The organism is Chromobacterium sp. LK1 (assembly GCF_001043555.1).
Classification (GTDB): Bacteria; Pseudomonadota; Gammaproteobacteria; order Burkholderiales; family Chromobacteriaceae; genus Chromobacterium; species Chromobacterium aquaticum.
The window spans coordinates 168713-226383 of sequence record NZ_LDUI01000030.1 but is presented as its reverse complement, the minus strand read 5'-3'; the positions used below and the strand labels follow the sequence as shown (position 1 = coordinate 226383).

At 65.8% G+C, this 57671-nt stretch carries 28 protein-coding genes (1 of these 28 cut by a window edge); 12 read left to right on the top strand and 16 right to left on the bottom strand.

Annotated features, from left to right (window positions below):
• The 7 genes from pgeF to VI26_RS23915 form a co-directional block, all read left to right on the top strand.
• Nucleotides 1-673, top strand: partial view of a peptidoglycan editing factor PgeF gene (gene pgeF, locus VI26_RS13955; protein WP_048410341.1) — the 3' portion only. The gene continues 83 nt to the left of window position 1, outside the view; only the last 673 of its 756 coding nucleotides appear in the window; its start codon lies off the left edge, out of view; it ends in the stop codon at nucleotides 671-673.
• Between the two features lie 495 nt (nucleotides 674-1168).
• Nucleotides 1169-4024: a ribonucleoside-diphosphate reductase subunit alpha gene (locus tag VI26_RS13950; RefSeq protein ID WP_048410340.1), complete on the top strand. Its 2856-nt coding sequence runs from the start codon at nucleotides 1169-1171 to the stop codon at nucleotides 4022-4024.
• A 194-nt stretch (nucleotides 4025-4218) separates the two neighbouring features.
• Nucleotides 4219-4599, top strand: coding sequence for a nuclear transport factor 2 family protein (locus tag VI26_RS13945; RefSeq protein WP_048410339.1), 381 nt, complete (start codon nucleotides 4219-4221; stop codon nucleotides 4597-4599).
• A gap of 186 nt (nucleotides 4600-4785) precedes the next feature.
• Nucleotides 4786-5172: a hypothetical protein gene (locus VI26_RS13940; protein ID WP_019102819.1), complete on the top strand. Its 387-nt coding sequence runs from the start codon at nucleotides 4786-4788 to the stop codon at nucleotides 5170-5172.
• A 13-nt stretch (nucleotides 5173-5185) separates the two neighbouring features.
• Nucleotides 5186-5410: a hypothetical protein gene (locus tag VI26_RS13935; protein ID WP_019102820.1), complete on the top strand. Its 225-nt coding sequence runs from the start codon at nucleotides 5186-5188 to the stop codon at nucleotides 5408-5410.
• A 19-nt stretch (nucleotides 5411-5429) separates the two neighbouring features.
• Nucleotides 5430-6509 carry a ribonucleotide-diphosphate reductase subunit beta gene (locus tag VI26_RS13930; RefSeq protein WP_048410338.1) on the top strand — a complete coding sequence of 360 codons (1080 nt, stop codon included), beginning with the start codon at nucleotides 5430-5432 and terminating at the stop codon, nucleotides 6507-6509.
• Between the two features lie 75 nt (nucleotides 6510-6584).
• Nucleotides 6585-8930 carry an SIR2 family protein gene (locus VI26_RS23915; RefSeq protein WP_197081469.1) on the top strand — a complete coding sequence of 782 codons (2346 nt, stop codon included), beginning with the start codon at nucleotides 6585-6587 and terminating at the stop codon, nucleotides 8928-8930.
• Nucleotides 8931-9558: 628 nt separating this feature from the next.
• Here the strand turns inward: VI26_RS23915 and VI26_RS25155 are convergent.
• Nucleotides 9559-9693: a hypothetical protein gene (locus VI26_RS25155; RefSeq protein WP_255360812.1), complete on the bottom strand. Its 135-nt coding sequence runs from the start codon at nucleotides 9691-9693 to the stop codon at nucleotides 9559-9561.
• Nucleotides 9694-9695: 2 nt separating this feature from the next.
• Nucleotides 9696-10136, bottom strand: a complete 441-nt coding sequence (locus tag VI26_RS24590; protein ID WP_197081468.1) for a hypothetical protein — start codon at nucleotides 10134-10136, stop codon at nucleotides 9696-9698.
• A 322-nt stretch (nucleotides 10137-10458) separates the two neighbouring features.
• On the opposite strand from VI26_RS24590, the gene VI26_RS13920 reads away from it, so the two are divergent.
• Nucleotides 10459-11118, top strand: a complete 660-nt coding sequence (locus VI26_RS13920) for a hypothetical protein (RefSeq protein WP_048410336.1) — start codon at nucleotides 10459-10461, stop codon at nucleotides 11116-11118.
• A gap of 256 nt (nucleotides 11119-11374) precedes the next feature.
• Here the strand turns inward: VI26_RS13920 and VI26_RS13915 are convergent, their stop codons facing one another.
• The 3 genes from VI26_RS13915 to VI26_RS13905 all read right to left on the bottom strand — a co-directional run bounded on the left by VI26_RS13915 (nucleotide 11375) and on the right by VI26_RS13905 (nucleotide 16412).
• On the bottom strand, nucleotides 11375-12460 hold the full coding sequence (locus VI26_RS13915) for a hypothetical protein (protein ID WP_048410335.1): 1086 nt from the start codon (nucleotides 12458-12460) through the stop codon (nucleotides 11375-11377).
• A gap of 17 nt (nucleotides 12461-12477) precedes the next feature.
• Complete coding sequence (locus tag VI26_RS13910) at nucleotides 12478-14076, bottom strand: GIY-YIG nuclease family protein (RefSeq protein ID WP_082151067.1); 1599 nt, start codon at nucleotides 14074-14076, stop codon at nucleotides 12478-12480.
• A 515-nt stretch (nucleotides 14077-14591) separates the two neighbouring features.
• Nucleotides 14592-16412 (bottom strand): DEAD/DEAH box helicase, encoded by a 1821-nt coding sequence (locus VI26_RS13905; RefSeq protein WP_197081467.1) that lies wholly within the window; start codon nucleotides 16410-16412, stop codon nucleotides 14592-14594.
• Nucleotides 16413-16896: 484 nt separating this feature from the next.
• On the opposite strand from VI26_RS13905, the gene licT reads away from it, so the two are divergent.
• The 4 genes from licT (at nucleotide 16897) to VI26_RS13885 (ending at nucleotide 22643) form a co-directional block, all read left to right on the top strand.
• Entirely contained in the window at nucleotides 16897-17715 is an 819-nt protein-coding gene (licT, locus tag VI26_RS13900) for a BglG family transcription antiterminator LicT (RefSeq protein WP_048410332.1), read from the top strand.
• Nucleotides 17716-17867: 152 nt separating this feature from the next.
• The gene (locus VI26_RS13895) at nucleotides 17868-19763 is read left to right on the top strand and encodes a beta-glucoside-specific PTS transporter subunit IIABC (RefSeq protein ID WP_048410331.1); all 1896 of its coding nucleotides are present in this window, start codon (nucleotides 17868-17870) and stop codon (nucleotides 19761-19763) included.
• The gene (locus VI26_RS13890; RefSeq protein WP_048410330.1) at nucleotides 19744-21141 is read left to right on the top strand and encodes a glycoside hydrolase family 1 protein; all 1398 of its coding nucleotides are present in this window, start codon (nucleotides 19744-19746) and stop codon (nucleotides 21139-21141) included. Before VI26_RS13895 ends, VI26_RS13890 begins: the two co-directional genes overlap by 20 nt.
• A gap of 122 nt (nucleotides 21142-21263) precedes the next feature.
• Nucleotides 21264-22643: a carbohydrate porin gene (locus VI26_RS13885; RefSeq protein ID WP_197081466.1), complete on the top strand. Its 1380-nt coding sequence runs from the start codon at nucleotides 21264-21266 to the stop codon at nucleotides 22641-22643.
• Between the two features lie 162 nt (nucleotides 22644-22805).
• Here the strand turns inward: VI26_RS13885 and VI26_RS13880 are convergent, their stop codons facing one another.
• Genes VI26_RS13880 through VI26_RS13830 form a run of 11 tightly spaced genes read right to left on the bottom strand, consistent with a single transcriptional unit; the run spans nucleotide 22806 to nucleotide 57003 of the window.
• Nucleotides 22806-23555: a thioesterase II family protein gene (locus tag VI26_RS13880; RefSeq protein ID WP_048410329.1), complete on the bottom strand. Its 750-nt coding sequence runs from the start codon at nucleotides 23553-23555 to the stop codon at nucleotides 22806-22808.
• Complete coding sequence (locus VI26_RS13875; RefSeq protein ID WP_048410328.1) at nucleotides 23552-24466, bottom strand: alpha/beta hydrolase; 915 nt, start codon at nucleotides 24464-24466, stop codon at nucleotides 23552-23554. The genes VI26_RS13880 and VI26_RS13875 overlap by 4 nt, the downstream gene beginning before the upstream one ends.
• Before the next feature lie 50 nt (nucleotides 24467-24516).
• A complete protein-coding gene (locus tag VI26_RS13870) occupies nucleotides 24517-25683 on the bottom strand; it encodes an alpha/beta hydrolase fold domain-containing protein (protein WP_197081465.1) in 1167 nt (388 codons plus the stop codon).
• A gap of 49 nt (nucleotides 25684-25732) precedes the next feature.
• Complete coding sequence (locus VI26_RS13865) at nucleotides 25733-26638, bottom strand: NAD(P)/FAD-dependent oxidoreductase (RefSeq protein ID WP_048410327.1); 906 nt, start codon at nucleotides 26636-26638, stop codon at nucleotides 25733-25735.
• A 47-nt stretch (nucleotides 26639-26685) separates the two neighbouring features.
• A complete protein-coding gene (locus VI26_RS13860; protein ID WP_048410326.1) occupies nucleotides 26686-27651 on the bottom strand; it encodes a phosphotransferase family protein in 966 nt (321 codons plus the stop codon).
• Nucleotides 27648-28820 carry an acyl-CoA dehydrogenase family protein gene (locus VI26_RS13855; protein ID WP_048410325.1) on the bottom strand — a complete coding sequence of 391 codons (1173 nt, stop codon included), beginning with the start codon at nucleotides 28818-28820 and terminating at the stop codon, nucleotides 27648-27650. The genes VI26_RS13860 and VI26_RS13855 overlap by 4 nt, the downstream gene beginning before the upstream one ends.
• Nucleotides 28817-34540, bottom strand: coding sequence for an amino acid adenylation domain-containing protein (locus VI26_RS13850; RefSeq protein ID WP_197081464.1), 5724 nt, complete (start codon nucleotides 34538-34540; stop codon nucleotides 28817-28819). Before VI26_RS13850 ends, VI26_RS13855 begins: the two co-directional genes overlap by 4 nt.
• Nucleotides 34537-43686, bottom strand: a complete 9150-nt coding sequence (locus tag VI26_RS13845; protein ID WP_197081463.1) for a non-ribosomal peptide synthetase — start codon at nucleotides 43684-43686, stop codon at nucleotides 34537-34539. Before VI26_RS13845 ends, VI26_RS13850 begins: the two co-directional genes overlap by 4 nt.
• Nucleotides 43687-43700: 14 nt before the next feature.
• Entirely contained in the window at nucleotides 43701-47252 is a 3552-nt protein-coding gene (locus tag VI26_RS13840; RefSeq protein WP_048410323.1) for an SDR family NAD(P)-dependent oxidoreductase, read from the bottom strand.
• Nucleotides 47249-51916: an SDR family NAD(P)-dependent oxidoreductase gene (locus VI26_RS13835; RefSeq protein ID WP_048410322.1), complete on the bottom strand. Its 4668-nt coding sequence runs from the start codon at nucleotides 51914-51916 to the stop codon at nucleotides 47249-47251. Before VI26_RS13835 ends, VI26_RS13840 begins: the two co-directional genes overlap by 4 nt.
• On the bottom strand, nucleotides 51916-57003 hold the full coding sequence (locus tag VI26_RS13830) for an amino acid adenylation domain-containing protein (RefSeq protein ID WP_082151066.1): 5088 nt from the start codon (nucleotides 57001-57003) through the stop codon (nucleotides 51916-51918). Before VI26_RS13830 ends, VI26_RS13835 begins: the two co-directional genes overlap by 1 nt.
• Nucleotides 57004-57671 lie beyond the last annotated feature (668 nt).

Sequence of the window (57671 nt, the reverse complement as noted above, 5' to 3'; positions counted from 1 at the left end):
CACCACCCGCAACGGCGGCGTCAGCGCCGCGCCCTATCACAGCCTGAACCTGGGCCAGCACGTGGGCGACGACCCGGCCGCGGTGGCCGCCAACCGCGCGCTGCTGCGCCAACAACTGCCGGCGGAGCCGGCCTGGCTGAACCAGGTGCACGGCGTGACGGTGGTGGACGCGGCCACCGTGGCCGCCGCGCCGCCGGACGCCGACGCCAGCTTCAGCCGCCAAAGCGGCGCGGTGTGCGCCATCATGACCGCGGACTGCCTGCCGCTCTTGCTGTGCAATAGCGAAGGCAGCGTGGTGGCCGCAGCCCACGCCGGCTGGCGCGGGCTGTGCGAAGGCGTGATCGAAGCCGCCGTGGCCGCCTGCGACGAGCGCCCGGCGCGGCTGATGGCCTGGCTCGGCCCCGCCATCGGCCCGGACGCCTTTGAAGTGGGCGCGGAAGTGCGCGCCGCCTTCATGGAACGCGATCCCGCCGCCGCGGCCGCCTTCAGCGATATCGGCGACGGCAAATACCTGGCCGACATCTACGCGCTGGCGCGCCAGCGCCTGAACGCCGCCGGCGTGGAGCAGATCTACGGCGGCGAGGAATGCACGGTGATAGACCGCGCGCGCTTCTTCTCCTACCGCCGCGACGACCAGACCGGACGCATGGCCAGCCTGATCTGGCTGGAGTAAGCGTCGCGCCCGGCCTCGCCCCCCCTCCACCCCCGCTCCGGCGGGGGTTTTCATTGCCAGGCCGTGACAAGCCAAAAATCCAACACGCCATGGCAAACCATGCTGCCGCGGCCTAGCCGCTGCGTTATGATGCAAATCCACAACATCTAGTGATGGACAATGCCGCCCCCGCTGTGGCTTGTTCTAACAAGGTTTTTTGACTACACAGTGAAATGTGTCCACTGGACAAAAAAAAATCTCACGCCCCGCAAAGCCAGCAACCACGGGCTTTCGCCATAAATCCCAGGCAAATCTGCCGTTAAATCTCCCGCTGTCAAGACTTGTACTGCCCCATACTCAACACTAGAATTTGGGTGTGTCTCGAGCTACAAACAATACATATTGTGTTTACCCACAGCTCGCGCACAGCTTTTCAACAGATTTGTCCACAGCCGGCCTGCCCCTCGGGAAACGCAGTAACGGAAGGACGCAACCACCCACCTTATCGAGGGCTACATGCAATTGACCACCTTTGAAGGGCAGACCGCCGCAGAACTCGGCCGCGCAGCCGCGCCCAAGGCCGATTTCAGCCAGTACAAAACCATCCGTCGCAACGGTGCGGTGGTGCCGTTCGAACCCGTCAAGATCTCCATCGCCATGACCAAGGCCTTCCTGGCCGTCATGGGCCATCAAGGCGCCACCTCCGCCAGCCTGCGCGAAAAAGTCGCCCAGCTGAGCGAACAGGTGGCCAGCGCCCTGATGCGCCGCAAGCCGGAAGGCGGCGCCATCCACATCGAAGACATCCAGGATCAAGTGGAACTGTCCCTGATGCGCTTTGGCGAGCATGATGTAGCCCGCGCCTACGTGCTGTACCGCGAACAGCGCTCCCAAGAGCGCGCCGCCCGCGGCGAAGCGCTGACCCAGGTGCAAATCAACGTGGTGCGCAAGGATGGCCGCAAGCTGCCGCTGGACATCGCCCGCCTGCGCGCCACCATCGAATCCGCCAGCCAGAACCTGGCCGGCATCGATATCGACGCCATCCTCAGCGAAACCCTGAAGAACATCTACGACGGCGTCAGCGAAGACGAAGTCAACAAGTCCGCCATCCTGGCCGCCCGCTCCATGATCGAGCAGGACCCGGCTTACGATTACGTGACCGCCCGCCTGTTGCTGAACAATATCCGCCTGGAAATCCTGGGCGAAGCCGTCAGCCAGGAAGAAATGGCCAAGCAGTACGCGCTGTACTTCCCCACCTTCATCAAGAACGGCATCGACGCCGAACTGCTGGATGAAAAGCTGGCCGAATACGACCTGAAAAAACTGGGCGCCGCGCTGGACGCCAACCGCGACCTGAAATTTGGCTACCTGGGCCTGCAAACCCTGTTTGACCGCTACTTCCTGCACGTGGACGGCAACCGCATCGAAATGCCGCAGGCCTTCTACATGCGCGTGGCCATGGGCCTGGCGCTGAACGAAGTGAACCGCGAAGCGCGCGCCATCGAGTTCTACAATGTGCTGTCCAGCTTCGACTTCATGTCGTCCACCCCCACCCTGTTCAACTCCGGCACCCGTCGCAGCCAGCTGTCCAGCTGCTACCTGACCACCATTGCCGACGACCTGGACGGCATCTACGAAGGCATCAAGGAAAACGCCCTGCTGTCCAAGTTTGCCGGCGGCCTGGGCAATGACTGGACCTCCGTGCGCGCCATGGGCTCCCACATCAAGGGCACCAACGGCAAATCCCAAGGCGTGGTGCCGTTCCTGAAAGTGGTCAACGACACCGCCGTGGCGGTGAACCAGGGCGGCAAGCGCAAGGGCGCCGTCTGCGCCTACCTGGAAACCTGGCACGCGGACATTGAAGAATTCCTGGAGCTGCGCAAGAACACCGGCGACGACCGCCGCCGCACCCACGACATGAACACCGCCAACTGGATTCCGGACCTGTTCATGAAGCGGGTGATGGAAGGCGCGGACTGGAGCCTGCTGTCCCCGTCCGAAGCCCCGGACCTGCACGACCTGTACGGCGCGGCCTTCGAGAAGCGCTACAAGGAATACGAAGCCATGGGCGAGCGCGGCGAGCTCAAGGTGTACAAGCGCATTCCGGCGCTGTCCCTGTGGCGCAAGATGCTGACCATGCTGTTTGAAACCGGCCACCCGTGGATGACCTTCAAGGACCCGTGCAATATCCGCAGCCCGCAGCAGCACATGGGCGTGGTGCACAGCTCCAACCTTTGCACCGAGATCACCCTCAACACCAATGAGGACGAGATCGCGGTCTGCAACCTGGGTTCCGTCAACCTGTCCGCCCACCTGAAGGCGGACGGCAGCCTGGACTCCGAAAAACTGCAGCGCACCATCCGCATCGCCCTGCGCATGCTGGACAACGTGATCGACATCAACTTCTACCCGGTGAAGAAGGCGCGCAACTCCAACCTGAAACACCGTCCGGTGGGCATGGGCATCATGGGCTTCCAGGACTGCCTGCACCAGAAGCGCGTGGCCTACGGCTCCGACGCCGCGGTGGAGTTTGCCGACGAATCCATGGAAATGGTGGCCTACTACGCTTACTGGGCATCCACCGAGCTGGCCGAAGAACGCGGCCGCTACCCGTCCTACAAGGGCAGCCTGTGGGACCGCGGCATCCTGCCGCACGACAGCATCAACCTGCTGGCGGCCGAGCGCGGCGGCTTCCTGGAAGTGGACCGCAGCGAACGCATGGACTGGAACGCGCTGCGTGAACGCGTGAAAACCCACGGCATGCGCAACAGCAACTGCCTGGCCATCGCGCCCACCGCCACCATCGCCAACATCATCGGCGTATCGGCGAGCATTGAGCCGACCTACCAGAACCTGTTCGTCAAATCCAACCTGTCCGGCGAATTCACCGTCACCAACGAATACCTGGTGCGTGATCTGAAAGCCGCCGGCCTGTGGGACGAAGTGATGGTGGCCGACCTCAAATACTTTGACGGCAGCCTGGGCCAGATCGACCGCGTGCCGGCCGAGCTGAAAGCCATCTACGCCACCGCCTTTGAACTGGACCCGCGCTGGTTGGTGGAAGCGGCCTCCCGCCGCCAGAAGTGGATCGACCAGGCTCAGTCCCTGAACCTGTACATGGCGGGCGCTTCCGGCAAGAAACTGGACGAGCTGTACAAGCACGCCTGGTTGCGCGGCCTGAAAACCACCTACTACCTGCGCACTCTGGCCGCCACCAGCGCCGAGAAATCCACCGGCCGCGGCGGCGAGCTGAACGCGGTGTCCAACAGCCACGGCCAAGCGGCCGCGGCTCCGGAAGCCGTGGTGGACAATACCCCGGCCACCGACGCCAAGTTCTGCAGCATCGACAACCCGGATTGCGAGAGCTGCCAATAAGGCGGAAGCAGCCATCCTGGCTTGAACGGCCGGCCCCTCGGGGCTGGTCTAGCCTGGCCCCGGCCAGGCTCCATCTCACAGCCCCCTGCCCGCAGCCGGCTGTGACATGGCCCCGCCGCCCGCAAGCGGCCTGGCAACACAGGCGGCCACCCGCCGCGCGGCAAACCGCGTGGCCCACACCCAGGGGAAAGCGGATGGAGATAGAGGCGTTTTTCAACAGCTACGCCAAAGGCTACAGCCAACTGGACGTGGCCCGGGTAAGCGCGCACTTCACCGTGCCCTTCACCGCCATCCACCAGGGCGACCTGAGCAGCTGGGAAGACATGGCATCGCTGCGCGACACCACCACCGCCTTGCTGGCGTGGTACCGCAGCCAGGGCTTTCTCAGCGCCAGCCACCAGCTGGACAGCGTGCTGAACTTTGGCCCCGACGCCGCCAGCGCCCGCGTGCGCTGGACCGTGCAGCGCCAGGACCAGCCGGCCTGGGAATATTGCACCGGCTACCACCTGAAACGGGTGGACGGCAAATGGAAGATTTACGGCCTGGTGCAGTACCAGGACGCGCCGCAGCAGTAAACGGCAACCCAGCCTCAAGCCGCTTGCCCCCAGGCGGCTTCGGGATGGAAACGCCGCCGGCCCGCGATGCGGGCGGACGGAAACAGCTCAAGGCCAAGCAAGCAAGCGCGGCGGGTGTTGAGCGGTTTCCAGGAAGACGAGGCCCACGGCCCCGCCGCCACCAGCCAGGCTTCAGCAGGAGGTCAGATGCAAACGTTTGAAAACATCCGGATCAACGGGTTTTGCGAACAAAGAACCCACAACCCCGACAAGCAGTTTGTGCTGTTCAATATGTACCTGACGCTAAACCAGGCCCCGCCCTGCGAATGGAAGGACCTGTTCAACGAAGCCCGCCGCCTGCCGCGCCAGAAAGTGTGGCGCAAAGCCTGGGTGGAAGCGGACGCGCTGGTGGTGTACTGCCAGCCGGAAGAACTGCAGCAGCAAATAGAGCTGCTCAAGCAAGACATAGAACAAGCCAACCGGCAATACCGCCAGCTGCTGAAGCTGCGGCAGCCGCGCGGCAGCCAGGTGGAGCAGGAGGAAAGCAGCGAACGCCAGCTGATCCACCGCCTCAGCCAACAGCTGCGCTTCTGAAAGGACGCCGCTCATGAGCGCCACCGCATTCTGTATCGCCCGCCATGGCGAACATGGCAAAGACGCAGGCTACCGCAAACTGGGCAGCCTGCATGTGGACCTGGACCCGGTGCCGGCACTTGTCGCCGCGCCGCGCCAGATACAAATACTGCGCAAAAGCAGCCTGCCGCTCAGCCCCAGCCTGGCTGGCGACAAGCAGCCGCTGCCGCCCCAAATCACCGCGCCGGACGCGGAATAAATCCAGACAGGAGCCCTTAATGCTGAACTTTGACGACACCATCGAAACCAAACCGGCCGCCCCCTCCGCGGGCGCCAACGCCGCCGGCCGCGTCAACGTGGTGGACAAAAAAGTGATCAACGGCACCACCGACGTCAACCAGCTCGTGCCCTTCAAACACAAATGGGCATGGGAAAAATACCTGGCCCAATGCGCCAACCACTGGATGCCGCAAGAAGTGAACATGCAGCGCGACATCGAACAGTGGAAAACCGGCCAACTGACCGAAGACGAAATGCGCATCGTCAAGCGCAACCTCGGCTTCTTCGTCACCGCGGACTCCCTGGCCGCCAACAACATCGTGCTGGGCACCTACCGCCAGATCACCAGCCCGGAATGCCGCCAGTTCCTGCTGCGCCAAGCCTTTGACGAAGCCATCCACACCCACGCCTACCAATACATCGTGGAAAGCCTGGGCCTGGACGAAGGCGAAGTCTTCAACGCCTACAACGAAATCAAATCCATCCGCGACAAAGATGAATTCCTGATCCCCTTCATCGACGTACTGTGCGACCCGGCCTTCAAGACCGGCACGCTGGAAAATGACCAGAAGCTGCTCAAATCCCTGATCGTGTTTGCCTGCATCATGGAAGGCCTGTTCTTCTACGTGGGCTTTGTGCAAATCCTGGCGCTGGGCCGCCAGAACAAGATGACCGGCGCGGCGGAACAGTACCAATACATCCTGCGCGACGAGTCCATGCACTGCAATTTCGGCATCGACCTGATCAACACCATCAAGCTGGAACAGCCGGAAATCTGGACCGAAAGCTTCAAGGCCGAGATCACCGAACTGTTCAAGCACGCGGTGGAACTGGAATACGCTTACGCCGAAGACACCATGCCGCGCGGCGTGCTGGGTCTGAACGCCAGCATGTTCAAGGAATACCTGCGCTTCATCGCCAACCGCCGCATGCAGCAGATTGGCCTGGACCAGCTCTACCCCGGCGTGAACAACCCCTTCCCGTGGATGAGCGAGATGATCGACTTGAAGAAAGAGAAGAACTTCTTTGAGACGCGGGTTACTGAGTACCAGACTGGCGGGGCGCTGAGCTGGGATTGATTTTATATAGAACATTGACATAAAGCTATGCAAAAGGCACACTTTCGAGTGTGCCTTTTTCATACCGATAACATAATGAAAATCTATCACTTCACTGAAGCCTCTGCACAGGAATTACTGATTTCAAATTATCGCAGCAGCACCCTGATACCATTTCTAGGAGCCGGATTTACAAAAGATATGCGCTGTAAACGAGGCAAAACTCCCGATGGAAATGAACTCAAGAAAATCTTGAAGGATATTCTTGCCCGCCACAATCCAGAAGAGGCATCTGAGATTGAAGAAATTGATGATCTAAGAAGCATATTTTCCCTTTTTGAAAACTCAGAATCAATCTCAAGCGACATACGGAAAAACACATTATTAAATTTATTCTCTCAAGTAAAATTAGACGATATCAGAAAAAAGATTCTCTCTCTTGGCTGGAGAAATATAATAACCCTCAACATTGATGATGCAATTGAAAAGCATTCACACACTGATTACAACAAAATATCTCCATCTGACAAAATCTCAATGGAGAGAGTAAAAAGTAAAAAAAATATAATAAAATTACATGGCTGCATAACTGAATATGACAAAAACGAAGACAGTCAATTAATATTTACATGGCGGAGTTATGTCCACAATATAAGAACCCAAAACTCCATCTTAGAATATCTTGAAAACCTAGCAAGAGAGCAGGCTTTTATTTTTATAGGCTGCAGCCTTGATGGAGAAATAGATTTAATTCCAATAGGACTAAAAGGCCATTTGGAAAAATCCATATACATAACAAAAAACAAGCCATCACTATCAATTAAACTTAAACTTAAGGAATATGGAATTGGGCATGTTGTTTATTTTGACAGCTACGATCAAATATACAGTGAAATATTCAACACAATTGGAGAAGTTGAAGTAGAAGACACCGTAACAGAATATCATATAGATTATCTGCCAACAATAAAAGATGCAATTAATACAATAGAACACATAGCCAATGGAGGGCCACATCACAAAACCACAACTGAAAGCAATATAAGTTATGAAATTCTTCTGAGACCTGGATATGTTATAGAACGCGACGCTGAGCGTGAAATTCTCAACAATATTTATAGCTCAAAGATTATTGCAATAACTGGTAGACGATTTTCAGGAAAAACAACGACCCTAATACATTTGTATGAAAAAATAAAACAATACCAAACATACATATTTTCATCCCACCACCCATTCAATCCAAACTTAACTAGGCTAATAAGAACGGTTAGCAATTCCCTATTTATGTTTGACACCAACTACATCCCAAGATCCATGATGAGAGATGTTGTCAGGGAGATTTCCAGATCAAAAAATAAAGCCATTTTTGTTTTCAATAACCATGACAAAGACTCTCTTCTTGAAGTAATGTCCGACGACGAGATCAACTGTGTACAGTTTGATATGAAATCAAGATTATCAGCAGAGGAAATGGACAAGTTAAATGTAAACATGAACACAGTCGGCATACAACGAATTGAAGAAGGCATGACCATTCTAACATTTGCTTACAATACACACGAAGTATACAAGTCAAGCTCTAAAAGTTCATCATTATTTGATTTCAAAACACCAGACAGTTCAACGTACAAAGCATTAATACTTACCGAGCTCGAATCAAAGCTTGATTTAGACATAACAAATAAATGCCTAGGAAAATATTTTAATACAGACCAATTTATCAAATCAAACCCACTACTATTTGATTTGGAGTGGCACTCCGGAATACGCCACATAGTCTGTAACTCTACACAAATAGCGCTTCGAATACTTTCTAAATTTTCGAAAGAAAACATCACCTCTTCGGCAAAGATAATATCAGAATTAGCGGTCAGTCTAAAAGAAGGTGGATATATCGACACAGCAGACAAGCTAATTAGTTTTGACTTTTTAAACTCAACATTCTCATGGGAAAGCAGTGGAAATGCACGCCTAATAAAGCTTATCTATGAACAATTATCTTCGGCATTCGGTCAGAAAAATCATTACTGGCTTCAACGAGCGAAGTGTGAGCTTAGGTCATCCAACAAACTGGCCGATATTGACAACGGCATAATATGGGCAAAAAAAGTACGGAGTGAAAATACCTTGATGAAGAACAAGACCTATTACAGCGCTACACTAACGATGGCGCAACTATATGGAAAAAAAGTTGTTCTACTATCGAAATTATCTCAAGATATTAATCGGGATATTTTAAATGGCGTAATCGATTACTACTCAGAATCAATAAGCAATTACATGAACAACAAAGGCCATATTGATGACATATCAAAGAAATTTAGAGAAGGGAGAAGTGAAATATCAAAATCTTTCGAGATATTGAGAAAAAATCCCATTTCTTTGGAAAGAGTCGCCGACATTAATGCTGTGACAACATTCCTATCTAATAAACGTTGAGAATTAAAAAAATGGCAGATTGGACAGAATCTGTGAAGCCCAAAATTTACCACGCAATAAAATCAATCAATTAAATTGGAATCCGCTTCGCGGATACATTTTTGACATGCCGGCTCCGCCCTGAAAATGGGCAAGGGGATTGCACTGCCAATCCCCTTGCAGCCCCAGCCCACCCCTACAGTGCTGCGAAACCCCGTCTTTCAAACCAGCCTCGGGGAGCCACCAGAACTACATGCGTGCGAATCTTTGATTCGCTCAGCGGTACGACGTCAAACAACCAGCAGCTTAAAACCCCGAGTCTGGCTTGAAGGCCGGCTTGCGCTGAAGGGAGTTGCTGGCAAATTGGCTCGATTACACTTCTAAGCTTATAATTCAGCATCCGTAGACCATAAATACTTCCCACAATCATCAACCCAGACTAAATCACCCTCTATCCAAGCATGCGTCTTTGATACTCCATCACAGTCGTATGGCAGTACAGTCAAAAATTGATCATCATCAAACTCATCATCATCAGGCCAGCAGCTCTCCATCATCTTAAGAACAAGATTAAAATCTTGAACAATCTCAGATCGACAGCCCCATTTAACTAGGTTTGAATCAAAAAATAAGCGTAAGATGTAAAGAACTATTTCTCTTTTTTTTCCATACTTAGGGTTGATTCAATCTGACACCAAACAGCAGCAACACCCATTCCATAGGCATTTTCATGAAATTCATTAAGCTGCGCTTTTAACCTCTCGCGCTCATGCACCAACAACACTCTCACACCTCTCCTGCAGAGTCATGGCTAACCAAAAGTCCAGTTCCAAATGACGACACTTCCATAATCGCCACTGTCTCAGATTGATAGATGTAAGTTTTGAATCCAACGGCAAGAACATCATCAATACAGCTTATAACTTTTGAAACACACGAAGCTGGAATTTCCAAAATGGGAACAGCAGCATCATCCCAACAAATATAAAGCCTTCCACTTTCCGTATTGAATTCATCCAACAGCTCCCTGGCCTCCCCTCTCTTCGAGAGGTGCCCATCGCCAACTTGAAGACTGCCGGATACTGAAAACCGAAAATTCTTTTCAATATCATAAAAAATAACTTCCGCATCGCTAGCACTTACAACCTTCGCATCACTACCCAAAGCTTGCAGACATTCGGAAAATAAAACTGACATAACCATCTCCAAAGCCAAGTTACTGTCCATTCTACCTGAATGAATTGCTACCAAGCAGCGTCGCTGCTAGATTGATCAATGGTGCTCAACACACCTCCGTTAGCGGTGGCCCACGCCCGAAAGCCGTGGTTGTTCAACACGCCCATACATTGCACCCAACGCGCCCTTGCGCTCGCAATGCTTGGTCGGGCAAGCCGTTTGGAGATATCGCTATGGATGCTCGTCTTATCGTTTCCCCTCCCCTAACTCATTCTCCCCACCGCCTATCACATGCCTGCTTGCGACTGCGCGCCGCGTATCGTCTTGCGTTTTTGGCGGTGCCGCTTGCACGCTTCACTGGGGAGGCCCGGCCATGAATGCCACCATCGATCAGCAGATGAATACGCCGCTACGGCTGGATTTCGCCAAGGATTTGTCCATGCGGGTGCTGCGGCGGCCGGAGGGGTTCTGGTTTGTCGCAGCGGAGGTGGCTGCGTCCATGAAGCTGGAGGTAAAGGATTTGCAGCAGGCCCTGGGCGAGCCGCTGGGACAATCCTTCCGCCTGGCGGATGGGGCGGAGCCGGTGCTGTGCCTGTCCGAAAGCGAGTTGGACGAGGTGTTCCGCCGCATCAAGAAGCCAGGCGCGCGACGGCTGCGGCGCTGGTGGCTGGAGGAAACCCGCCCAGCCTTGCTGCATCAGGCCGGCGCGGCCAGCACCGCGGAAACCCTGCACCTGGCGCTCGCCCTCGCCGCGGAGGCGGCGCAACAGGTCAGCCGCGCGGTGTTGGACACCGTGCTGCGCGAACCCGGCCCGTGGCTGCATTCACGCTGGGTGCTGACGCTGGATTACGCGCCCAACAACAAGCAGCGCTGGCCGCACGGCAGGCTGATCGGCTTGAACAGCAGCGTCTCCACCCTCAGCGGCCTGGCGGAGCTGATCGCCCCGCCCGGCAAGATGCCTGTCACTAACGTGGAGTTGCTCAAGCTGGCCACCGCCTGCCAACGGCGTCTGGCGGAGCGCATAGAGAGTTAGAGCGGCTAATCGCGCAGCGTAATAAGAACCTGTTTACGATCTGCTGCGCGTCGGCGATACGGCGTTGAAAACGTCTTCGAAATGCTCATGTACCGCTTGTACATTCCGCTTTCTCAGCCATTTTCGCCTTGTCTCGCCTTAGCTCGCGAGATCGTAAACAGGTTCTAAGAAACACCGCTTCAGTGTTGCGAAGCGGTGTTTTCATTCCATGCCTTACCAGATATCTAGGAATGTGTGGCGATTCATGTGGGCTTGCTTACCTTGCCAGCGATAAGTAAACCGCCACCACTCCCAGCAATGAAGCTGCCATTACCGGTGCATAATGCAAGATGCGCGCTTTTATCGTTCGTGAGGCGTCACCAATCTTTTCGAGTATCGACAAGCGCTGCTCAAACGCGCCAATCAATGCCCGCTGCTCAACATCAACTCGCTGCAACTGGGTGATCTGTCCACTGAGCTGTTCCAGTCCAGCCTTCACCGCATTGTCTCGCTCAGTCAACATCCGCACCTGCTCGGCTAAGTCAGCGCACTTAGCTTCCAATACATCCACGCGACCAGCCAGCACCCGATTGTAGCTGTCAGAAGCTTCCAGTCGATCTGTCACGACCTGCGCCTCCCGCTCAAGCTCAGTAATGCGCCTACTGTCAGAGGTCTGAAGCTGCGCGAGTTGATCTGTCCGATCAGCGTGGGCTTTCGCGGAGCCTTCCATTTCCTGAATACGCTCGGTTGCCACTTTCTGGCTCTCGCCCTGAATGGCCAACTGTGTGCTCACCAACTGATCATTACATTCCTTTTCCTCACGCCATGCTTCGCAGTCGATCATGCGCAGCTCAAGGCTATCAACCATTTCTTGCTGTTGGATCTGGTCGAACACCTGCTTTTGCAGCTGGGTAAGAAAGTCTTTGACCACCACTTTCTGATTACTATCAAGTGTGCGGGTGTCTGCGGTCACCATTGCAATCTTTTTGACCAGCGCTTCATTGAATGCATGAAGGACTTGGTTTTTCTGGGTCATGACCTTGAGCACAACCTGCACCACCTTCTGGGTGATGGAGAGACTAGCGCCCAATCCCTGTACCAGGATGGCCAACTCCTTGTCCGTACCACCCGACAACCCCGAGGTCACTTGGCCCCACCAGCCCCGGCTCTCCAGATTACTCATCAGTGCGCCAACCTTTTCTTTGACGTCTGAGCTCTGCTTTGCTGCCAATCCTATGTCTCGCACGGCGTCTTCTAGGTCGCGCGTGAAGTCCATGATGTCTTGGCGGTTTACCACGGTCAAAGTGCCGCTCGCGCGTGACGATAAAACTGGAGAATGGTCTGGCTTGGTATGCATGTTCATAGGAGTGCTTTCTCGCATCAGGAGCGGTCCATATGCAAGGAGAAGGGGTCGATCGGCTGGATGGGCTCATGGATCGATAACGTGCGGGTATAGGCTTCCATTTGCGCGAAGACCTTCAACTCTGACCCAATATACTCGCCCAGATCGCCAATCATCGTAAGTTCGTTTTCGGCCACGATGATGAGCTGTTCGCACGCAGCGCGCTCGGTCTCCAGCTGCTCCACATAGCCGCATTTGAAAGCAATCACCGCATCGATGATCCGAGTGACAAAGCCCTGCAGGGCGTGAGTGGAAATGCCAAAGCCAATGGCCGTGACTGCGGCCGAAATATAAGGCGAGAATGGCGCCAAGGCTCCTCCTGTCTGCGCCACCAGCCACTTTTCCAATATCAAATCGAGTGAATCCCAGATCATTAATGAGCCGCTGACAATGACAGTTTCACTGACTTTACGGACAAGCTCCTCACGGGATATCGTCTGCGCACCTTTGTAGAGCTGCCAGCCATTATTGGCTAGATCGAAGATATTGCGCGCCAGGTTGTAGATCTGGCTGATGGTCTTAGACAGCGCATTGACGATGAACTCAACAATCCCGCGCAACAGTTGCAGTGGGTTTTCCAGCACATTGCGCAACACGGTGAAAATCTTCTTGAGCATGCGGTCCACGCGCACCTTGATCTTGTCAACGCCGCCACGCAGCACGTCCACCAGTTCGTCCTTGATAGCCTTGATTGCAGTGGTGGTCAGTCGCTCGAAGATGTCATAGCCAACGTTCTTGAAGGCCTCACCGGCCGCACCGGCCACAAGGGTGGCGGTCGTACCCGAAGCGTCCTTCATCTTCTTGGCCTCTTGGTTGCTACGGGACCCCTGTTCCTTTGCCAGCTCATCCTTTTTGTTTTTAAGCATGCCATCGTCCAATGCTTGATCTCGCATGGCGGCTTCGTCGGGGGAAAGATTCTTATCGGTCTTACGCACCCCCTCGAACTGAGCGAAGTTCTCCTTGATCAGATGAGCTTCCAATGCAGCAGCCGTCTCTTTGGAGTCCATGACGATGAATTTGACGGTGCAGCCAGCCTCCATCTCATCAGCCAGTTTGTAACGCTCAGCATCGGGCCGCTGCCCCTGCTTGTATTCGTTGAAGTGGCCGGCGTTCCAACGTGCCTGCATGTTGTCGCTGTCGCCCACATACACGGGCTTATCGTTGTGATCGAACACGACGTAGACGCCTGGGGTATTGGGCATCTTGTCCTTGAAGTCATCCGGTCGTTGACCGTCTCGTATCGTAAACTGACCGTCAAAACTAATGGTTGCCAGAGATGAAATGCCATGCGTTAAACTCTTTTGGATCATCTCCTTCCATGCTTGCCCTCGATTTGCAACCTGCATGGCGGACTGGGCCGAGCTGGCCTTTAATGCTTCTTTAGCCTCGGCGCCAAAATCGACTTGATTGGCATTGGGTTTAGCATTGCGCTTATTGCGATAACCTGCCACCAGCTTGCGGGTCATGTTTTCTATAGCACGATCAACAATCAAGTTGGCCATCGGCGGCAGAGTCGCCAGGACTGCATCCTGATCGCTCGCACTCGGTAGATGGGCAGCATGCTTATTGGTAGACATAAATCATCCCTGAATTATTTGGTTCCCTTGATCCACGGCTAATGCGGGCCAGGAAGCGAGGGGGGTCTAGCTTTGCCCCACTCGATAAACACCCTTGCGGCCCAGTTGCAAAGCAACAACCACGATAGCACCGGCGGCGAGACAGGTTGCGTTGGTCAGCAAAAATGTAAACGGTGAAATTGTGTGGTTTATCAACGAACACGACCGGTTGCGATTGCACGAAAAATTTCATCAACTTGTTACCCGTGCATCACAATTACCACAGAATCTGGCATCTACAGCGAGGGGCATTCTAAACCTTGGATTCTAATGCTCAGTGCTACTGAGAATGAGGGGACGTCGCCAAAGCATGAAATCCTGCTTTGCAGAAAGAAAAGGCCCTGCGACCGCAAGGCTTTTTCATCGCATCGCAAACTAGCCGTGTGTTCCCTTAATAGAGATTTTAGCAAGTGCTCGCTGCGCCACCAAAGCCGGGGCAGTCCTGTAGCGATAGCTCCATGGCAGCAGACATATGATCATATTGCGGCAGGAAACAGCTTGTTCATGAATACAGAATCGCCACTGCCTGTGACCAGCAGTTGATTCGTGGATCGCGTCGCGGCGATATAGAACAACCGCGCCTCCTGTTCGAGTTCGGCTTCTTTGGTAGACAGCAACCCCACTCCAGGAATTGCCACAAACGGATACTCCAATCCCTTGCTAGCATGCATGGTCAGCACCGTTACAGCGTCTGCAGTTGGCGAATAAGATTTTTTATCGCGCTGTTGCCACTGGTGCGGAATTTTGGCGCGTACCAGCGCCTCAACGCAGGCTTGCCCCACAGACCAAGTACGGTAAACAATCGCCATGTCTTGCCATGCAACCCCTTGTTGGTAGGCTTGAGTCATATGGCGAGCAATTTCAGCAGCTTCATCCTTGATCGACGGCAACTTGATTAACTGAGGCGGCGGGCCGCCTCGTCCACAACTGATTGGTCGAATCAGTGGCACACCATCGTCATCCGTCGCCTTCGGGTCCAAAATGTCCTTGGCAATCAATGCGGCCAATTCAAGAACCTGCCGGGTGTTGCGGTAGTTGACTTTCAGAATCGTTGTGCGGCCTTGGGCTTGCACTCCAACACTCTTGAAGCTGAAACCACGATGGCTTGATCGTTTGAAGATAGATTGGGCATCGTCATATAAAACGAGCAGATGATTGCTCTCCGGTGACACCATCTGAACCACAAGCTTGAACCAGCTCGGCTCAAAGTCATGCCCCTCGTCAATAAGAATCGCACTGTACTGACTGGGTGGAATGAAGCCACGATCAACACTGTTGATCACCTGCTGAACAAGCGCAGGAAAAAAGTCATTTCCTTTCTCCTCTGGCCGGGGCTGGTTGTATGTTTTTAGTTGATCTGAGCACCAACCATGAAAATGGCGAACAGAGACTTTATTAGACAAACCTTTCATATCCATCCAGCTTTTCAGCTGCTTAGCCAGCGGCTCGCTGAAACAGAGGATCAGCACAGGCTTCTCTGACATGCCTGCGAGATACTCTGCGCGATAGCCCAGAATCATCGTCTTGCCTGAGCCGGCAACGCCGTGGATGACGCGGTGCCCATCGCCCAAACTACGGGCGAGCTGCTCTTGTTGAACATCCATTACGGCCATAATGTCTGGCAATTCCAGCTCATCCGCAAACAACTCTTGCTGCTTGGTTGGTACACGAACTTCCGGGAACAGAATCCAGCGAATCCGGTCGATCTGTGGCAGTGTCAACTTGTCCCGGAACTGAAACCTGAACATTTGCCACAAGAGCTTCTGGAACCGTTCAATGTCGACGGACTCGGTCATCTCGTCCGAGCAGATCACCCTTGTCGGATCAATGGCATGGTCCAGCAAGCCCTCGGTAAACTGCTTGCGTGAGATGTTGGGAAACACCACGCCAAACGTCCACGGAAATCGTAGTTTTCCCTGATGTGGGTGTCCTTGTGGATGAACAAGCTGCGGATCTCGTTCGAGGGCATTGATAATCCCAACAGTATATCGCCTGGCCTGTTCAAGTGGATTCGCCACCGATTTGGGGCCATGAGTACCCAGAATGTCCCAGTCCCCAGGAGAGGCTTTTACGATGGTACTTGGCTTCCAATCTTTGACTTCAAGGACAAGTAGGCCGTGCTGCGGATGCAGAATGACAAAGTCAGGATACTCCTGCATCGATGTGATGCGCACGTCGTACCAAATCTTGTAGTCGTCATCCAGCTTCTGCTCAAGCCGTTCGGCAAAACGTCGTTCTCCCGGCCACATTCTTCCAACGCATGAAGAGAGCGAGGGAGCGATGACTGCTTTTGCCATGATGTTGGGTTCACGAATGGTTAACCCATCGATTATAACACATTGGCATTTTATTGTAATGAAATGCTTGTGTTTGGCGTGTTGGTCTTAGAGCCTGTTCAAAGTCTCGCGGGCAAGAGCGAGACAAGGCGAAAATGGCTGAAGAAACGGAGCGTACATACGGTACATGAGCATTTCGAAGTTGTTTTTAAAGCCGCAGCGCTGTAGCGCAGCAGATTCTGAGGTTGGGCTGTCCCGCCTACCCGCTCCTGCCCCATGGCCACATTAGTCGACATAGAAACGTCTTATTTTTAATAAATTAAGTTGTTTTTTTCATCGTCCTGTGCTTCTATGCGTTGACGGCTCCCTGGGTCAACGCCGCGGCTTGACTCGCGCGTCGTCAAACCAGATGTTTGTGCTCAAGGATTGTTACTGCGCAGGCAGGCAAAACCTGATGACTTGGCTTCACCCAGCCGTCAGGTTTTTTGCTTTCTGGATACGCGATATGAAAATCAGCAAAATCTTGAATAACAATGCGGCCCTCGTATTGAACGAACAGCATCAGGAACTGGTGGCCATGGGCCGCGGCGTGGGGTTTCAAAAGCGGCCGGGAGACGCGCTGGATCCGGCGCTGGTCGAAAAAATCTTCGCCTTGCAAAACCACGAGTTGATGTCTCGCTTGAGCGAGGTCTTGAGCGGCATTCCCGCCGAGGAGATGGCGGTCTGCAACGACATCCTCAAACTGGCGAAGAAACAATTGGGCAGACTGCCCGACGAGGTCTACCTGGCCTTGCTGGATCATTGCCATTTCGCGATTGAGCGCCAGCGCCAGGGCATTGCCCTGCACAATGCGCTGCAATGGGAGATGCGCAGGCTCTACCCGACGGAGTTCGCCCTTGGCTTGCAAGCGCTGGAGCTGATCGAGCAACAGCTGGGGCTGAGCCTGCCGGAGGATGAGGCCGGCTTCATCGCCTGGCATTTGGCGAATGCGCAATTGAACAGCGAGGCTTCGGAAATGCAGGCCATTAACCAGCTGATGCGGCAGATTCTGCGCATCGTCAAAGACCAGCAAGGGCTGGAGCTGGACGAGCAGGCGCTGAACTACCACCGCTTCATCGCCCACCTGAAATTTTTTGCGCAGCGCGTGTTGTCGCAACAGCAGCTACAAGCGGGAGACCCCAGCCTGCACGCGGCGGTGAAAGCCAGTTATCCGCGGGCATGGCTCAACGCGGAGTGTGTTGGCGGCTTTATTTGGGAGCAGTACCAGAGGGCGCTGGAACCGGACGAGCTGATGTTCCTCGCCATCCACATCAGCCGTTTATAAAGCAGAGCTTTACTCGCCGGCTGGCTTGAGCAGCCGAAGCATCATCAGGATTGTTACTGTCTAGAACAGGCAAAACCTGGCCACGCCTCCCCATTGCGGGTGGCGCGGCCAGGTTTTTTTTTGAGCGTTCGCTCGCCACATGGAGGGAAGCAATGGACACACTCGCCAAGCAAATCGTCACCGGGGTTGGCGGCAAGGACAATATTCTGAGCCTGGTGCATTGCGCCACCCGTCTGCGCTTCAAGTTGCGCGATTCCGGGCGGGTGGACGCCAAAACCCTGAACCGCCTGCCCGATGTGCTCATGGCGCAGGAAAGCGGCGGGCAATTCCAGGTGGTGATCGGCAACCGTGTCGCCGAGGTCTATCAAGCCATCTGCCAAGTCACCGGGCTGGATGACGAGATTCCGCCGGCCGGCACCGCGGTGAAGGAAGGCGTGCTCAGCCGCTTCATTGATGTGGTGTCCGCCATTTTCACGCCCACCTTGGGCATCCTGGCCGCTTCCGGCATCCTCAAAGGCTTGTTGTCGCTGGCGCTGGTGAATGAATGGATCAGCGAAACCAGCGGCACTTATTTATTGTTGTTCGTGGCCAGCGATGCCTTGTTTTATTTCTTCCCCTTGGCCTTGGGCTATACCGCCGGCAAGAAATTTGGCGGCAACCCTTTCACCGCGATGGCGCTGGGCGGCGCGCTCACTCATCCGCTGTCCATCGGCGCGTTCAATGCCGCGCAGCAGGCCGGCGCCTTGCCGCTGGATTTTATCGGCATTCCCATCGTGTTCATCAATTACAGTTCTTCGGTGATTCCCATCATTCTTGCCGCCTGGGTCAGCAGCCATCTTGAGCGCCGCTGCAACCGCCTCCTGCCCGCGGCGGTCAAGAATTTCCTGACCCCGCTACTGTGCTTGTGCCTGATCGCGCCCATGACTTTCCTGCTGATCGGCCCGGTCGCCACCTGGCTGGGCCGCTTGCTGGCGGAGGGGTTTCAAACCCTCTACGGCCTGGCGCCGATGTTGGCCGGCGCGGCGCTGGGCGGCTTGTGGCAGGTGTTGGTGATCTTTGGCCTGCACTGGGGCCTGGTGCCGCTGATGTACAACAACTTGAGCCTGCTGGGCTATGACACCATGGGCGCGCTCTTGCTGCCGGCGGTGATGGGGCAAGTGGGCGCTACGCTGGGGGTTTTCCTGCGCACCCGCGATGCGCGCATGAAGTCCTTGGCCGGCTCGGCGGCCACCTCGGGGCTATTCGGCATTACCGAACCCGCCATCTACGGGGTGACCTTGCCGGCCAAGCGCCCCTTCCTGTTTGGCTGCATCAGCGGCGCCTTGGGCGGCTTGATGCTGGGTTACGCGCGCAGCAGCGTCTATTCGCCCAATCTGCCCAGCATTTTTACCTTCTCCCAAACGATTCCGCCCACTGGTGTCGATTTCTCCGTTTGGGGCGCGATTGCCGGCAGCCTGCTGGCGGCGGGCCTCGCCGCGCTGCTCACCTTCTGGTTTGGCCTGCCCAAAGCCGCCGTTGCCGCCGCGACAGCGGATGAGGCCGTTGCGGACACGGCGTCCCATCAAGTCTTGTCCCCGCTGCACGGCCTGACGCGACCGCTCGGCAGCGTGACGGACCCCGCCTTCGCCAGCGGCATCTTGGGCCAGGGCGTGGCCATTCTGCCGCTAAGCGGCCGGGTGGTGGCGCCGTTCAGCGGTCGGGTCGAATCCCTGTCCTACTCTGGCCACGTCCTGGTCCTCGTCGCCGACGACGGCACTGAAATGCTGATCCATGTCGGCATCCATACCGCCAAGCTCGATGGCAGCCACTTCCGCGCGCAAGTGCAAAGCGGCGACTTGATCGCGGCCGGCGATGTGCTGCTGGAGTTCGACCACGCCGCCATGGCCGGGGCCGGCTTCGATACCACCTGCCTTGTGCTGATCTGCAACCCCGGCGGCGCTCAAGTGCGGCCCATTCCCTCGGACACGGTGGCGGAGTTGGCGCCGCTGCTGGCCGTCAGTCCTCAACCATCGCATCAGGAGAGTAGAGATGACCTTGTTTCCCGCTGATTTTCTTTGGGGCGGCGCCTTGGCCGCCAATCAGGCCGAAGGCGCTTACCTGGCCGACGGCAAGGGCTTGTCCACATCGGACTTGCAGCCGCAGGGGATTTTTGGCCCCATCGTCAAGCGCGCTGCCGGCGACAGCAGCCTCAAGGATCAGGCGATAGACTTTTATCATCGCTATCCGGAGGATATCGCCCTGTTCGCGGAGATGGGCTTTGGCTGCCTGCGGGTATCCATCGCCTGGAGCCGCATCTTCCCCCAAGGCGATGAGCACGCGCCCAACGAGGCCGGGCTGGCGTTTTATGATCGCCTGTTCGGCGAGATGGCCAAGCACGGCATTCAGCCGCTGGTCACGCTATCGCATTATGAAATGCCTTATGCGCTGACCCAGCGCCACGGCGGCTGGGGCAGCCGCCGCACCATCGCCTTTTTCGAGCATTACGCGCGCACGGTGTTCACCCGCTATCGCGACCAGGTCAAATACTGGCTGACCTTCAATGAAATCAATATGGCGCTGCACGCGCCGTTCACCGGCGTCGGCTTGCCGCCGGATAGCGGCAAGCAAGCCATCTACCAAGCCATCCATCACCAATTGGTGGCCAGCGCGCGCGCGGTGAAAGCCTGCCATGAGCTGGTGCCGGATGCCCGGATCGGCAATATGCTGCTGGGCGACATCGTTTATCCGCTCAGTTGCCGGCCGGATGACCAATTGGCCAGTCAGAAACAAAACCGCGGCTGGCTGTTTTTTGGCGATGTGCAGGCGCGCGGCGCTTACCCGGCCTATATGCGGCGCTTCTTCCGCGACGAGGGCATCGCGCTGGACATCCGCGCCTCTGACCATGAAGACCTGCTCGCCACGGTGGACTTCATCTCCTTCAGCTATTACATGTCCGGCTGCGCCTCGGCCGACCCGGCCTTGGCGGCACAGGCCGGCGGCGTGCTGGGCATGGTGCCCAATCCTCACCTGCCCAGTTCCGACTGGGGCTGGCAGATCGATCCGCAGGGCCTGCGCTATCTGCTCAACCTGCTGTACGACCGCTACCAGAAACCGCTGTTCATCGTGGAGAACGGCCTGGGCGCGCGCGATGAAGTCACGGCGGACGGCCGCGTCCACGACCCCTACCGCATCCAATACCTCAACGATCATCTGCTGCAAGTGGCCGAAGCGCTGGACGATGGCGTGCCCCTCCTCGGCTACACCAGTTGGGGGCCCATCGACCTGGTCAGCGCTTCCAAGGCGGAAATGTCCAAGCGCTACGGCTTCATCCATGTCGACCGCGACGACCAAGGCCAAGGCAGCCTGGAGCGGCGGCGCAAGGACAGCTTTTACTGGTACCGCGATGTGATCCGCAGCCGGGGACAGACGCTGAAGCCGGCCGGCTAATCGCAGGAACGAGAACATTCGCGGCCTGCCGACGGCAGGCCGAAGCACCAAGGGCGCTGCCATAGGCCAGGGGCGGGCTTTGCCCGCGCCTGGGCAGCCGCCGGAATCATTGGGAGAGAATCATGCGCTTCGCTTTTTTCACTGCCATGTGGTCTTCGCCACGGATTTTGAGTCTGATCTTTGGCGCTTTGCTGTACACCGCGGCCCTCGCGGAAAATAGCCGCTGGAACGGCGCCGCGCTGGGTTTCGAAGCGCCGGCCGGCGATCTGTTCAGCAGCCGCCTCGGGCTGCGCCAGGCCTTGCAAGCCCATGGCTTCGAATACCAGCTGGCCCATGTCAGCCAAACCGCCTACAACGCCAAAGGCGGTTACAACACGGACAAGAAAGCCGAATACATCGACCAGTTTTCGCTGACTTTCAGCCAAAGCCTGGCGGCGATGACTGGCATGCCCAATGCCGCGATCGAGGGCAATATCGTCAACCGCAACCATGACAACAACCTGACCAGTTCACGGCTGCAAGATCCGCGCGTCGGCTTCAACGATCTGGCGCAGGAAAGCTGGGGCGGCCAGTCCATTACCCGGCTGGGTTGGCTGAATTTCCGGAACAGCTGGCTCGACGGCCGCTTGCAGTGGCGGATAGGCTTGATGAACAAGGTGCAGGACTTCGATCAGATCATTCCCTGCGACTTCCAGATGCTCAGCCTGTGCGGCGGCAAGTCGGCGGATTCCGGCACTTGGTATAACTGGAACGTGCATTACTGGGGCAGCACCGTGCAGTATCGGCTCACGCCGGAACTGACCCTCTTGGCCGGCGTGCTGGAGCAAAACCCGCAAGCGCCGTCGCGCGGCCACGCCTGGAGCGTGTCCACCGACGGCAGCCGGGGCTTGCTGCTGCCATTGGAAGCCGAGTGGCGCACCCGCCGCTTCGGCCTGCCCGGTATTTACAGCCTGGGCCTGCTGTACACCAATGCCAAGCAAGCCGATCTCTATCTCGGCCAGTCCGGCGGCCCCGGCGCGCTGGACCCCGGGGGTTATCGCCACTACCGCGACACTTGGTTCCTATATACCGGCTTCAACCAGCAACTGAACCGCCACGCCGATAACGCCAACCGGGGGCTAAGCCTGGCCTGGAGCCTGGGTTTGGCGGACCAGCGCAGCAATAAGTCGCGCTATTCCACCTCGCTGGCCTTGCGCTATCGCGGCCTGTTTGACGCCCGGCCAAACGACTGGCTGGCGCTGGGCGTCGCCAAAATGCAAGGCAGCGCCAATTTTCGGCGCAGCCAGCAGTTCCTGAACCTGCATGGCGGCGTCGAGGACCATGGCGATCCACGTTACGCGCCGCTGCCGGAATCCTCGGTGAATGCGGAGCTGTATTACCGTTTCAAGCTGGCGCCATGGCTGGAGTTGCAACCCTTGATCCAGTATTGGGGACGCCCCGGCGGCCTGTCCCAAACTTCAGACGCCTGGGTGCTGGGCCTGAAAACCGCGGTCAATTTCTAAGAACCTGTTCAAAGTCTGTTGCGCTGCGGCGGGATGGATAGAAATGGGCGTTGAAAACAGCATTCGAAATGCTCATGTACCACTTGGACATTCCGCTTTCTCAGCCACAACGCCTTGTCTCGCCTTAGCTCGCGAGAGCGTAAACAGGTTCTTAGCCCGGATTCAAGCCGCCCCGGCACCACGCTCCAGTTCTTCGCGCAGTATCGCGAACAGGCTTTCCGGCCTCCCGTTCAGGAAGAAGTGATCGCCGGGCAGGATCTCGCTGCGAAAACCGCCGGTGGCATAGCCCTGCCAGGAAGCCGCCGCCTCGACGACGCCCTCTTCTTCGCTGCCGCCCAGCGCGACGATGCGGCAGCTCAAAGGAGGACGCGGCGCGGGACGATAAGTCTCTATCGCCTCGAAATCGGCATACAGCACCGGCAGGACGATGTTGACGAGTTCGGGATGTTGCAGCACCTCAGGCGGCGTGCCGTTCATCCGCAGCACTTCGTCGATGAACTCATCATCGGGCAATGCATGTATCGGCCGCCGCCTGGCGGGCAGATGCGGCGCGGCGCGGCCGGACACGATCAGGCAGCAGGGCGCCGGCAAGCCGCGCGCCCGCGCGCGCTGGGCCACCTCGAAGGCCAGGCTCGCGCCCATGCTGTGCCCGAACAAGGCATAAGGCCGGTCCAGCAGCGGCGCGATCGCGTCCGTCGCCTCGTCGGCCAGTTGATCCAGCCGGTAGCGCAGCGGATCGTGAAAGCGCCGCCCCCGCCCCGGCGGGTGCATGGGCCGGAGATCCACCGTGGCCGGCAAGCGCTCGGCCCAGCCGCGGAACACCGTCGCGCTGCCGCCGGCGTAAGGGAAGCAGAACAGGCGCAAGGCCGCGGCTTGGCCGGCCGGCGCGGCATCCACCCAGCCGCGGTTCATGGCGCCACCTTGCGGATGAAGCCGCCGGCTTCTTTGATCGCAGCCCTCGCTTCCGGCAGCATCGGCGTCAGGGTGGCCCAGGCGTGCGGCAGCCGCCGCCACACCTTGAAGTCCACGCCGACGCCGGCCGCGCTCGCCTTGCTGGCCACGCGCGCGGCGTCGTCCAGCAGCACCTCGCTGTCGCTGGCCTGGATGAACAGGTCCGGCAGGCCCGCGTACTCGCCGTAGAGCGGCGAGGCGATGGGATGGTCGGCGGCGGCGTCGCCAAGGTAATAGCGCGAGAAATTCCTCACCGCCACCGCGCTCAGCATCACGTCGGACGCGTCGTTCGCTTCCAGCGAGGCCCCGGTCGCCGCCAGATCCGTCCACGGCGAGAACAAGACCGCGCCGGCCGGCATCGGCGCGCCCGCGTCGCGCAGCGACAGCAGCAGCGCCAGCGCCAGCCCGCCGCCGGAGGAATCGCCGGCGACCACGATGCGCTCAGGCGCCACGCCCTCGTCCAACAGCTCCCGATACGCCGCCAGCGCGTCGTCGACGGCGGCCGGGAACGGATGTTCCGGCGCCAGCCGGTAAGCCAGCGAAAACGCGCGCGCGTCCGCCTCCCGCGCCAGCGCGGCGGCCACGCCGCGGTGCGTCAGCGGCGAGCAGAAGCAATAGCCGCCGCCGTGCAAATACAGGATCACCCGCCCGCTCGCCTCGCGCCGCGCGGCGGCTTCAGGCTCTATCCACTCGCCGCGCAGCGCCTCCGCGTCCAGCTTGCGCACCCGCCAGCCGCGCGGCGGCTTGATTTCGCCGCGCGCCCATTTCGCGCTGCGCTCGCGCATTTCCTGGGCGGTCAGGCCGGGCTTGCGGGTCAGGGATTTGGCCGTTCTGCGCAACAGCCAGGAGAAACATAGGTTTTGCCAACTCATGAATCGTTTTCCAGTAATAGAAGAGAAAGAAGTCTGCCGTCGCGCGCGTCTTATCCGAACACCAGTTTGCGATGCGCGGCGATGCCCGCCAGCGCGCCGTTGCCGATGGCCAGCGCCACGGTGCCGCCCCGCTGGGTGATGTCGCCGCAGGCGAATACGCCCGGCGCCGATGTCTCCATTGCGTCGTCGGTCCGCACATAAGGCCCCAGCGGCCCCTCCTCGATCACGCAGCCCAGCTGCTCCGCCACCGGGCTGGACAGGCGGAAGCGGTTCATCATGAACAGCCCGTCAAAGGCCAGCCGGCGTCCATCGGCCAGCTCGACGGTGGCGCGCTCGACGATGCGCTCTATCCGTTCGCGCACGATATCGACGCCCCGCTGCGCCAGCGCCTCGCGCTGCGCCGCGTCCGGCTCGAAGCCGCCGTCGCTCAGGAAGACGGTCGGGCCCCATTCCGGCATCAGCATCGCCGACAGATAGGACAAGGGACCGCCGCCGAGCACGCCGATGCGGCCCTGCTTCAGTTCGTAGCCGTGGCAGTAAGGGCAGTGGAACACGCTTTCGCCCCAGCGCTCACGCAGGCCCTCCAGCTCGGGCAATTCGTCCACCACGCCGAAAGCCAGCACCAGCTGGCGCGCGGCGTAGCTTTGGCCGGAGGCGCAGCGCAGCGCGTAGCCGGCCTCGCCGCTCTCGGCCCGGACCACGGTGTCCGCGCGCCATTGCGCGTTGGGATAGGCCAGCAATTGCGCCTTGCCGTCCGCGGCGATCGCGTCGGGCGAGCGTCCGTCCAGGCCGATCACGCCCTCGTCCAACAGCTCCCGATACGCCGCCAGCGCGTCGTCGACGGCGGCCGGGAACGGATGTTCCGGCGCCAGCCGGTAAGCCAGCGAGAACGCGCGCGCGTCCGCCTCCCGCGCCAGCGCGGCGGCCACGCCGCGGTGCGTCAGCGGCGAGCAGAAGCAATAGCCGCCGCCGTGCAAATACAGGATCACCCGCCCGCTCGCCTCGCGCCGCGCGGCGGCTTCAGGCTCTATCCACTCGCCGCGCAGCGCCTCCGCGTCCAGCTTGCGCACCCGCCAGCCGCGCGGCGGCTTGATTTCGCCGCGCGCCCATTTCGCGCTGCGCTCGCGCATTTCCTGGGCGGTCAGGCCGGGCTTGCGGGTCAGAGATTTGGCCGTTCTGCGCAACAGCCAGGAGAAACATAGGTTTTGCCAACTCATGAATCGCTTTCCAGTAATGAGGAGAAAGAAGTCTTCCGTCGCGCGCGTCTTATCCGAACACCAGTTTGCGATGCGCGGCGATGCCCGCCAGCGCGCCGTTGCCGATGGCCAGCGCCACGGTGCCGCCCCGCTGCGTGATGTCGCCGCAGGCGAATACGCCCGGCGCCGACGTCTCCATCGCATCGTCGGTCCGCACATAAGGCCCCAGCGGCCCCTCCTCGATCACGCAGCCCAGCTGCTCCGCCACCGGGCTGGACAGGCGGAAGCGGTTCATCATGAACAGCCCGTCAAAGGCCAGCCGGCGTCCATCGGCCAGCTCGACGGTGGCGCGCTCGACGATGCGCGTGATCCGTTCGCGCACGATGTCGACGCCCCGCTGCGCCAGCGCCTCGCGCTGCGCCGCGTCCGGCTCGAAGCCGCCGTCGCTCAGGAAGACGGTCGGGCCCCATTCCGGCATCAGCATCGCCGACAGATAGGACAGGGGGCCGCCGCCGAGCACGCCGATGCGGCCCTGCTTCAGTTCGTAGCCGTGGCAGTAAGGGCAGTGGAACACGCTTTCGCCCCAGCGCTCGCGCAGGCCCTCCAGCTCGGGCAATTCGTCCACCACGCCGAAAGCCAGCACCAGCTGGCGCGCGGCGTAGCTTTGGCCGGAGGCGCAGCGCAGCGCGTAGCCGGCTTCGCCGCTCTCGGCCCGGACCACGGTGTCCGCGCGCCATTGCGCGTTGGGATAGGCCAGCAATTGCGCCTTGCCGTCCGCGGCGATCGCGTCGGGCGAGCGTCCGTCCAGGCCGATCACGCCGTGGGATTGGGCGGCGAAGCGATTGCGGCGCGCGCCGGCGTCGATCACCAGCACGCGGCGGCGCGCGCGCGCGATCTGCAAGGCGGCGGATTGTCCGGCGTGACTGCCGCCGATCACGATGACGTCGAATACAGTCGTGGAAGTTTCGCTATTCATGATGAGATGTCCTTATTGGGATGAATCGGAGGGCGCGCGGACGGCCGTCACAGCCGGCCGCCGCCGCAGGCTTCCGCCGCGCGGTCCAGCAGCCAGCGCACGATCAGCTTGGCGCGCGGCACGCGCTGTCCTTCGTCGCGGCGCCGCAGCACCAGTTGTTGTGTGATCACCGCCAGCCGCAGCAGGCCGTAGGCGTACCAGTAGGCGGGTTCCGTCACCTCGCGTCCGGCCGCGGCGGCGTACAGGTCCACCAGCGCCGCGCGCGTCGGCGCGCCCGGCGCGCAGCTCGGCCCGGGCGCGTCCAGCCGCAGCAGCGACGAATCCCGGCCCTCTATCCAGTAAGCGAGCGCGGCGCCGAGATCCGCCAGCGGATGGCCGACTGCGGCCAGCTCCCAATCGACGACGCCCACCAGCCGCGCCGGATCGCCCGGATCGACGAGGATGTTGTCCAGCTTGTAGTCGTTGTGCAGCCAGGCGGAGGGCGCGGTCTGCGGCATCCGCTCGCTCAGCCAGTCGGCCACCGCCCGGAAGTCGGCGTCGGCCGCCGCGCCCGCCTCCTCCGCGTTCCAGCGCCGCCGCCATTCACTCAGGATGCGCCGCAGATAGTCGGGGGGCCGGTCGGCCGGCTCAACCTCCAGCGCATGCAGGCTCGCCAGCGTCTCGATGAAGTTTTCCGCGAGCCGGCGCACGGTGTCGGGGCCGAGCGCTCCGCAGGCGGCCGGCGCGACGCCGTCCAGCTTTTCAACCAGCAGCAGCGCGGCGTCGCCGTCCTCGTCCACCGCCAGCGGCCTGGGCGCCAGCCGGAACTGGCCGGACAGCCGCTCCAGCAGCGCGTAGCGGCGTCTCGCCTCGCGCGCGCCGCCCTCCGGCAGCCAGTAGGCGATGAGCTCGCTGTCGCCGCCCTGCACCAGGAACACCTCGCTGGCCCGGCCGCCGCCCACCCGCGTCGCGCGCGCGCCGACGCGGGGGCGGCCCAGCGCCGCCATCGCGCGCTCCGCGATCCGCGCGCTCATGCCAGCTCCCGCCGGAAGCCGGCCAGCGCATGGCGCGCCACCAGGCTCTTGTGCACTTCGTCCGGGCCGTCGTAAATCCGCCCCGCGCGTTCGTGCCGCCACAGCACATTGAGAATCGTGTCGCCGCTGACGCCCAATGCGCCCTGCACCTGCAGCGCGTGATCGAGCACGGTCTGCGTCACGCCGGCCACGAAGAACTTCGCGATCGAGATGTCGATCTGCGCGCGCTCGTGGCGGTTTTGCAGCCGCGTGGCCGCCTGGGTCACCAGCAGGCGCGCGGCGTCTATCGACGCGCGGCTCTCGGCGATCCAGTTCTGCACCGTCTGGCGCGAGGACAGCAGCTCGCCCGCCGCCAGTTCCCGGCGGCAGGCGCGCCGGCACATGATGGCGAAGGCGCGCTCGCACACGCCTATCCAGCGCGCGCAATGGTGCAGCCGCCCGGTGGCGAGCCTGGCCTGCAGCACGACGAAGCCCTCGCCGGGCTTGCCCAGCATCGCGTCCTCGCCCACCCGGCAATCGTCCAGCACCAGTTCGCCGTGGCTGGCCCAGCCGCAGCCCTCGTCCCCCATCACCCGCAGATTGCGGACGTGGCGGAAGCCGGGCGCGTCGGCGGGCACGATGAAGGTGCTGGTGCGCGCGTGCAGCGGCGCGGCCTCGTCGGTGACGGCCAGCACGATGGCGAAGCCCGCGCCGTCGGCGCCGGACGCAAACCATTTGCGGCCGTTCAGATGCCAGGCGCCGTCCCTGTACACCGCCGTCGTTTTCAGCGAGGAGGGATTCGATCCGGCGGACTCCGGCTCCGTCGCCGCGAAGCAGCTGCGCAGTTCGCCGCGCAATAGCGGCTCCAGCCAGCGCTGGCGCTGCGCGGGAGTCGCGTACTCCAGCAGCACGTCGATATTGCCGGCGTCGGGCGCCTGGTAGTTAACCGCGTAATGGCCCAGCGGCGAGGCGCCCAGCAGCTCGCCCACCTCCACCAGCTCAAGCAGGTTCAGGCCCAGGCCGCCGTCGGCGCGCGGCACCTGCGGCAGCCACAGGCCGTGCGCCCGGTTGGCCGCGCGGATGCCGCTCATCAACTGTTCCACGGTTTCGAAATCGCCGTTGGCGAGCGCCGCCTCCGGTTCCGCCAGCGCCGCCTCGACGGCGGCGAATGCCTTGACTCTGGTGTTCATTGTTCTTCCTCGGTTTCCATGTCCGAAACGGCCCGCCGCGCGGCGGCCTCCACGGCGCGCAAGGCGCCGGCCAGCCCGCTGACGAAGGGGGGGCGCATGATGCCGACGTGATCGCCGGGCAGGCGCAGCGCCGTCGCCGCGGCAGGCGCAGCCGCGCGCCAGCCGTCGATGAGCGCGGCGGCGTCGGGCGCGTCCGACTCGCCGTCCCTGTCCGCGGCCACAATCAAATGCAGCGCGCCGGCATAAGGCGTCGCCGGCGCGTAATCCGTCAGCGAATGCGCGATGAAGGCGCGCACGCGCGCCGCGAACTCGGGCAGGCCAAGCTCCTCCGGCAGCACGCCCGCCGCTATCAAGCGCTCGCGCAAACGTTCCACTCTCCGCGCATCGTCCAGCGCGTCGAATTCATCGGCGTCGAATAGCGGCTTGGCGTCGGCCAGACGCGCGAAGCTGTTGCCGATCTCCGCCATCCAGCGGCTGTCCCGCCAGTTCCGCTTTTGCGGCCGCGCCGCCGGCCCCGGCGGCAGGCTGTCCACGATGGAGACCCAAGCCACCGCCTCGCCCTGGCCGGCCAGTTGCCGCGCAATCTCAAGCGCGACCCAGCCGCCGAAAGAATGGCCGCCCAGGCGATAAGGCCCGTAAGGCCGCACCCGCCGGATGTCGGCGATCAGCGCCGTCGCGATGGCTTCGACGCCGGCCGCGTCGGCCTCGCCGGACCCGGGAAGCTCCATGCCCCATACCGAGAAGTCCTTGGACAGCTCGGCCGCGAGCGCGCGCAGATACGGCACATGCCCGCCCGCGCCCGGCGCGAAGAACAGCGGCGGCGCGTCGCCCGGCGCGGACAGCGCTACGAGCGCGCCGACCCGGACGCCGTCCGCGCCCGCCCCCTCGGTCTCGATGATCCGGGCCTGCTCGGCCACGGTCTGCGCCGTCAACAGACGGGCCACCACCGCCGCGTCCAGGCCAAAGGCCCGGCCGGCGCGGGAGCAGATCCGCAGCATCAGCAAGGAATCTCCGCCCAGCGCGCTGAAATCGCTGTCCTCCGACGGCGGTTCGCGCTTGAGCACGGCCGTCCACAAGGCGCTCAGCTCGCGTCGCAACGCCGCGCCGCTGGGCCGCGCGGCGGCGGGCGCCTTGGCCGCCGCCGGCGTGGCGGCCGCCGAGGCCAGGCTCCGGCGCTCGCCGCCGTCCGCCCTGCTCGCGCCGCCGGCGGCCGCGTCCCCCGCCGTGGTTTCCCCGAGCAACGCGCGCAAGGCCGCCGCGTACTCCGCGACGAAGCGGACCACGGTCTCCGTCGAGAAATGCCCGCGCGACGGCACTAGGGTGATCCGCAATACGCCTTGCCGGCCGTCGAAGCTGCTTTGCACCACCAGCGGCACATTGGTCGTGTCGCTCGCGTAGCCGTCGGACACTTCGATATCGCGCACCGCGTCCTCCAGCGCGCGGAAGTGCGTGAAGTTGAACAGCGCGTCGAACACCGTGCCCACCTGCCGATGCAGTTCGATCAAGGGATAGCGCCGGCGGCTGAACACCTCCATCTCGGCCGCCTGCACCGCGCGCACCAGCGCGACGGCGTCGAAGACGCCGGCCGGGAAATCGAAGCCGAGCGGCAGGCTGTTCAGGAACAGGCCCAGCGCCCGGTCGCCATCCGCGCCTTCGCTGCGGCCGTTGAACACCACGCCGCTCGTCACCGCCGGCCTGCCGCAGATGCGCGACAAGGCGAGCAGATGCGCCGTCAGCAGCACGCTCTTCACCGAGGCGCCCGCGCGCGCGGCGAGCGCTTCCAGGCCGGCGGACTCAGCGGCCGAAATCGGCACCTCCGCCGGCGCCGCGTCGCCGTCCGGCTCCCGCGCCAGCCGCGTGGCCGGCAAGGATTGTAGCCGCGCGCGCCACCAGTCGCGCAGCGCGTCCGAACGCGCCGCCTCGCGCTCGCGCTCGACGAAGTCGCGGTAGCGGCTGGCGGGCGCCGTCAGCGCCAGCGGCCGGCCGGCCAGCCGCGCCGAATAGTCCGAGATCAGCTCGGACAGCAGCAGATTGAAGCTCCAGCCGTCCAGAATCGCGTGGTGCTTGGTCACGCCGATATGCATCTCCTCCTCGCTCAGGCGATGCACGGCGAAGCGGATCAGCGGCGGATGCTCGACGTCGAAGCGCCGGCGCCGCTCGGCCTCGCGCCAATCCAGAATCCGCGCGTCCTGCCGCGCCGCGTCCAGGCCACGCCAGTCGCTGACCGCCAGCGGCAAGGGCACTTGGCGATGCACGTACTGCAGCGGCTCCTCGTCGGCGGCCAGATCGAAGGCGGTGCGCAGCGCCGGATGGCGTTCGAAGGCGCCGCGCAACGCCGCCTCGAGCGCGGCCGCGTCGAAGGGCAGGGCCAGCCGCTGATCGTTGACGTTGTGATAGGCGGAGTCCTGGCCGTGCCGCATCTCGTTGGCCAGCATCGCCATCTGCATCGCGCTGAGCGGATACGCGTCCTCGTAGGCCGCGTCCAGCGGCGGAGGCGGAGGCGGCGCGCTCGCGGCCGGCGGCGGCGAATCCGTGCGCCGGACCCGCGGCGCCAGGCTTGCTATGGTCAGCGAGCGCATCAGCTCGTCCAGCGTGAAGTCGATGCCGACCTTGTGCGCGGCCGACAGGATCTGGATGCTCAGGATGGAGTCCCCGCCCAGCTCGAAGAAGTTGTCGGTGACGCCGATCGGCGAGCGCTTGAGCACGGATTCGAACACGCCGACCAGCGCCTGTTCCACCGCATCGCGCGGCGCGACGTGCGGACGCGCGGCGTCGCCGTCCGCCGCCAGCGCGTCGGCCAGCCGGCGGCGATCGAGCTTGCCGTTAGGGGTCAGCGGGATAGCGTCCACCTCGATCAGGCGCGCCGGAATCGCGTGCGGCGGCAGGCGCTGCGCCAGCCAGTCCCGCAGCGCGGCGGGAGAGAGCGACGCGCCCTCGCGCGGCGCCGCGAAACCCGCCAGCTGCGCGTGGCCGTCTATGCTCGCCTCGTCCACCATCACCGCCGCGGCGGCGACGTCCGGGTGCCGGGCCAGCGCCGCCTCCACCTCGCCCAGTTCGATGCGGAAGCCGCGGATCTTGACCTGCTCGTCGATGCGGCCCAGATAGTCCAGCTCGCCGTCCGCGTCCCAGCGCCCGAGGTCCCCGCTGCGGTAAAGCCGCTCGCCGGGCAGGAAGGGGTCGGCGATGAAGCGTTCGCGGTCGAGCTCGGGACGCTTGTGATAACCGCGCGCCACGCCCTCCCCGCCCACGTAGATTTCGCCCGGCACGCCCGGCGGCACCGGATGCCCGGCGGCGTCGAGCAGGTAGATACGGTAGCCGGGCAAGGGCCGGCCCACCGGGCTGCGCGAGGAGAGCGCGTCGCCCGCGCCCAGCACGCGCTCGGTCACATGCACCGTGGTTTCGGTGATGCCGTAGAGATTGACCAGAGCGACGCCGCTCTCCTCGCCCAGGCAGGCGGCGAACTGGCTGGGAATCAGCGCCTCCCCGCCGAAGAACACATGGCGCAAGCCGGCCGGCAAGGGCCGCCGCGCGTCGCCCAGCGCGCGCAGCAGCTGCTTGAAGGCGCTGGGGGTCTGGCTCAGCATCGTGACGCCCTCGCGCTCCAGCAGCGCGAGAAATTCCTCCGGCGTGCGCGAGCAGCGGTAAGGTACGATTTCCAGCCGCCCGCCGTGCAGCAGGGCGCCCCAGATTTCCCATACCGAGAAGTCGAAGGCGTAGGAATGGAACAGGGTCCACACGTCCGACGGTCCGATGCCGTAGCTCCGGCGCGTCGCCGCGAACAGGTGGTCCACATTGCGGTGCTCCACGCACACGCCCTTGGGCTGTCCGGTCGAGCCCGAGGTGTAGATCACGTAGCACAGGTCGGCGGGCGAAGTGTCGCGCGGCGGCGGCTCATCGTCGCGCCCGGCCAAGACCCGCGTCTCTGCCATGACGATCAGCGCGCCGCCGAAACCGGCGAAGCGCTCGCGCGCCTCCTCGCCGCAGATCAGCGCGCCGGCGCCGATATCCTCCAGTATCCAGGCGAGACGTTCCGGCGGATGGTCGAGATCGAGCGGCACATAGAAGGCGCCCGCCTTCAACACCGCCAGTATCGCGACGATGCTGTCCACGCCGCGCCCGAACGCCAGCGCAACCGGCGTGTCGCCGCGCACCCCGGCGGCGTCCAGCCGCCAGGCCAGCCGGTTGGCGCGGCGATCCAGTTCGGCGTAAGTCAGCGCCTCGCCCTCGCATTGCAGCGCGACAGCATCGGGGCGCGCGCGCGCCTGCGCCTCAAAACGGCGATGCAGGCACTGGCGCTCCGTCTCGTCCGCGCGCCGGGCCGCCGCGTTCCAGCCCGCGACCAGCGCGCCGCCCGCCTCCGCGCCCAGCAGCGACGCCGCGCCGATGCGCAGCGCGGCGCCGCCGCGTTCGAACTGCTCCAGCAGCCGCGCCAGCATCGCGACGATCCGCTCCGCCGCCGCCTCCGAGACGCGCTGGCGATCGTAATGCAGGCGCAAGCGCAGACGCTCGCCGGGAATCGCGACCACGGTCAGCGGATAGTTGGTCTGCTCCACCACCTCGACGTCGCCGACGCCCAGCCGTTCCCGATAGCGCGTCGCGTCCGCGCGCGCCGGATAGTTCTCGAACACCACCAGGCTCTCGAACAAGGGCGCGCCCGGAGCCACGCCGCTCCAGCCCGGAATCGCGTGCAGCGGCGTATAGGCGTAGGCTTCGGCGCCCACATGCCGGCGGTGCAGCTGTCTGAGCCAGTCGCCCAGCGTCTGCGCGGCGTCCACGGTCGCGCGCGTCGGCAGCGCGTTGACGAAGAGCCCCACCATCTGCTCGACCCCGCGCAGCTCGGCCGGCCGGCCGGACACGGTGGTGCCGAACACCACGTCGTCGCGGCCGCTCGCTCGCGCCAGCAGCAAGGCCCAGGCGGCCTGGATCACCGTGCTCTGCGTCAGCTCGCAGGCGCGCGCCAGCCGCTGCAGGCCCTCGCTCGTCCGCGGGTCCAGCTCGCGTTCCAGCAGACCGTGGCCGGACGCGCGTTCCGGGCCCGCCTCCTCGGCCAGCGGCAAGGGCGTGGCCGCGCGCACATCGCCCAGCCGCTCGCGCCAGAAGGCTTCGGCCGCCGCGCCGTCCTGCTGGTCCAGCCAGCGCAGAAAAGCGCTGTAGGGCTGGGGCGGCGGCAAGGCCGGATCGGCCCCGCGCCGGTAGGCGTCGTAGCAGGCGAGCGCTTCGCCCAGCACGATCTGCACCGACCAGCCGTCCAGCAGCAGATGGTGATAGCTCCACACGAACTCATAGCGTTCTTCGCCGGTGCGGAACAAGGCGCAGCGCATCAGCGGCGCGCGGCTCAGGTGAAAGCCCGGACGCCGGTCCGCGTCCCGGTAGGCGGCGAGACGCCGCCGCTGTTCCTCGGGATCGAAAGCCCGCCAGTCCTCCTCCACCCACGGCAGTTCGACGTCGCGGAAGACCACCTGAACCGGCTTGGACGGCCCGTCCCACAGAAAGCCGGTGCGCAGCACGCCGTGGCGCGCGATCACCGCTTCCAGCGCGCGCCGGTAATCGGCCGCGTCTAGCGCGACCTGGAAGGCGCAAGCGACCTGTTCGTAATAGACGCCGGACTCCGGCGCTTTCAGCGTATGAAACAGCAGGCCCTGCTGCGTCGGCGTCAACGGCAGCATGGTCTCGACTTTCGAGCCGGCTTGCTGCGCGGCGTTTGATAATGTTTTGTTCATGGCTGTTCGTTCAGTAGCTGTAACACTTCGTCGATATCGTTCTGGTCAAGATGGGCGAGCGGCAGGTCCGACGGCGTCAGGCCGCCCGACTGCGGCGACAGGCAGTGCGCCAGCACCGCGTCCAGCTCGGCGCGGAAGTGCTCCGCCAGCGCCGTCATCGCGTCCGCCGCTTGCAGCGCCGCGTTGTACAGCCAGTCCACCCGCAGCCGCCCTTCGTGCACCTGCGCCACCACGTCCAGCGCGTAGCGACGCCTCATCCCGCCCGAGCGCGCGCCGCCCGGCGGCTCGCCCAGCCAAGCCGCGCCCGGCGCGCCGCCTTCTTCCAGCCGCCATTGGCCCAGGTAGTTGAAGCACACCGTGCGCGCATGGCCGCCCAGCTCCGATCCACGGCCGCCGTAACGCAGCGCCTGATAGGCGATGCCGCTGTCCGGCACGCCGCGCATCCGCTCCTTCACCGACTTCAGATCCCGCGGCAAGTCGCCGCTCAGCGGCAGCCGCAGCGGATACAAGCTGGTGAACCAGCCCACGGTGCGCGACACGTCCACGCCCGCCAGCCCGTCGCGGCCGTGGCCTTCCAGGTCCAGCACGCATTCCTCCGCGCCCGTCCATTGGCGCAAGGCCCGCGCCAGCGCGGCCAGCAGCAATTCCTCCGGACGCATCCGATAGGCCTCGCCCGCCTGCCGCAGCCAGCGTTCCGTCGTCGCCGCGTCCCATTGCAGCGACACCCGCGATTCCGCCGCCACCGTGTCTTCGCCCGCGCCGACGCCGGGCAGGGCCATCCCCGGCGCGTCCATCTCCCGCCAGTAACTCAGCGTTGAGTCCGGCAAGGTTTCCGCCCATTCCCACAGCCGCTGCGACCACGCCTGATACGACACCGTCTTGGCCGGCCATGCCGCCGCCTCGCCCCGGCTCAGCGCCGCGTAGGCCCGCCACAGGTCTGCCAGCAGAATCCGCCACGACACCCCATCCACCGAGGCGTGATGCGCCAGCCACAGCAGACGCCAGCCTTGCTCCAGCCGGTACAGCCGCGCCGCCCACAGGCCGGCGCCGTCCAGGCGCAGACCGGACTGCAATTCGGCCGCGTCGCGCTCCAGCGCGGCCTCGGCGTCGGCCAGGCCGCGCAGGTCCACTATCTTCACTTCCACCGGCGCGCCGGCGCCGCTTTCCTGAATCCAGCGCTCGCCGTCCCGCCGCCAGCCTATCCGCAGCGCGTCGTGCCGCTGCGCCACCGCCTGCAGCGCGCCGATCAGCGCTTCGGCGTCGAGCGGGCCGCTCAGGCCCAGATAAGCCCCTTGGCTGAACTGTTGCCAATCCGTGCCCGGCCAGTCCAGATACCAGGCCTGGATCGGGCCTGGCCTCACTTCGCCCCTCACCTCGCCCTGCTCCGCCGGCGCGCCGGCTTCTTCCGCCGCGCCGCTTTCCGCCGCCAGTTCGGCGATGGTCGGATAGCGGAACACCTGCTGCGGGCTGATGCGCAAGCCCCGCTCCGCCGCCCGCGACGCCATCTGTATGCTCAGGATGGAGTCGCCGCCCAGCGCGAAGAAGTTGTCCCTCACCCCCACGCGTTCCAGCCCCAACAGGCCTTGCCAGATCTCCACCAGCGCCGCCTCGGCCGCGTTCTCCGCCGCCGCCGCGCCCGCCTCGATCTGCGGCTCCGGCAGACGCTTGCGGTCCACCTTGCCGTTGGCGCTCAGCGGCACGCTGTCCAGCGCCATGATCGACGCCGGCAGCATGTATGGCGGCAGCCGCCGCGCCAGCGCGTCGCGAATCGCGGCGGTATCCAGGCTCGCGCCCGGCAGCAACAGCACATAGCCGGCGATGATCCGCCGCCCGTCGCGCTCGACCACCGAGGCCACGCCGCGCTCCACGCCCGGCGCGGCCGCCAGCGCGGCCTCGATTTCGCCGATCTCGATCCGGAAGCCGCCGATCTTGACCTGATCGTCCACTCGGCCCAGGAATTCCAGATTGCCGTCGGCAAGCACGCGCGCGCGGTCGCCGGTCCGGTACATCCGCTCGCCCGGCACAAAGGGATTGTCGACAAAGCGGTAGGCGCTGAGATCGGGCTGGCCGAGATAGCCCAGCGCCACGCCCGCGCCGGCGATCCACAGATCGCCCGGCACGCCCACCGGCACCGCCTGCAGCGAGGAAGACAGCACATAGAGCCGCTGCCCCGGCAGATGGCGGCCATAGGGCACGAAGGCGGCGTCGGGCGCCAGCCCCCGCGTGTCGTACCAGCACGACCAGATGGCCGCCTCGGTGGCGCCGCCCAACGCCAGCACCTCCGGATCGGACGTCGCCGCCGCGCGGATCTGCGCGGGCAGCCCCACCGGCACGCGGTCGCCGCTCAACATCGCCAGCTTCAGCGTGGGCGGCAGCGCGCGCCCGCTCTGCCGGCATTCCAGCAGCAGCAACTCCATCACCGCCGGCACGGATTCCCAGACCGTCGCCCCCTCGCGCGCCATCAAATCCAGCCACGCCGCCGGCGCGATCGTCGACGACTCCGGCGCCAGCAAGACCGCGGCGCCCGCCGCGAACGCGCCGAAGAAATCGAATACCGACAGGTCGAAGCCCGCCGCCGACACGCACATCAAGCGGTCGGACGCGCCGATCTCATAACGGCGCAGAAAGACTTCCATCGTCAGCGCGGCCGCGCGGTGGCTGATCATCACGCCCTTGGGCTTGCCGGTGGAGCCCGAGGTGAACATCACATAGGCCAGATCGTCGGGCGCCGCCTCCGGCAGCGCGACCTCGGCCGGCGGCGTTTCGTCGATCAGGATCGCGCGCGCCGCGACGCCGTCCAGCAGCGGCAGATGCTCGCGCGTCGTCAGCACATGGCCGACCGTGGCCAGCAGATCGCGCAAGCGCCCCGGCGGCATCGCCGGATCGGCCGGCACGTAGGCGCAGCCGGCGCGCATCACGCCCGAGTAGGCGGCGACCGCGCGCGCGCTCCTCGGCAGCAGCACCGCCACCGGTTCGCGCCGCGCGCCCGCCGCCGCCACCGCCCTGGCGACGCGCAGCGTCTCGTCGGCCAGTTCGCGGTAGTTCATCGCCTCGTCCACGCCTATGATCGCCGGCGCCAGCGGCGTCAGCTCGGCGTGCCGCTCTATGCCGGCGTGCAGCAGATAGCCGTCGCCAACCGGCGGCGTCGCGTTCCAGTCGTGAATCAGCCGGCGCGCCTCGTCGTCGTCGACCAAGGTCAGATCGCCCAGCCGCGCGTCCGGCTGCGCGGCGAGCTGGGCCAGCAGATGCAGGAAGCTCGCGCCCAAGCGGCCTATGCCCTCCTCGTCGTAGCGCGAGGCGTCGAAATCGACATAGAGCACGGTCTCCTCGCCCGGAATCAGCTGGCCGACCAGCGGATAATTGGTGCGCGTCTCCGCCGCCGCGAACTCGCTGACGTCGAAACCGGCGTCGCCTCGGGCCAGCTGGCGGTCCACCGGATAGTTTTCCACCACGAACAGGCTGCTCAAGAGCTCGCCGCCCTCATAGCCCGCCCAGCGCCGGATGTCGGTCAGCGAGGCGGCGCCCAGTCTGGCCCGTTCGCTCTGCTGTCCATGCAGTTGCTGCAGCCATTGCGACACGCGCGCGTCGTCGTCGATGCCGACGCGCACCGGCACCGTGTTGATGAACAGCCCCACCATCCGCTCGACGCCCGGCAGCGTCGCCGGCCGGCCGGACAGCGTGGTGCCGAACACCACCTCGCGCCCGCCGCCGGCGTAGCCCAGGGTCAGCGCCCAGGCGCCGGTCAGCAGGCTGGCGCGAGTGACGCCGGCCCGCCGCGCGGCGCGGTCGACCTGCTCGTTCAGCCCCGCGTCGAACACGAAGGCGCGCCGGCCCTGGCCCCGCGCTTGCGCGCCGCGCGCCGGCGCGGCGAAGCCTATCGGCGTGGGCTCTTCTATGCCGGCCAGCACCTGTTGCCAGTACGCGGCCTGCTCGCTCTCGTCCCGCGCCGCCAGCCAATTGACGAAGGGCAGAAAACGGCTGCCCGGCAGCGGGGCCGTGTCGCCGGCGCCCAGCTCGGCGTAGCGGCCGATCACCTGCTTCAGGATCAAGGGCACCGACCAGCCGTCGACCACCGCGTGGTGGTAGCTCCACAGGAAGCGCCAGGCGTCGCCGGGTTCGCGGATCAGGGTGCCGCGCAGCAAGGGCCCGCGTTCCAGATCGAAGCCGCGTTGACGGTCCAGTTCGCGCAGCGCGTCGAAGCGGCTGGCGCAGGCCTCGGCGGACAGCTCGCGCCAATCCAGCGTGTCCCAGTCCGGGTCCAGACGGGGATGGACGATTTGGACCGGGCTCTGCAACTGCCGCCAGCGGAAGGTGGTGCGCAGCGCGGCGTGCGCCGCCGCGACGTCGAACCAGGCTTGACGGAAGCGTTCCGCGTCGAAGACGCCGCTCATTTTCCAGTGCAGTTGTTCTATATAGAGCGGCGCGTCCTCGTCCGCGATGGAGTGGAACAGAATGCCCTGCTGCAACGGCGTCACGCCGTACAAGGCCTCCAGCCCGGGATGCTCGCGCTCGATCGCGTCGATATCGCTCTGCTCCAGTTGGGCGAGCGGCAGGTCCGACGGCGTCAGGCCGCCCGACTGCGGCGACAGGCAGTGCGCCAGCACCGCGTCCAGCTCGGCGCGGAAGTGCTCCGCCAGCGCCGTCATCGCGTCCGCCGCTTGCAGCGCCGCGTTGTACAGCCAGTCCACCCGCAGCCGCCCTTCGTGCACCTGCGCCACCACGTCCAGCGCGTAGCGCCGCCTCATCCCGCCCGAGCGCGCGCCGCCCGGCGGCTCGCCCAGCCAAGTCGCGCCCGGCGCGCCGCCTTCTTCCAGCCGCCATTGGCCCAGGTAGTTGAAGCACACCGTGCGCGCATGGCCGCCCAACTCCGATCCACGGCCGCCGTAACGCAGCGCCTGATAGGCGATGCCGCTGTCCGGCACGCCGCGCATCCGCTCCTTCACCGACTTCAGGTCCCGCGGCAAGTCGCCGCTCAGCGGCAGCCGCAGCGGATACAAGCTGGTGAACCAGCCCACGGTGCGCGACACGTCCACGCCCGCCAGCCCGTCGCGGCCGTGGCCTTCCAGGTCCAGCACGCATTCCTCCGCGCCCGTCCATTGGCGCAAGGCCCGCGCCAGCGCGGCCAGCAGCAATTCCTCCGGACGCATCCGATAGGCCTCGCCCGCCTGCCGCAGCCAGCGTTCCGTCGTCGCCGCGTCCCACTGCAGCGACACCCGCGACTCCGCCGCCACCGTGTCTTCGCCCGCGCCGACGCCGGGCAGGGTCATCCCCGGCGCGTCCATCTCCCGCCAGTAGTCCAGCGTCGATTCCGGCAAGGCGTCCGCCCAGGCCCACAGCCGCTGCGACCACGCCTGGTACGACACCGTCTTGGCCGGCCACGACGTCGCCTCGCCCCGGCTCAGCGCCGCGTAGGCCCGCCACAGGTCTGCCAGCAGAATCCGCCACGACACCCCGTCCACCGAGGCATGATGCGCCAGCCACAGCAGACGCCAGCCTTGCTCCAGCCGGTACAGCCGCGCCGCCCACAGGCCGGCGCCGTCCAGGCGCAGACCGGACTGCAATTCGGCCGCGTCGCGCTCCAGCGCGGCCTCGGCGTCGGCCAGGCCGCGCAGGTCCGCTATCTTCACTTCCGCCGGCGCGCCGGCGCCGCTTTCCTGAATCCAGCGCTCGCCGTCCCGCCGCCAGCCTATCCGCAGCGCGTCGTGCCGCTGCGCCACCGCCTGCAGCGCGCCGATCAGCGCTTCGGCGTCGAGCGGGCCGCTCAGGCCCAGATAAGCTCCCTGGCTGAACTGTTGCCAGTCCGTGCCCGGCCAGTCCAGATACCAGGCCTGGATCGGGCCGGGCCTCACTTCGCCCCTCACCTCGCCCTGCTCCGCCGGCGCGCCGGCTTCTTCCGCCGCGCCGCTTTCCGCCGCCAGCTCGGCAATGGTCGGATAGCGGAACACCTGCTGCGGGCTGATGCGCAAACCCCGCTCCGCCGCCCGCGACGCCATCTGTATGCTCAGGATGGAGTCGCCGCCCAGCGCGAAGAAGTTATCCCTCACCCCCACGCGTTCCAGCCCCAACAGGCCTTGCCAGATCTCCACCAGCGCCGCCTCGGCCGCGTTCTCCGCCGCCGCCGCGCCCGCCTCGATCTGCGGCTCCGGCAGGCGCTTGCGGTCCACCTTGCCGTTGGCGGACTGCGGCAAGGCGTCCAGCCACACCCAGGCGCGCGGCACCATATAGCCCGGCAGCCGCGTCTCCAGCCATGCCTGCACCGCCGCCGCGTCCGCGGCTTCGGCCGAATCTTGCCGCGCCACCAGATAGCCGACCAATTGCTTCTCGTCCGCGGCGCTGCGCCGCAGCGCGACGGCGCAGCCGCTCAAGCCGGGGTGATGGCCCAGCGTTGCCTCGATCTCGCCCAGCTCGATCCGGTAGCCGCGCAGCTTGATCTGCTCATCCACTCGGCCGAGGAACTCCAGCGCCCCGTCGCGCCGCCAGCGCACGCGGTCGCCGGTGCGATACCAGCGCCCGCCGTCCGGCGGCGGCGCCGCGACGAAGCGTTCCGCCGTCAAGTCGGCGCGGCCCAGATAGCCGAGCGCGAGCCCGTCGCCGCCCGCCCACAATTCGCCGGGCACGCCGACCGGCACCAGCCGGCCGCCGGCGTCCACCACGCGCACCTCGGTATTGCCTATCGGCCGCCCAATCGGAATCGAACCGCGTTTCACGTCGCCGGCCGTCACCCGATGGCTGCAGGTGAAGGTGGTGTTTTCCGTCGGGCCGTAGCCGTTGATCAGCGCGACGCCCGGGCAGGCCTCGAGAAAGGCGCGGCAGCTCGCCACCGGCAGCGCGTCGCCGCCGGTCAGCAGTTCGCGCAGGCCGCCGAGCGCGGCCGGCTCCTCTTCCACCACCATGCGGAACAGGTCGGCGGTCAGCCACATCGTGGTGACGCCGTCGCGCGACGCCGCGTCCAGGAAGGGCATGCCGGGCTCGGCCAGCACCAGCCGCCCGCCGTTCAGCCAGCAGCCCCAGATTTCGAAGGTCGAGGCGTCGAAGCCCAGCGGCGATTGCTGCAGCATCACCGTCGACGCGTCCAAGCGCGCGTAGCCGCCGCCGACGGCGAGCCGGACCACCGCGCGATGCGGCACCGCCACGCCCTTGGGCCGCCCGGTGGAGCCCGAGGTGTACATCACATAAGCCAGGTCTTCCGCGCGCCGCGCCGCGGACGACACGGGCCGCGCGTCGCCGGCCTCGCAGTCGGCCAGGCTCAGCACCGGTCCGGCGTAATCGCCGAGCCAGCCGGCGTCCAGACCGTCGGCGACGATCATCAAGGCCGGCGCGGCGTCGGCCGTCATCGCGCTCAGGCGCGCGGCCGGATAAGTCGGATCCAGCGGCAGATAGGCGGCGCCCGCCTTCAGCGCCGCGAGGAAGGCGGCCAGCAGCCGCGGCGAGCGCTCGCCCGCCACGCCCACCACCGCGCCGGCCTCGACGCCGGCCGCGCGCAGCGCGCCGGCCGCGCGGTCCGACCACTGATCGAGCTCCGCGTAAGTCCAGCGCTCGCCGCCCTGTTCCAGCGCGACGCGTCCGGGATGGGCGGCCGCGCATTCGCGGAACAACGCGTCGATCGCGGCGTCCGCCCGATATGGGCGCTCATGCCGCCCCCATCCGCGCAGGCGCGCTTCTTCGGCCTCGGACAGGATGGGCAAGCCGCGCGCGTCCGCGTCCGGCGCGGCCAGCGCCGCGCGCAGCAGCGCCAGATAATGTTCGCCCAGCTGGCGGATGGTGGCCGCGTCGTACAGATCGGTGTTGTACTGCCACACCGCGAAAGTGCCGCGCTCGTCTCCCTCGATCGACAGATAAAGATCGAAGCGCGCGAACGGGCTGTCCAGATCGAAGGGCACGGCCGCGCCGCTCGCGGTGCGCACCGCCGGCAGGCGGACGTTCTGGAAGGCGAACACGGTCTGCGCCAACTGCTCGTGCCGGGGGCCGCCGCGCGCGCGCAGCCGCTCCACGATGGCGTCCAGCGGCACGCCCTGGCGCGCGAAGGCCCGCGCGCTGGCGTCGCGGACCCGGTCCACCAGCGCGCCGAAGCTGTCGCCCTCGCCCACCTCGGTGGCCAGCGCCACCAGGTTGACGAAGTAGCCGGCGATGTCCTCCGCCGCCTGGAAAGGCCGGTTGGCCGCCGGCGTCAGCGTCAGCCCGCGCGCTTCGCCGGTGTAACGATGCTGCAGCAGCGCGAAGGCGCTGAACAAGGTGGTGAACAGCGTGGTGTTATGGCCGCGGGAGAACGCGGCCGCCGCATCCATGCACGCGGCCGGAATCTCGAAGCGCTCGGTGCCGCCGCGCCCGCTCAGCGCCGGCGGACGCGGGCGGTCGCCGCGTATCGCCGGCACCTCGTCCACCGCCGCCAAGTCGTCCACCCAGGCGTCCAGTTGCGCCGCGTAGTCCGGCGACGCCATCCAGCGGCGCTGCCAGGCGGCATAGTCTCGATAACTGAGGCGGGGCGCCGAGGGCTCGGCCGCGTCCGGCGACGCGAGATAGGCGCTGAAATCGCGGATCAGCACGCTCATCGACCAGCGGTCGAAGATGGCGTGATGGATGGTCAGCACCAGCACGGCGGTGCGCTCGGGCGTCGAGAACAGATCGACGCGCCACATCGGCGCGCCGGCGGCGAAGGGCTGGCGCGCCAGTTCCGCGGCGCGCGCGCGCAAGGCGTCGTCGCCGTCCACCGCCCACGCTTGCAAGGCGACGAGCGGCTCGGGCAGCACCCGCTGCAGTTCCGGCTCGCCGTCGCTGAAGACGGTGCGCAGGATGTCGTGCCGGCGCGCGAGCGCCGCGAAGGCGCGGGCGACGGCCTCTTCGTCGACCGCGTCCGCGAGTTCGATCGCCGCCTGTTCGTTGTACATCGCCGGATCGCCCAGCCGCGTCGCCGCGACCAGACGGGCCTGCCCCGGCGACAGCGCCGCCGCGTCGCCGGCCTCGCCCGGCAGCGCCGGCGCCAGTGGCGCGGCGCGCGCGCCTTCGTCGTCGAGCACGCTCAGCAGCGCCTCCTTGGCCTCGCGCAGCCGCGCGACCAGCGCGGCGTCGAGCGCGCCCTGCGGCGCCTGTACCTGAAGCTGGTCGCCGCGACGATGCAGCGTGACGCCCGCGTCGGCAAGATCGGTCATGAGCCGTGCCATGGTCATAGCGTGATTTCCTCCGTGTCGGCGCCCGCGGCCGAATGTTGTTCCGTCACCAGCTTGCGCTCCAGTTGCGCCATCACCTGGTCGATCAGCTCGTCCAGCGAGGAGCCGTCGATCAGGTGCGAGATCGCGACGGACACCCCCAGCGCGCGCTCAAGCGCGTTGCGCAGTTCCGCGCCGGTCAGCGAGTCCACGCCCAGGTCCAGCAGCGAAGTCTGACGCGGCAAGGCGGCCGGGCTGGACAGCACCGCGCGCAGTTCCGCGTCCAGATAATCGGCGACCCGCGCGCGGCGCTCGCCGGCGGGACGGCCGCGCAGTTGGTCGAAAGACAGGGTCCGCGCATTCGCCGCCGGCGCGCGGCCGACCAGGCCTTCGATCAGCGGCGGCAGATCGGGCTGCGCCGCGATCCGCGCAAGATCGATCGCGGCCACCACCAGATGCGGCTCGCCGGTGAACGCCCGTTCCAGCGCGGCGAAGGCCTCGCCCTCGCTCAGCGGGTTCAGGCCGCCGGCGCGAATCCGTTCCGCCGTCTTCGCGTCGGCCGCGCCCATGCCGGCCGCCCACGATCCCCAGCCTATGGACAGCGCCGGCCGCGCGCGCAAGCGCCGCCGCTGCGCCAGCGCGTCGAGATAGCCGTTGGCGGCGGCGTAGGCGGCCTGGCCGTGACGGCCGACCGCCGCGGAGATGGACGAATACAACAGGAAGAAGTCCAGCGGCTCGGCCTCGGTCAGCCGGTCCAGCAAGACCGCGCCGCCCACCTTGGCGCGCAGGGTCTCGGCGAAGGCCGCGGCGTCCAGCGCGTCCAGCGTCGCGTCGCGCACAATGCCCGCGCAGTGCGCGACGCCGCGTATCGGCCGGCCGGCCGCGGCGAGCGCCCCGCGCAAGGCGGCCTCGTCGGCGACGTCGGCGGCCGCCACGCGGACCTCGACGCCGTCGCCGCGCAGACGGGCGCAAGCGGCCTGCGCCGCCGCGCCGGCTTCGCCGCCGCGGCTGATCAACAGCAGATGGCGCGCTCCGCGCCCGGCCAGCCAGCGCGCGGTGGCGAGGCCCAAGGCGCCGGTGCCGCCGGTCACCACATAGACGGCGTCGCCGTCCAGCGCGGGGAGCGCGCCGGTACCGGCGCCGGCGCGCCGCAGCCGCGGCGCCAGCACGGCGGCGCCGCGCACCGCCAATTGTTCCTCGGCGGCTTCGTCGGCGAGCAAGGCCGCCAGCGCGTCGAAGGACGCCGGCGAACCGTCGATATCTATCGTGCCGCGCCAGCTCCGGCCCTGTTCCCGCCGCGCGACGCGCACCGCCGCGCTCAAGGCGGCGAGGACGGGATCGAGCTCCTCCGCCGGCCCGGTGGCCGCCCCGCCGCGCGTGACAACCGTGATCGGCGCCGCCGACGGCGTCGCGGCGCGCTCTCGCGCCAGCGCGCTCAGCAAGGCGCCGCGGCGCGCGACGGCCGCCAGCGCGTCCTCGTCTCCGGCCGCGCGGTCGAAGGCGAGCACCAGGCCGGCGTCGCCCGCGCGGCGGATGGCGTCGATCTCGGCGGGCGCAATCGCGCAGCGTTCGCCGGCGGCTTCCAGCGCGCGCGCCACTTCCGCGCACAAGGCCGGATCGCCGGCGACGATGCGCTCGCCCGAGCGGCGCGCGCCGGCCGGGGCCGGCAGCGGCTGCCAGGCGATGCGGTACAGCGGCGACTCCGCCTGCGCCCGCCCTTCGTCCACCCAGTAAGGCTGGCGATCAAATGCGTAGCTCGGCAGCCGCGCGACGCGGCGCCCGGCGCCGGCCGGCGCCGGCCAGTCGACCGGCAGGCCGGCCACATAGCGCCGCGCCAAGGCGTCCAGCCGCTCGGCCGGTTCGCGTCCCGCGTCCGCCGTCTCCGGCGACGCGTCGCGGCTGGGCGGCATCCCGCCGCACACGCCGCTGTGAACGGCGGCGTCCTCGCCGCGCGCGAAGCGGCTCAGCTCGCGCGCCATCTCTTCCGCGCTGACGGCCGTCAGCGCGAGCCGATGCGGGAAATGCGAGCGCGCCGCCCGCGACGCGTGGCAGGCGGCCGCCCACGCCGCGGCGTCGAGCCCGGCCAGATGAGCGGCCAGCCGCGCCGCGTTGCCGCGCAGCGAGGCGTCGGATTTCGCGGAAACGACCAGCAATTGCGCGCCTTCGTCCGCGCCGGCCGCCGTTTCGCCTGCGGCCGCGCGCGGCGGCGCGAGCAGCACCGCGTGCGCATTGGTGCCGCTGAAGCCGAAGGAGCTGACCCCGGCGACGCAGGGCGCGCCGCCGGCGTCTATGCGTTCCGCGCCGAGCGCGAGGCGCAGCGGCAGCGTGTCCCAGTCGATGCCGCGGTTGGGCGTGCGCACATGCAGGGTGGCGGGCACCACGCCATGGCGCACCGTCAGCGCCGCCTTGATCAGCCCGGCAATCCCCGCCGCGCCTTCCAGATGGCCGAAATTGCTCTTGATCGAGCCCAGCAGCACGCGCTCCTCGCGGCCGCGGCCGGCGAACACGGAAGCCAGCGCCGCCGCCTCTATCGGATCGCCCAGCGCGGTGCCGGTGCCGTGCGCCTCGATATAATTCACCTGCGCCGCGTCGATGCGCGCGGCGCGCAAGGCCGCCCGCACCAGCTCGCGCTGCGCGTGCTCGTTAGGCACCGTCAGGCCCGCGCTGCGGCCGTCGTGATTGACCGCCGAGCCGGCGATCAGCGCGTCTATGGTCCGCCCGGCGGCCTCGGCGTCGGCGAGCCGCTGCAGCACCACCACGCCGCAACCCTCGCCGCGCACGAAGCCGTCCGCGCCGTCGTCGAAGGAGCGGCAGCGGCCGCTGGGCGACAGCATGTGCGCCCGGCATTCGGCGGCGGTGGACAACGGCGACAGCACCACATTGACGCCGCCGACGATGGCGATGTCGCACTCGCCGGCGCGCAGCGCGTTGCACGCCAGGTGCACGGCGACCAGCGACGACGAGCACGCGGTGTCTATCGTCAGCGTCGGCCCGTGCAGGCCGAGCGCGTGCGACACGCGGCCCGCCAGCACGCTGGGCGCGTTGCCCGAGGCGGTGTAGAGGTCGACCTCCTCCGCCCGGCGGAAACGGTGCGCGTAGTCCTGATGCATGACGCCGGCGAACACCCCGGTGGCCGAGCCCTTCAGTTCCGCCGCCGTCATGCCGGCGCGCTCCACCGCTTCCCAGCTCACTTCAAGCAGCATGCGCTGCTGCGGATCCAGCATCGCCGCCTCGCGCGCCGAAATGCCGAAGAAGCCGGCGTCGAAGGAGGCGATGTCGTCCAAAAAGCTGCCGGTGCGGCAGTAGATGCGGCCGCTCGCGTCCGGGTCGGCGTCGAAGTAGCGCTCGACGTCCCAACGCTCGGCCGGCACCTCGCTCACGCCGTCCGCGCCGTCGAGCAGCCGCTGCCACAGCGCCTCCGGCGAGTCGACGCCGGCGAAACGGCAGCCCATGCCGACCACGGCGATGGGCGCGTGCCGGCGCTGTTCGGCGCCGTCCAGTTCGCGCTGCAGGCGTTCGATCTCGCGCAGCGCGTTCCGCATCAGCGCGGTCGTGTCGATCTGGCTCATCGCGCGTCCTTTCTATTCAATTCCTTCAGTTTCGCGGACAGCATTTCCACGATCTCCTCCTGCGACATCGCGGCGTCCGCCGGCGCGTCGGGCTCGGCGGCGGGCGCGGCGGGCGTCGCCTCCGCCTCGGCCATGCCGAACACCGTCCGCGCCAGATGGTCCGCCAAGGCGGCTATGGTCGGATTCGAAAAAATCACCGTGGTCGGTATCGCGCGGCCGAAACGCTTTTCCAGCAGCACGCGCAGATCGGTGATCAGCAAGGAGTCCAGGTCGTAGTCGAACAGCGAGCGTTCGGGGTCCAGCGAGGCCAGCGGCGTGCCGGTCACCAGCGCGGCGTCCTCGGCCAGCAGTTGGAACAGACGATGCCGTCTTTCCTCCGCCGGCAGCGCCAGCAGTTCGCTGACCGAGGAGGTGGAACCCGCGCCCGGCTGGGCGGTGGCGATGCCGGCGAAGCGGCTGGCCGGCACATGCGGCGGCCATTGCTCGATCAAGCGCCCCCAGTCGATCGGCAGCAGCACGAGGTGGGCCGGCAGGTCCGCCCCCAGCGCGATCTCGAAAGTGGCGCGGCCGCATTCGGCCTCGATCTGGCCGATGCCCAGCTGCGCGAGCCGCCGCTTGGCGTTGGCGCTGGAGCGGGCCAGCATGCCCACGTCCTGCCACGGCCCCCAGGCGATGGACAGCGCGGGCAAGCCTTGCGCGCGGCGGCGCGCGGCCAGCGCGTCTAGGTAGGCGTTGGCCATGGCGTAGGTCGATTGCCCCGGCGCGCCGAAGGCGGCGGCGGCGGAGGAAAACAGCACGAAGTGTTCCAGCGGGTAAGCCAGGGTGCGCTCATGCAGCAGCCAGGCGCCGCGGGCCTTGCCGGCCAGGGTGGCGGCCAGCGAGGCCGGCGTGACGTCGCCGACCAGGCAGTCCTCCACCACGCCCGCCAGATGGCAGACGCCGCGCAGCGGCGGCATGGTCGCGTCGATCTCGGCCAGCAGCGCGTCGACGTCCGCTTCCGCCGCCACGTCTGCCTGCCACACCTTCACCTCCACGCCGTCGCGGCGCAGCGCGGCCAGCGCCGCCTCGGCCGCGGCGTCGGCCGGCCGGCGGCCGGTCAGCACCAAGGCGCGCGCGCCCAGCGCGGCGAGCCAGCTCGCGACGCGCAGGCCGAGTTCGCCCAGCCCGCCCGTGATCAGCCACGTGGCGTCCGCCGAGAGCGCGAGGTCCGCTCTGAGCGGCAGCGCGCGCTCGTCGAAGCGCGGCGCGGCGACCGCCTCGCCCTTGACCGCGACTTCGGTCTCGCGCTCGAAGTAATCCAGGCCGCGGCGGATCGCCCGCGCGTCGCCCGCGTGCAGCGCCAGCGTCTGCAGATGCGGCGTTTCCATCGCCACCGCGCGCGACAGCGCCTGCAGCGGCGCCGAGGCCGGCGCGTCCGGCGCCAGCGCCAAGGCGATGCGGCAAGGCCGCTCGCGCCGCGCGGCCGTGGCGAACAGTTCCAGCGCCCCGGCGTAAACCGCCGGCGCCGGCGCGTCGCCGCGCGCCTCCAGCCCGCGGCAATCGACGATCAGGCCCGCCTTGTCGAAGGGAATATCGTTCACCGCCGCCACCACGACGGCCTCCTTGCCTTCGTCGCGCAGCATCGCCGCCAGCCCTGCCGCCGTATCCCCCGCTCCGCTCAGGATGGCGATGGTCGCCGGCAGCGCGGCGGCGTCGCCGCCCGCCGCGTCGCGCCATTCCACCGCATAGCCCTCGCGCAGCGGTTCGACGCGCAGCAATTCATTGCGGGTCACCTCGCGCGACTCCAGGCCGGTCATTTCGAGCAGCACCTTGCCGGCGTCGAACAGGCTGGCCTGCCCCCGCTCGGCCGACGCGTGACAGCGCATCCCGGCGCCGGTCCGCCCGTGCAGCGCCAGCCGCGCGATGCGCGTCGGCACAAAAGCCTTGCTGCCCTCGGGCCGCGCGGCGGCGGCCACCAGTTGCAGCACCGAATCCAGCACCCCGGGGTGCAACAACCAGCCGGCGTCGTCGGCGTCGTCCCGCATATCGCAACACGCGTCGCCGTCCCCGACCACGATGTCCGACAGACGCCGGAAGGTCGGTCCCATCACCACGCTGCGCGCGCGCAGCCAGCTATCCAGCAGCTCGGTGGAGATCGCTTCTCCGCGCACCGGCTCCGACGGCGCGGCGCCCGGCGCCTCGCCGGCGTCCACCCTGGCCGTCGCGTGGACGTCGGCGGACTCCAGCGTCAACACCGTGGCTTCGAAACCGTCGCCGTCGCGCACCAATTGCAGCTGGACCTTGCGCGCCGCGCCCGACGGAATCACCAGCGCGGCCGGGAAACGCAGATCGCTCAGCACGCAGCCGTCCGAGCCGGTGAGCGCGCGCGCGCCGTCGGCCATCATCACCGCGAGCGCCGCGCCGGACACCACCACCTTGTCGTAAATCACGTGATCCTGCAGGAAGGGCAAGACGGCCACGCTCCATTCGGCGTCGAAGAAGGTCGCGCCCAAGGCCGGCGCGTCGGTGCGCCGTCCAAGGAAGGGCGTCGCGCCCGCCGCCAGGAAGCGCGGCGCGCGGTCTATCCAGTGACGCTGGCGCTGGAAGGGATAGGTCGGCAGCGCCACCCGGTTGCCGTCGCGGTAATGCTGGGACAGCTCCAGCGTCAGGCCCGCGGTCCACAGCCGCGCCAGCGCGTCCGGCGAGGCCGGATCGAGCGAGACCATGCCGGCAGCACCCGCGCCCAGCGCCGTGTCGCCGAAGTCCAGCACCCATTCCGCGCCGGCCGCTTCCAGCGCCTCGGCGGCGTCCGCCGCGCCTGGCGCCGTGCCCGCGCCGGCCAGTTCCTCGCGCACCGCCTCCGCGCTGTCCAGCGGCAGGCCCGAGGCCGCGCTGATCCACAATAGCGACGGCGCGACGGCGCGCTCCGCGCGGCGCTGCCGCGCATCCTCAAGACTCAGCGCGCCCGCCGCGAAGGCCGCGGCGAACACCCCGCTCCCCGTCGCGCACACGCTGGCCGGCACGACGCCGCTCGCCAGCCACAACTGCACACGGGTCAATACCGCGTCCAGATCCTCGGCGCCGCCGAAGGCGAAGCTCAGCTCCGGCGCGCGCGCCGGCACTTCCGCCGCGATCGTCTCCGCGCTCGGCTCGCCGGCGGCGAAGGCGCGCAGCGCGGCGATCAAGGCCTCGCGGGATTCGGCGCGGAACGCCGCGCGCTGCTCCCAATGCCGCCGCCCCAGCGCCGCCGTCAGGCAAACGTCTTCTATCCTCAGCTCGGGATGACCGTCGAGAAAGTCCGCGTAGTCCGCACACAGCGCGGGCAAGGCTTCGCCGCGCGCCGACAGCAGCAAGAGCGGCGCGACGTCCGGCGTGCGCGGCGCGCGCGGCGGCGCCGCTTCTATGATCACGTGGGCGTTGGTGCCGCCGATGCCGAAGGAGCTGACCCCGGCGCGCCGCTGCGGCGCGTCCCAAGGCGCGGTTTCCGTCGGCAGGTAGAAGCCGGCGTCGCCGCGCAGCGCGTCTATCGCGCGTTCCGCGCCGACGGCGGCCGGAATCCGCCCATGCTCCACCGCCAGCGCGGCCTTGATCAGCCCGCAAGCGCCCGCCGCCGCGTTCAGATGGCCGACGTTCGCCTTCAGCGTGCCCAGCGCGCAGCGCGCGTCGGCGGCGGAACGCTGGCCCAGGGCCGCGCCCAGCGCCGCCAGTTCCACCTCGTCGCCGATCGCGGTGCCGGTGCCGTGCGTCTCCACATAGCCTATCGACGCGCCGTCCACCTCGCTGAGCGCCAGCGCCTGGCGGATCACGTCCTGCTGCCCGCGCCCGCCGGGCGCGGTGAAGCCCACTTTGGCCGCGCCGTCGTTGTTGACCGCGCCGCCGCGAATCACCGCCATGATGGGGTCGCCGTCGGCCAGCGCGTCCTCCAGGCGGCGCAGCACCACCACGCCCGCGCCGTTGCCGAAGACCGTGCCGCTGCTGTCCGTGGTGAACGGACGGCAGGCGCCGTCCGCGGACAGAATGCTGCCCTCCTCGTACACATGGCCCTGCCGCTGCGGCAAGGCGACGCTGACGCCGCCCGCCACCGCGAAGTCGCACTGGAAGCTCAGCAGTCCCTGCATCGCCTGAACCACGGCGACGAGGGAAGTCGAGCACGCGGTCTGCAAGCTGATGGCCGGGCCGCCGAAATCGAGCCGGTAGGCGACCTGAGTGGCCAGATAGTCCTTGTCCACGCCCACCCATTGCTGCAGATAGCGGTTGGGCGACGCGCGGTCCAGCCGGTCGCGCACGTGGTCGACGAGATAATCGACGCTGGCCGAGCCGGCCCAGACGCCGACGCGCGCGCCGCGCGCCGCGCCGTGACCGGCGCGCTCCAGCGCCTCGTGCACGCATTCAAGGAAAATCCGCTGCTGCGGGTCCATCGCCGCCGCCTGCGACGGCGGAATGCCGAAATAGGCCGCGTCGAATTGATCGACGCCGTCCAGCGGACCGCCGGCGCCGACGAAGCCGGGCTGGGCCAGCACCGTTTCCGGCACGCCTTCGCGGCGCGCCGCGTCCGCGCCGAAGCGTTCAATCGCGACCCGGCCGTCGGCTATCATCGACCAGAACTGTTCCAGGGTGCTGACGCCGGGCAGGCGGCAGCTCGCGCCGATGATCGCTACGGCGTCTACGGGTGTTGCATCAGTCATTACAAAGCCTCCTTGCGTGCGCGTACGCGCTGTCGATAGGCGCGCGCGCCGTCGACGTCCATCATTGGGGAAAGGTCCGCCTCGCCCGTATCGGCGCGCTCGGCGAGCGCCCGTATCGTGGCCAGCGAAAAGAAATCGACCAGCGGGGGCACCGCGACGCCGCGCGACGCCAGCAGCGCGCGCAGCCTCACGATGTGCATCGAGGTGGCGCCCGCGTCGAAGAAGCCCTGCCGCGGGTCTATCTCGACGCCGACCACTTCGGCGAAGGCGGCCAGCATCGTGGCCTCCAGCGAAGCGTCGCGCCGCGCCGCCGCGGCCGGCGTCGCCGGCGCGGGAGGCGGGGCCGCCAGCTCGGCGAGACGCGCGCGGTCCACCTTGCCGTTCGCCGTCAGCGGCAAGGCGTCCAGCACCATCACGTGATGCGGCTGCATATAGGCGGGCAGGTGCAGCACCAGCTGAGTGCGCACGGCCGCGACCACGTCGCCTTGATGATCCGGCAGCGCCACCACGTGCAGCTGGATCACCGTCGCGTCCTTGCGCCGGGCCACCGAGGCCACGGCGCGCGCCAGGCAGCCGGCGCGCATCGCGGCAGCCTCGATCTCGCCCAGCTCGATCCGATAGCCCTGCACCTTGACCTGCCCGTCCATCCGTCCCAGCAGTTCAAGCTCGCCGTCCGGCTGCCAGCGCGCGAGATCGCCGGTGCGGTAGAGTCGCCGGCCCTCGGCGTCGATGAAGAAGCGGCGCTCGGTTTCCGCCTCGTTGCCCAGATAGGCGAGCGCGAGGCCGCGGCCGCCCAGCAGCAATTCGCCCACCACGCCGTCCGGCCGCTCCCGGCCGTCGGGCGCGCGCACGAAGCATTGCTGGTTGGACAGCGGCCGGCCGTAGGGAATCGACGCCAGCACGGCGTCCTCGGGCGCGATCGGATGCACCACCGACCAGATCGACACCTCGGTCGCCCCGCCCAGGCTGATCGGCCGCAGCGCCGGAAACGCGTCGCGCAGCCGCCCGGCCAGGCCGGGCGCGATCCAGTCGCCGCTCATCAGCGCCAGGCGCAGATGCGGCGAACGCGGCGCGGACACTTCCAGCATCAGTTCCAGCACCGCCGGCACGGAATTCCAGATGGTGACCCCGCCGTCGCTGAGCGCCTGGGCCATCGCGTCCGGATCGCGCGAGCGGGCCGGGAACACCACCTCGCCGCCGACCGCGAGCAGGCCGAAGATGTCGTAGACCGACAAATCAAAGGCCAGCGAGGACACGCACAACGCACGATCGGCCGGACCGACCGCGAAGCGTTGGTTGATGTCGTCTATGGTGTTCGCCGCGGCCTCGTGCGCGATCAGCACGCCCTTCGGCCGCCCGGTCGAACCCGAGGTGAAGATCACATAGGCCGCGTCGCCGGCCTCGAGGTCCGCGGCCGGACCCGCGTCGCCGCGCGGCAGCGGCTGGTCCAGACGCAGCGCGGGCACCGGCAGCGCCGGGCCTGCCGCGCTCAGCAGCGCGAGACGGGCGCCGGCCTCGCCGAGCAGTTCTTCCATGCGCGCGGCCGGCCAAGACGGCTCTATCGGCAGATAGACCGCGCCCGCCATCACAATGCCCAGCAGCGCCGCCACCGCGCGCGGCCCCGGCGCGACGATGGCCGCCACCACCTCGCCGCGCGCCACGCCGCTTTGCCGCAGCGCGCCGGCGATGTCTTCCGCCTCGCGCAGCAGCGCGCCGTAGCTCAGCGTCGTCTCGCCCTGCCTGACCGCCACCGCCTCCGGCGCGATCCGCGCCTGCTGGACGATGGGGGTTTCCAGCCGGCGCGGCGCGCGCTCCGCCGCGGTGGCGTTGACCGCCGCGCGCCGCGCCGCCTGCTGCGGCGCGAGCCGGGCCAGCGTCGGCCGCTCCACCGCCGCGGCGTCCGTCGCCATCGTTTCCAGCGCGCCGAGGAAGACCTCGAACATCGCGTCCACCATGCCGTCGGGGAACAGCTGCGCGACGGACTCCCACATCAGCACCAGCCTGTCGCCGCGCCGTCCCAGGACGGCGTGCAGCGACACCTGGGGCGTGGGGTTGGCCATGTCGACCACGCGGCCGACGCCGTCCAGCAGGGCCAGATCGTCAGCCGGATCGCCGGACAGCAAGCTGGTCAGCACCACCGGCATCAGCACGGGCGCGCCGTTGCGCCGGCTCAGCTCGCGCAGAATCGACACGCCGGAGCACCAGGGCGCGTCCAGATCGGCCCACACTTGCCGCTGCACCGCTTGGGCGAAGGCGGCGAACGAGGGGTGACGCTCGCTCAGCGACAGCAAGGTGTTGCTGGTGTAATCGCCTATCGCCAGCCCCGCCTGCTCCGCCCGCGTGTTGCAAGTCACGTTGAGCGTGAAGGCGTGCGCCGCCGTCCACAGCCGCAGCGTGTCGGCGAAGGCGGCGATGCACAGCGAAGTCAGCGTGACCCCGAGCGCCTGCGCCCGCGCCGTCAGCGCCGCGGACATGGCGGCGGGCAGCTCCCGGCGGCGGTTGGCGAAGCGCGGCTCGGCCACCTCGGCCAGCGCCATCTTCATCGGCAACTCCGGCGCCGGCGCGATGGCTTCGACCCGGCGCAGCCAGGCCTCGCGCTGCGCCTCGGTCGCCGCCGGCGGCGTCATCGGCGTGATGCATTGCGCGGGGGCCTCGTCGGCCGCGTCGCGCGCCAGCTCGGCCATCAGTTGCAGGAAGCTGCGCAGATCGCCGGCCAGCAGGCTGAGCCGCAGGTGCAGGATAGCCGCGCTCTCGGTCAGACGGGAGACGACGGCGAGCACGGGCGGGCCGTCGCGCTCGGCCAGGCTCTCGCGCGTCGCCTCCAGCCGTTCCGCCGCCTCCGCCGCGTCCAGCCCGCGCAAATCCTGCGGCGGCAGCAAGGGGTCGTAGGCCAGCGCGTCGAACGCGCCGCGCCCGTCCGCGCCCACCGTCATCCGCAAGGACGGGTGGCGGGCGACCAGCCGCGCGAGGCGCCGGCCCAGTTCCGGCGCCCGCGCGGCGTCTATCTCGAAATCCACGCGGATGTGCGGGGACACGCTGCCCAGCGGCACCCCGCCCTGCTGGCCTATCCAGTAAGCCTGCTGCATCTCGGACAGTTCGAACGCCTCCCCCGCCGCATAGCGGCGAGCCGCGGCCGGCGCCGCGGCGTCCAGGCGCGGGGCGTCGACGATTTCGCGCCGCAGTTGCCGGGCGGAGAGCGCGAACAGCGCCGCGAACGACAATTCCACGCCATGACGCGCGCGCGCGGCGGCGGCAAGCCGCGCGGCCGACAGCGAATCCAGCCCCAGATCGATCAGCCTGGCGTCGGGCGACGCGGCCGCGCCGGGCACGAAGCGCGCGATCTCGGCCAGAATCGCGTCGTCGGCCGCCTCGGCCGCGTCGTCGGCGACGATGCGCAGTTCGCCGCGCAGCAGCGCGTCGCGGGTGGCGCCGCGCCGGGTCTTGCCGCTGGAGGTGCGCAGGATGCTGCCTCGCCACAGCAGCGCGATGCGCGCCGGCGCCACGCCGTGCTCCCGCGCCAGCGCCGCGCGAATCACCGGCAGGATGTCACGGGCCTCCGCCTCCCCGCAGCCGCCGCGCACCTCGGCGCCGATCAGAATCCCTTCGCCGTCCTCGCCGTCGACGGCGGCGGCGAAGGCGCGCCCCTTCCGAATCGACGGATGGCAGGCCGACACGGTGTCTTCCAGATCGTGGCTGTAGACATTCCGGCCGCCGACGATGATCAAATCCTTCAAGCGGCTGGTGACGAACAGATCGCCCTCGTGCAGAAAGCCCAGATCGCCGGTTCTCAGCCATGCGCTGTCGCCGTCGGCCAGCCGCGCGCCGAAGATCTCGCGCGACTCCTCCGGGCGGCGCCAATAACTGTCGGCGACCGTGCTCCCGGTCACCCATATTTCGCCGACTGCGTCCGGCGCGCACGGCGCGCGCGTGTCCGGGTCCACGATGCGGACGCGCGTATCGATCAGGCTGACGCCGCAGGCCGCCAATTCGACGCCGTCCGTCTGCGGCGACACGCGGCCGCGCGCCAGCGCCTCCCGCGCGAAGCGCACGCCGCGCGTGCCCTCGCCGCAACGGCCGGCGGTCACCTTCAAGGTCGCCTCGGCCAGGCCGTAGCCCGGCACCACCACCGAAGAACGCAGCCCAAACGGCGCGAAGGCCGCCTCGAAGCGGCGCACCGTGTCGCAGCGCACCGGCTCCGCGCCGTTCAGCGCATAACGCAAGGACGACAAGTCGGTGCCCGGCGCGAGATCGCCCGCGCGGTCCGCGCACAAGGCGTAGGCGAAATTCGGCGCGGCGGTGTGGGTGCCGCGCCGCGCGGCTATCGCGCGCAGCCAGGACATGGGCTGGGCGACGAATTTCTCCGGCGCCATCAGATAGGCGGGAAAGCCGCATTGCAAGGGGGTGAGAATGCCGTACACCAGGCCCATGTCGTGGAAGTACGGCAGCCAGCTGATCATCGCGCTGTCCGCGTCGTGCATCGCGCCGCGGTCAAGATCGTCTATCGTCGCCCACAGCCCGGTTTGCGTGACCACCACGCCCTGCGGCGTGCGCGTCGAACCCGAGGTGTACTGCAGCAGCGCCGGACTGGCGTCCTTCGCCACCCGCAAAAAGGGCGCGGCGCGCTCGGCCTCGTCGGTGCGCATCCAGCGCAGGCCCGGCAAGGCGTCCCGCGCCTCCGCGCTCAGCGCGATGGCGGCGCCGCAGTCTTGAGCGATCGCCGCCATCGTGTCGCGGCCGTGACGCGGCGCCACCGGCACCGGGATCACGCCGGCCAGGCAGCAGCCGAAGAAGGCCGGAAGGAAATCGAGCGGCTCCTGATAGACCAGCATCACGCGCTCGCCGGCCTCGGTCGCTGGCGCCAGACGCGCGGCGATGCCGGACGCGCGTTCGCACAACGCCGCATAGCTTAGCGCGAGCGCTTTCTCCGGATCGGCCGACGCGTAGGCGAGACGATCGGGACTCGCCTCCGCCCGCCACAGCAACTGCTGGGCGATGCTAGGCGCTTCGCGATGCGGAAAAGCTTGGTGAGGTCCGAACTTGTCGGCGGCGGACGTCCGCCGCGACGCGACATCGGATGAGGAATTCATTGCATGACCTCCATGTATCGACAACTGCTCCGGTATGGATTGGGCGCGCCCATTGAAATCGCTCAATTGGCATAAGCTCGATCGTCGCGGCGCTCCCACAGGAATAATCTGTCCCTTGCGCTTACCCAGCGCGCAGCGACGACGACATATCGCGCGGCTGGCGAGGACCTTGGCGGCTCGGACAGAGGTCCGCTCCGTTCAAGAAGCGGTGATGCTGTTTTGATGGGTTCCAGCTTGTCGCAGGGTGTCCCGCGACCAGCCGGATAGGGTCATTCCATCGTTTTCACGAAAGAATGCGTGACGCGTGCGCGGCGATTCGCCCAGACAACGCTTGAATCAAGAAGAGAATAGGAACTCCAGGGTGGCTCATTCACCATGCCGACTTTCTGTTGAGATGATTCGATATCACTTCAGCAGCCGAACCCTTACCCATTCACATCACATCGAACAGATAAGGAATATCTCCATAATTTTCTCCGGCCATTAAAATCCGGGATTTATGAATATCGGCGCTAGAATTATTTTTATATGGATTCAATTGATCGCATTAATTTCCCCATGCAGTAATAGGGAAAATTAAGTGTCGCACTATACTGAAAGACCTCAGGGGAAAGCACCACCCAAACTGCCAGTTACACCCGATACCAATTTCGGCTTATATATTTTCG

What these genes read in the sequence shown, in the direction of transcription:
- VI26_RS13830 (WP_082151066.1), bottom strand. Translation starts at nt 57,003, where the DNA reads ATGAATTCCTCATCCGATGTCGCGTCGCGGCGGACGTCCGCCGCCGAC.
- VI26_RS24590 (WP_197081468.1), bottom strand. Translation starts at nt 10,136, where the DNA reads ATGGACAGTAACTTGGCTTTGGAGATGGTTATGTCAGTTTTATTTTCC.
- VI26_RS13850 (WP_197081464.1), bottom strand. Translation starts at nt 34,540, where the DNA reads ATGAACAAAACATTATCAAACGCCGCGCAGCAAGCCGGCTCGAAAGTC.
- VI26_RS13950 (WP_048410340.1), top strand. Translation starts at nt 1,169, where the DNA reads ATGCAATTGACCACCTTTGAAGGGCAGACCGCCGCAGAACTCGGCCGC.
- VI26_RS13870 (WP_197081465.1), bottom strand. Translation starts at nt 25,683, where the DNA reads ATGAGTTGGCAAAACCTATGTTTCTCCTGGCTGTTGCGCAGAACGGCC.
- VI26_RS23915 (WP_197081469.1), top strand. Translation starts at nt 6,585, where the DNA reads ATGAAAATCTATCACTTCACTGAAGCCTCTGCACAGGAATTACTGATT.
- VI26_RS13885 (WP_197081466.1), top strand. Translation starts at nt 21,264, where the DNA reads ATGCGCTTCGCTTTTTTCACTGCCATGTGGTCTTCGCCACGGATTTTG.
- VI26_RS13940 (WP_019102819.1), top strand. Translation starts at nt 4,786, where the DNA reads ATGCAAACGTTTGAAAACATCCGGATCAACGGGTTTTGCGAACAAAGA.
- VI26_RS13865 (WP_048410327.1), bottom strand. Translation starts at nt 26,638, where the DNA reads ATGAATAGCGAAACTTCCACGACTGTATTCGACGTCATCGTGATCGGC.
- VI26_RS13915 (WP_048410335.1), bottom strand. Translation starts at nt 12,460, where the DNA reads ATGAACATGCATACCAAGCCAGACCATTCTCCAGTTTTATCGTCACGC.
- VI26_RS13910 (WP_082151067.1), bottom strand. Translation starts at nt 14,076, where the DNA reads ATGTCTACCAATAAGCATGCTGCCCATCTACCGAGTGCGAGCGATCAG.
- licT (WP_048410332.1), top strand. Translation starts at nt 16,897, where the DNA reads ATGAAAATCAGCAAAATCTTGAATAACAATGCGGCCCTCGTATTGAAC.
- VI26_RS13935 (WP_019102820.1), top strand. Translation starts at nt 5,186, where the DNA reads ATGAGCGCCACCGCATTCTGTATCGCCCGCCATGGCGAACATGGCAAA.
- VI26_RS13860 (WP_048410326.1), bottom strand. Translation starts at nt 27,651, where the DNA reads ATGAGCGCGCGGATCGCGGAGCGCGCGATGGCGGCGCTGGGCCGCCCC.
- VI26_RS13930 (WP_048410338.1), top strand. Translation starts at nt 5,430, where the DNA reads ATGCTGAACTTTGACGACACCATCGAAACCAAACCGGCCGCCCCCTCC.
- VI26_RS13880 (WP_048410329.1), bottom strand. Translation starts at nt 23,555, where the DNA reads ATGAACCGCGGCTGGGTGGATGCCGCGCCGGCCGGCCAAGCCGCGGCC.
- VI26_RS13855 (WP_048410325.1), bottom strand. Translation starts at nt 28,820, where the DNA reads ATGAACACCAGAGTCAAGGCATTCGCCGCCGTCGAGGCGGCGCTGGCG.
- VI26_RS13835 (WP_048410322.1), bottom strand. Translation starts at nt 51,916, where the DNA reads ATGACTGATGCAACACCCGTAGACGCCGTAGCGATCATCGGCGCGAGC.
- VI26_RS13890 (WP_048410330.1), top strand. Translation starts at nt 19,744, where the DNA reads ATGACCTTGTTTCCCGCTGATTTTCTTTGGGGCGGCGCCTTGGCCGCC.
- VI26_RS13905 (WP_197081467.1), bottom strand. Translation starts at nt 16,412, where the DNA reads ATGGCAAAAGCAGTCATCGCTCCCTCGCTCTCTTCATGCGTTGGAAGA.
- VI26_RS13845 (WP_197081463.1), bottom strand. Translation starts at nt 43,686, where the DNA reads ATGACCGATCTTGCCGACGCGGGCGTCACGCTGCATCGTCGCGGCGAC.
- VI26_RS13895 (WP_048410331.1), top strand. Translation starts at nt 17,868, where the DNA reads ATGGACACACTCGCCAAGCAAATCGTCACCGGGGTTGGCGGCAAGGAC.
- VI26_RS13945 (WP_048410339.1), top strand. Translation starts at nt 4,219, where the DNA reads ATGGAGATAGAGGCGTTTTTCAACAGCTACGCCAAAGGCTACAGCCAA.
- VI26_RS13920 (WP_048410336.1), top strand. Translation starts at nt 10,459, where the DNA reads ATGAATGCCACCATCGATCAGCAGATGAATACGCCGCTACGGCTGGAT.
- VI26_RS13840 (WP_048410323.1), bottom strand. Translation starts at nt 47,252, where the DNA reads ATGAGCCAGATCGACACGACCGCGCTGATGCGGAACGCGCTGCGCGAG.
- VI26_RS13875 (WP_048410328.1), bottom strand. Translation starts at nt 24,466, where the DNA reads ATGAGTTGGCAAAACCTATGTTTCTCCTGGCTGTTGCGCAGAACGGCC.